Source organism: Pseudomonas sp. NS1(2017), from assembly GCF_002269425.1.
GTDB classification, from domain to species: Bacteria; Pseudomonadota; Gammaproteobacteria; order Pseudomonadales; family Pseudomonadaceae; genus Aquipseudomonas; species Aquipseudomonas reactans.
In genome coordinates, this window is the sequence record NZ_CP022960.1 from 5,553,108 (window position 1) to 5,610,778 (window position 57,671).

General features: G+C 60.8%; 50 protein-coding genes and 4 tRNA genes (1 of these 54 only partly in view). 28 read left to right on the forward strand and 26 right to left on the reverse strand.

The window, feature by feature from the left end; translation table 11 throughout:
* Positions 1–59: 59 nt before the first annotated feature.
* Both CI807_RS25895 and CI807_RS25900 read right to left on the reverse strand, forming a co-directional pair.
* Complete coding sequence (locus CI807_RS25895; RefSeq protein ID WP_016976136.1) at positions 60–767, reverse strand: YebC/PmpR family DNA-binding transcriptional regulator; 708 nt, start codon at positions 765–767, stop codon at positions 60–62.
* Between the two features lie 99 nt (positions 768–866).
* Positions 867–1,724, reverse strand: coding sequence for a LysR substrate-binding domain-containing protein (locus CI807_RS25900; protein WP_095016792.1), 858 nt, complete (start codon positions 1,722–1,724; stop codon positions 867–869).
* Positions 1,725–1,834: 110 nt separating this feature from the next.
* Here CI807_RS25900 and CI807_RS25905 point away from each other — a divergent pair, with 110 nt between their 5' ends.
* From CI807_RS25905 to CI807_RS25915, 3 genes are all read left to right on the forward strand, one after another.
* Positions 1,835–2,956 (forward strand): 2-aminoethylphosphonate--pyruvate transaminase, encoded by a 1,122-nt coding sequence (locus CI807_RS25905; RefSeq protein ID WP_095016793.1) that lies wholly within the window; start codon positions 1,835–1,837, stop codon positions 2,954–2,956.
* Positions 2,953–3,780 carry a phosphonoacetaldehyde hydrolase gene (gene phnX, locus CI807_RS25910; protein ID WP_095016794.1) on the forward strand — a complete coding sequence of 276 codons (828 nt, stop codon included), beginning with the start codon at positions 2,953–2,955 and terminating at the stop codon, positions 3,778–3,780. Before CI807_RS25905 ends, phnX begins: the two co-directional genes overlap by 4 nt.
* A gap of 114 nt (positions 3,781–3,894) precedes the next feature.
* A complete protein-coding gene (locus CI807_RS25915; RefSeq protein WP_016976132.1) occupies positions 3,895–4,452 on the forward strand; it encodes a cytochrome b in 558 nt (185 codons plus the stop codon).
* Here CI807_RS25915 and CI807_RS25920 read toward each other — a convergent pair.
* Both CI807_RS25920 and CI807_RS25925 read right to left on the reverse strand, forming a co-directional pair.
* Positions 4,442–5,326: a 1-aminocyclopropane-1-carboxylate deaminase/D-cysteine desulfhydrase gene (locus CI807_RS25920; RefSeq protein WP_095016795.1), complete on the reverse strand. Its 885-nt coding sequence runs from the start codon at positions 5,324–5,326 to the stop codon at positions 4,442–4,444. The genes CI807_RS25915 and CI807_RS25920 overlap by 11 nt on opposite strands.
* Positions 5,327–5,383: 57 nt before the next feature.
* A complete protein-coding gene (locus CI807_RS25925; RefSeq protein WP_095016796.1) occupies positions 5,384–7,423 on the reverse strand; it encodes an NADPH-dependent 2,4-dienoyl-CoA reductase in 2,040 nt (679 codons plus the stop codon).
* A 211-nt stretch (positions 7,424–7,634) separates the two neighbouring features.
* Between CI807_RS25925 and CI807_RS25930 the strand changes: the two genes are divergently transcribed.
* The 3 genes from CI807_RS25930 (at position 7,635) to CI807_RS25940 (ending at position 11,140) form a co-directional block, all read left to right on the forward strand.
* On the forward strand, positions 7,635–8,765 hold the full coding sequence (locus CI807_RS25930; RefSeq protein WP_095016797.1) for a carbon-nitrogen hydrolase family protein: 1,131 nt from the start codon (positions 7,635–7,637) through the stop codon (positions 8,763–8,765).
* Complete coding sequence (locus tag CI807_RS25935; protein WP_068935074.1) at positions 8,762–9,790, forward strand: AraC family transcriptional regulator; 1,029 nt, start codon at positions 8,762–8,764, stop codon at positions 9,788–9,790. Before CI807_RS25930 ends, CI807_RS25935 begins: the two co-directional genes overlap by 4 nt.
* 333 nt (positions 9,791–10,123) lie before the next feature.
* The gene (locus CI807_RS25940) at positions 10,124–11,140 is read left to right on the forward strand and encodes a pyruvate dehydrogenase (protein WP_095016798.1); all 1,017 of its coding nucleotides are present in this window, start codon (positions 10,124–10,126) and stop codon (positions 11,138–11,140) included.
* A 29-nt stretch (positions 11,141–11,169) separates the two neighbouring features.
* On the opposite strand, the gene CI807_RS25945 is transcribed toward CI807_RS25940, so the two are convergent.
* Positions 11,170–11,640 carry a MarR family winged helix-turn-helix transcriptional regulator gene (locus tag CI807_RS25945; protein WP_016978026.1) on the reverse strand — a complete coding sequence of 157 codons (471 nt, stop codon included), beginning with the start codon at positions 11,638–11,640 and terminating at the stop codon, positions 11,170–11,172.
* Positions 11,641–11,786: 146 nt separating this feature from the next.
* Between CI807_RS25945 and aceE the strand changes: the two genes are divergently transcribed.
* A complete protein-coding gene (aceE, locus tag CI807_RS25950) occupies positions 11,787–14,447 on the forward strand; it encodes a pyruvate dehydrogenase (acetyl-transferring), homodimeric type (protein WP_095016799.1) in 2,661 nt (886 codons plus the stop codon).
* Between the two features lies 1 nt (position 14,448).
* Here aceE and CI807_RS25955 read toward each other — a convergent pair whose 3' ends face one another.
* Entirely contained in the window at positions 14,449–15,231 is a 783-nt protein-coding gene (locus tag CI807_RS25955; protein ID WP_095016800.1) for a DUF2242 domain-containing protein, read from the reverse strand.
* Between the two features lie 89 nt (positions 15,232–15,320).
* Complete coding sequence (locus CI807_RS25960; RefSeq protein ID WP_095016801.1) at positions 15,321–16,220, reverse strand: LysR substrate-binding domain-containing protein; 900 nt, start codon at positions 16,218–16,220, stop codon at positions 15,321–15,323.
* A gap of 119 nt (positions 16,221–16,339) precedes the next feature.
* Here CI807_RS25960 and CI807_RS25965 point away from each other — a divergent pair, with 119 nt between their 5' ends.
* Complete coding sequence (locus tag CI807_RS25965; RefSeq protein ID WP_095016802.1) at positions 16,340–17,512, forward strand: MFS transporter; 1,173 nt, start codon at positions 16,340–16,342, stop codon at positions 17,510–17,512.
* On the opposite strand, the gene CI807_RS25970 is transcribed toward CI807_RS25965, so the two are convergent.
* Both CI807_RS25970 and CI807_RS25975 read right to left on the reverse strand, forming a co-directional pair.
* The gene (locus CI807_RS25970) at positions 17,492–18,016 is read right to left on the reverse strand and encodes a GNAT family N-acetyltransferase (protein ID WP_095016803.1); all 525 of its coding nucleotides are present in this window, start codon (positions 18,014–18,016) and stop codon (positions 17,492–17,494) included. The two genes, CI807_RS25965 and CI807_RS25970, sit on opposite strands and share 21 nt — an antisense overlap.
* An 89-nt stretch (positions 18,017–18,105) precedes the next feature.
* Complete coding sequence (locus CI807_RS25975) at positions 18,106–18,600, reverse strand: DUF2938 domain-containing protein (RefSeq protein ID WP_095016804.1); 495 nt, start codon at positions 18,598–18,600, stop codon at positions 18,106–18,108.
* Positions 18,601–18,679: 79 nt separating this feature from the next.
* Here CI807_RS25975 and CI807_RS25980 point away from each other — a divergent pair, with 79 nt between their 5' ends.
* The gene (locus CI807_RS25980; RefSeq protein WP_095016805.1) at positions 18,680–19,120 is read left to right on the forward strand and encodes a helix-turn-helix domain-containing protein; all 441 of its coding nucleotides are present in this window, start codon (positions 18,680–18,682) and stop codon (positions 19,118–19,120) included.
* Between the two features lie 48 nt (positions 19,121–19,168).
* Here CI807_RS25980 and CI807_RS25985 read toward each other — a convergent pair whose 3' ends face one another.
* The 10 genes from CI807_RS25985 to CI807_RS26030 all read right to left on the reverse strand — a co-directional run bounded on the left by CI807_RS25985 (position 19,169) and on the right by CI807_RS26030 (position 28,579).
* Positions 19,169–21,043, reverse strand: a complete 1,875-nt coding sequence (locus CI807_RS25985) for a SurA N-terminal domain-containing protein (RefSeq protein WP_095016806.1) — start codon at positions 21,041–21,043, stop codon at positions 19,169–19,171.
* A gap of 230 nt (positions 21,044–21,273) precedes the next feature.
* Entirely contained in the window at positions 21,274–21,546 is a 273-nt protein-coding gene (locus CI807_RS25990) for an HU family DNA-binding protein (protein WP_003174819.1), read from the reverse strand.
* 148 nt (positions 21,547–21,694) lie between these two features.
* Positions 21,695–24,091 (reverse strand): endopeptidase La, encoded by a 2,397-nt coding sequence (lon, locus tag CI807_RS25995; RefSeq protein ID WP_095016807.1) that lies wholly within the window; start codon positions 24,089–24,091, stop codon positions 21,695–21,697.
* 174 nt (positions 24,092–24,265) lie between these two features.
* Positions 24,266–25,549 (reverse strand): ATP-dependent Clp protease ATP-binding subunit ClpX, encoded by a 1,284-nt coding sequence (gene clpX, locus CI807_RS26000; RefSeq protein WP_010209414.1) that lies wholly within the window; start codon positions 25,547–25,549, stop codon positions 24,266–24,268.
* A gap of 112 nt (positions 25,550–25,661) precedes the next feature.
* Positions 25,662–26,297, reverse strand: coding sequence for an ATP-dependent Clp endopeptidase proteolytic subunit ClpP (gene clpP, locus CI807_RS26005; protein ID WP_016978016.1), 636 nt, complete (start codon positions 26,295–26,297; stop codon positions 25,662–25,664).
* A gap of 91 nt (positions 26,298–26,388) precedes the next feature.
* Positions 26,389–27,699, reverse strand: a complete 1,311-nt coding sequence (tig, locus tag CI807_RS26010) for a trigger factor (protein ID WP_095016808.1) — start codon at positions 27,697–27,699, stop codon at positions 26,389–26,391.
* 401 nt (positions 27,700–28,100) lie between these two features.
* Positions 28,101–28,176 (reverse strand) — tRNA-His (locus tag CI807_RS26015).
* A 77-nt stretch (positions 28,177–28,253) separates the two neighbouring features.
* Positions 28,254–28,338: transfer RNA gene (locus tag CI807_RS26020), tRNA-Leu, on the reverse strand.
* A gap of 56 nt (positions 28,339–28,394) precedes the next feature.
* Positions 28,395–28,470: transfer RNA gene (locus CI807_RS26025), tRNA-His, on the reverse strand.
* A gap of 32 nt (positions 28,471–28,502) precedes the next feature.
* Positions 28,503–28,579, reverse strand: a tRNA-Arg gene (locus tag CI807_RS26030).
* A 279-nt stretch (positions 28,580–28,858) separates the two neighbouring features.
* Here CI807_RS26030 and folD point away from each other — a divergent pair.
* Both folD and pbpG read left to right on the forward strand, forming a co-directional pair.
* Positions 28,859–29,713, forward strand: a complete 855-nt coding sequence (gene folD / locus CI807_RS26035) for a bifunctional methylenetetrahydrofolate dehydrogenase/methenyltetrahydrofolate cyclohydrolase FolD (protein WP_061448970.1) — start codon at positions 28,859–28,861, stop codon at positions 29,711–29,713.
* A gap of 208 nt (positions 29,714–29,921) precedes the next feature.
* On the forward strand, positions 29,922–30,845 hold the full coding sequence (gene pbpG, locus CI807_RS26040) for a D-alanyl-D-alanine endopeptidase (protein WP_095016809.1): 924 nt from the start codon (positions 29,922–29,924) through the stop codon (positions 30,843–30,845).
* A gap of 34 nt (positions 30,846–30,879) precedes the next feature.
* Here the strand turns inward: pbpG and CI807_RS26045 are convergent, their stop codons facing one another.
* On the reverse strand, positions 30,880–31,542 hold the full coding sequence (locus CI807_RS26045; RefSeq protein ID WP_050572453.1) for a C39 family peptidase: 663 nt from the start codon (positions 31,540–31,542) through the stop codon (positions 30,880–30,882).
* Between the two features lie 285 nt (positions 31,543–31,827).
* On the opposite strand from CI807_RS26045, the gene CI807_RS31525 reads away from it, so the two are divergent.
* Complete coding sequence (locus tag CI807_RS31525) at positions 31,828–31,989, forward strand: hypothetical protein (RefSeq protein WP_016978011.1); 162 nt, start codon at positions 31,828–31,830, stop codon at positions 31,987–31,989.
* On the opposite strand, the gene CI807_RS26050 is transcribed toward CI807_RS31525, so the two are convergent.
* The gene (locus tag CI807_RS26050) at positions 31,986–32,396 is read right to left on the reverse strand and encodes a hypothetical protein (protein ID WP_016978010.1); all 411 of its coding nucleotides are present in this window, start codon (positions 32,394–32,396) and stop codon (positions 31,986–31,988) included. The two genes, CI807_RS31525 and CI807_RS26050, sit on opposite strands and share 4 nt — an antisense overlap.
* Positions 32,397–32,594: 198 nt before the next feature.
* Between CI807_RS26050 and CI807_RS26055 the strand changes: the two genes are divergently transcribed.
* Genes CI807_RS26055 through CI807_RS26065 form a run of 3 tightly spaced genes read left to right on the forward strand, consistent with a single transcriptional unit; the run spans position 32,595 to position 38,377 of the window.
* Positions 32,595–35,816 carry an efflux RND transporter permease subunit gene (locus CI807_RS26055; protein ID WP_095016810.1) on the forward strand — a complete coding sequence of 1,074 codons (3,222 nt, stop codon included), beginning with the start codon at positions 32,595–32,597 and terminating at the stop codon, positions 35,814–35,816.
* Complete coding sequence (locus CI807_RS26060; RefSeq protein ID WP_095016811.1) at positions 35,806–36,975, forward strand: efflux RND transporter periplasmic adaptor subunit; 1,170 nt, start codon at positions 35,806–35,808, stop codon at positions 36,973–36,975. The genes CI807_RS26055 and CI807_RS26060 overlap by 11 nt, the downstream gene beginning before the upstream one ends.
* Complete coding sequence (locus CI807_RS26065; RefSeq protein ID WP_095016812.1) at positions 36,959–38,377, forward strand: efflux transporter outer membrane subunit; 1,419 nt, start codon at positions 36,959–36,961, stop codon at positions 38,375–38,377. The genes CI807_RS26060 and CI807_RS26065 overlap by 17 nt, the downstream gene beginning before the upstream one ends.
* Before the next feature lie 57 nt (positions 38,378–38,434).
* On the opposite strand, the gene CI807_RS26070 is transcribed toward CI807_RS26065, so the two are convergent.
* Entirely contained in the window at positions 38,435–39,703 is a 1,269-nt protein-coding gene (locus tag CI807_RS26070; RefSeq protein ID WP_095016813.1) for a Zn-dependent hydrolase, read from the reverse strand.
* Positions 39,704–39,730: 27 nt separating this feature from the next.
* Positions 39,731–41,212, reverse strand: coding sequence for an NCS1 family nucleobase:cation symporter-1 (locus tag CI807_RS26075; protein ID WP_095016814.1), 1,482 nt, complete (start codon positions 41,210–41,212; stop codon positions 39,731–39,733).
* A gap of 591 nt (positions 41,213–41,803) precedes the next feature.
* On the opposite strand from CI807_RS26075, the gene hydA reads away from it, so the two are divergent.
* The 3 genes from hydA to preA all read left to right on the forward strand — a co-directional run bounded on the left by hydA (position 41,804) and on the right by preA (position 46,037).
* Positions 41,804–43,243 carry a dihydropyrimidinase gene (hydA, locus tag CI807_RS26080; RefSeq protein ID WP_095016815.1) on the forward strand — a complete coding sequence of 480 codons (1,440 nt, stop codon included), beginning with the start codon at positions 41,804–41,806 and terminating at the stop codon, positions 43,241–43,243.
* 152 nt (positions 43,244–43,395) lie between these two features.
* Positions 43,396–44,763 (forward strand): NAD(P)-dependent oxidoreductase, encoded by a 1,368-nt coding sequence (locus tag CI807_RS26090; RefSeq protein ID WP_095016816.1) that lies wholly within the window; start codon positions 43,396–43,398, stop codon positions 44,761–44,763.
* A complete protein-coding gene (gene preA, locus CI807_RS26095) occupies positions 44,763–46,037 on the forward strand; it encodes an NAD-dependent dihydropyrimidine dehydrogenase subunit PreA (protein ID WP_016978002.1) in 1,275 nt (424 codons plus the stop codon). The genes CI807_RS26090 and preA overlap by 1 nt, the downstream gene beginning before the upstream one ends.
* 104 nt (positions 46,038–46,141) lie before the next feature.
* Here preA and CI807_RS26100 read toward each other — a convergent pair whose 3' ends face one another.
* Positions 46,142–46,762 (reverse strand): TetR/AcrR family transcriptional regulator, encoded by a 621-nt coding sequence (locus CI807_RS26100; protein WP_010209389.1) that lies wholly within the window; start codon positions 46,760–46,762, stop codon positions 46,142–46,144.
* 143 nt (positions 46,763–46,905) lie between these two features.
* Here CI807_RS26100 and CI807_RS26105 point away from each other — a divergent pair, with 143 nt between their 5' ends.
* The 10 genes from CI807_RS26105 to CI807_RS26150 all read left to right on the forward strand — a co-directional run bounded on the left by CI807_RS26105 (position 46,906) and on the right by CI807_RS26150 (position 55,681).
* A complete protein-coding gene (locus tag CI807_RS26105) occupies positions 46,906–47,349 on the forward strand; it encodes a GNAT family N-acetyltransferase (protein WP_095016817.1) in 444 nt (147 codons plus the stop codon).
* A gap of 18 nt (positions 47,350–47,367) precedes the next feature.
* On the forward strand, positions 47,368–47,733 hold the full coding sequence (copC, locus tag CI807_RS26110) for a copper homeostasis periplasmic binding protein CopC (protein WP_095016818.1): 366 nt from the start codon (positions 47,368–47,370) through the stop codon (positions 47,731–47,733).
* 3 nt (positions 47,734–47,736) lie between these two features.
* Positions 47,737–48,594, forward strand: coding sequence for a copper homeostasis membrane protein CopD (gene copD / locus CI807_RS26115; protein ID WP_095016819.1), 858 nt, complete (start codon positions 47,737–47,739; stop codon positions 48,592–48,594).
* 141 nt (positions 48,595–48,735) lie between these two features.
* Positions 48,736–49,998, forward strand: coding sequence for an OprD family porin (locus tag CI807_RS26120; protein ID WP_016977997.1), 1,263 nt, complete (start codon positions 48,736–48,738; stop codon positions 49,996–49,998).
* Between the two features lie 232 nt (positions 49,999–50,230).
* Positions 50,231–51,055: an NAD(P)-dependent oxidoreductase gene (locus tag CI807_RS26125; RefSeq protein ID WP_095016820.1), complete on the forward strand. Its 825-nt coding sequence runs from the start codon at positions 50,231–50,233 to the stop codon at positions 51,053–51,055.
* Between the two features lie 2 nt (positions 51,056–51,057).
* A complete protein-coding gene (locus CI807_RS26130; protein WP_095016821.1) occupies positions 51,058–51,933 on the forward strand; it encodes an SMP-30/gluconolactonase/LRE family protein in 876 nt (291 codons plus the stop codon).
* A gap of 51 nt (positions 51,934–51,984) precedes the next feature.
* The gene (locus CI807_RS26135) at positions 51,985–52,947 is read left to right on the forward strand and encodes a TRAP transporter substrate-binding protein (protein ID WP_038847219.1); all 963 of its coding nucleotides are present in this window, start codon (positions 51,985–51,987) and stop codon (positions 52,945–52,947) included.
* A 64-nt stretch (positions 52,948–53,011) separates the two neighbouring features.
* Positions 53,012–53,539: a TRAP transporter small permease gene (locus CI807_RS26140; protein ID WP_038847221.1), complete on the forward strand. Its 528-nt coding sequence runs from the start codon at positions 53,012–53,014 to the stop codon at positions 53,537–53,539.
* A 1-nt stretch (position 53,540) separates the two neighbouring features.
* Positions 53,541–54,821 (forward strand): TRAP transporter large permease, encoded by a 1,281-nt coding sequence (locus tag CI807_RS26145; protein ID WP_033902005.1) that lies wholly within the window; start codon positions 53,541–53,543, stop codon positions 54,819–54,821.
* The gene (locus CI807_RS26150; protein WP_371857988.1) at positions 54,821–55,681 is read left to right on the forward strand and encodes an aldose 1-epimerase; all 861 of its coding nucleotides are present in this window, start codon (positions 54,821–54,823) and stop codon (positions 55,679–55,681) included. The genes CI807_RS26145 and CI807_RS26150 overlap by 1 nt, the downstream gene beginning before the upstream one ends.
* Positions 55,682–55,772: 91 nt before the next feature.
* Here CI807_RS26150 and CI807_RS26155 read toward each other — a convergent pair whose 3' ends face one another.
* A complete protein-coding gene (locus CI807_RS26155; protein WP_016979501.1) occupies positions 55,773–56,918 on the reverse strand; it encodes an HlyD family secretion protein in 1,146 nt (381 codons plus the stop codon).
* On the reverse strand, positions 56,915–57,671 hold the 3' end of the coding sequence (locus CI807_RS26160) for an MFS transporter (protein WP_095016822.1). 890 nt of this gene lie beyond the right edge of the window; the window shows 757 of its 1,647 coding nt (coding positions 891–1,647); the start codon falls outside the window, past its right edge — the gene reads right to left on this strand; its stop codon occupies positions 56,915–56,917. The genes CI807_RS26155 and CI807_RS26160 overlap by 4 nt, the downstream gene beginning before the upstream one ends.

Below are 57,671 nucleotides of genomic sequence, written 5' to 3' on the forward strand. Positions count from 1 at the left end.
ACACCGCATTCGCGAGCAAGCCCGCTCCCACATTTAGATCACATGTATCCTGCTAAAAATCAGCCTGCCAACCCGACAAACATATCCTGCACGTCATCATGGTTGTCCAAGCCTTCGAGGAAGGCTTCAACCTCGGCCATCTGCTCATCGCTCAAACCGCTCACCGGGTTCTTCGAGAGGTAACCCAGCTTGGCCGACAGCACGGTGAAACCCTGCTCCGGCAAGGCTTTCTGTACGGCGTCGAGGTCGGTGGTCTCGGTGATGAACAGGGTGGTGCCTTCTTCTTCACCCTCTTCGAAATCCTGGGCGCCGGCTTCGATAGCGGCCATTTCCGGATCGGCGTCCGGGCTATCCGGCGAGGCTTCGATCAGGCCGACGTGGTTGAAGTCCCAGGCCACGGAACCGGAAGCGCCCAGTTGACCCTTGCGGAAGGCCACGCGGATTTCCGCCACGGTGCGGTTGATGTTGTCGGTCACGCACTCGACGATCAGCGGCACCTGGTGCGGCGCGAAGCCTTCGTAGGTGACGCGATGGTATTGCACGGTTTCGCCGAGCAGACCGGCGCCTTTCTTGATGGCGCGGTCCAGGGTTTCCTTGGGCATCGAGGCCTTTTTGGCCTGTTCCACCACCAGACGCAGGTGGGCGTTGGTGGAGGTGTCGGCGCCGTTGCGGGCAGCGATGGTGATTTCTTTCACCAGCTTGCCGAAGATCTTGCCCTTGGCATTGGCTGCCGCTTCTTTATGTTTGACTTTCCACTGTGCGCCCATGACTCACTCTCTTTTGTCCATCGCGCCCAAACGTCTACTGGCCGGCGCTTTGGGGGCAGAGTTTATAGCGCAAAAACGCAACGTTCCACCAAAAAACCGTCAGGGCGCCAACTCGAAAAACGCCTGAATCAGGCGCAGCGAGCGGCGCCGCTCCATGCAGCCGAGCATGTGCCGGTTCACCAGCCCATCGCCCTGGATCGGTACGGCGCGTACCCGCGGGTCCGGGCTGACCTCCATGGACGACACCACGCCTACGCCCAATTCAGCGGCGACGGCTTCGGTCACAGCTTCACGGCTATCCAGTTCCAGCAGCACCTTGGGCTGTACGCCAGTTGCGACACAGGCGTCATCGAACGTACGCCGGGTGATGGAACTCGGCTCGCGCAGCACCATGATCACCTCATTGAGTTGCTCCAGGCGGATCCCCTTGGGCAGCGCCGCCCACGGGTGACTGGCCGGCACCAGCGCGCAAATCCGCGATTCGTTCAAGGGTTGCAGATGCAGGCCGTTGCGCGGCTCCACTTCGGTGAGCACCGCCACATCCGCATGCTCGGACAACAACGCCGCCAAGGTTTCCTGGGCATTGCCCAGGCGCAGGTTCACGGTGATGCCGGGGTAGCGCGCACGCAAGCTGGCGATCATCGGCATCACCAGGTGCGGGCCGTCGGCTGCGACTTCCAAGCGCCCGATGAGCAATTGGCGATTGGCCTCCAGCATCGTCTGCGCTTCGTCCACCAGGCCGAAGATGGCCCGGGTGATCGCCGCCAACCGCGCGCCCTCCTCCGTCAATTCCACGCGCCTGGCGGTGCGGCGCAGCAGCGGAATCTGGTAATGCTCTTCCAGTGCCTTGATATGCCCGGTCACCGCCGGCTGGCTGATGAACAACCGCGCCGCCGCACGGGTAAAACTGCCCTCGCGGGCCACGGCATCGAATGCACGCAGTTGAAACAGGTTCATAGCTATCGGCCTCACTGATAGCTCGCATAACAACAAACAATTTGATTGATGACAAGCCAAACTGCAATTTAGGCGCCGTAGATTCATCCGATGCTTCGCGAGGACTTGTAATGACGACGCCCATCCTGCTCACGCCCGGCCCGCTGACCACCTCCGCCCGCACCCGCCAGGCGATGATGGTGGACTGGGGTTCATGGGACGACCGCTTCAACCAGCTCACCGCCAGCGTCTGTGAGCAGTTGCTGGCAATCATCGACGGCGCGGCCAGCCACCATTGCGTACCGTTGCAAGGCAGCGGCACCTTCGCCGTCGAAGCTGCCATCGGCACCCTGGTGCCGCGCAACGGCAAGGTGTTGGTACTGATCAACGGTGCCTACGGCAAGCGACTGGCGAAAATCTGTGAAGTGTTGGGCCGCGAGTTCAGCACCTTTGAAACCGCCGAAGACCAACCCACTACTCCTGCCGATGTGGACCGTCTGCTGCAAGCCGACCCGGCCATCACGCACGTCGCGCTGATCCATTGCGAAACCAGCACCGGCATCCTCAACCCGCTGGCCGAGATCGCCCAGGTCGTGAAAACCCACGGCAAGCGCCTGATCATCGATGCCATGAGTTCCTTTGGTGCGTTGCCGATCGATGCCCGCGCAGTGCCTTTCGACGCGTTGATCGCCGCGTCAGGCAAGTGCCTGGAAGGCGTGCCGGGGATGGGGTTTGTCTTCACCGATAAACAGGCACTGGCTGCGGCCCAAGGCAATTGCCACTCCCTGGCGATGGACCTGTTCGAGCAGCACGCCTACATGGCCAAGACCGGCCAATGGCGCTTCACCCCGCCGACCCATGTGGTGGCGGCCCTGCACGAAGCGCTGCTGCAATACGCCGAGGAAGGCGGCCTGCCCGCCCGTCATCAACGCTATGCGCGCAATTGCCACGCACTGCTCGACGGCATGGCCGAACTGGGCCTGCGCAGCTTCCTGCCGGCTGAAATCCAGGCGCCGATCATCGTTACGTTCCACGCCCCACAAGACCCGCGCTACCAGTTCAAGGACTTCTACGAACGGGTCAAGGCCAAGGGTTTCATCCTTTACCCAGGCAAGTTGACTCAGGTGGAAACTTTCCGCGTGGGCTGCATCGGGCATGTGGATGCAGCCGACATGCACGCCGCTGTCACCGCCATCGCCGACGTACTGCACGCCATGGGCATCACCCTTTCTTCTTCCGGAGCACACGCATGAACTATCAGAACCCCAACACCCTGCAAGCGGTGATCCTCGACTGGGCCGGCACCGTGGTCGATTTCGGCTCCTTCGCACCGACGCAGATCTTTGTCGAGGCCTTTGCCGAGTTCGACGTGCAAGTCTCCATCGAAGAAGCCCGTGGCCCGATGGGCATGGGCAAGTGGGACCACATCCGCACCCTTTGCGACCAACCGCAGGTCGCCGAGCGCTACCGCAAGGCCTTTGGCCGCACGCCCACCGATGACGACGTAACTGCCATCTACCAGCGCTTCATGCCCTTGCAGATCGAAAAGATCGCCGAACACTCGGCGCTGATCCCTGGCGCCCTCGACACCATCGCCCGGTTGCGTGTGCAAGGCATCAAGATCGGTTCCTGCTCCGGCTACCCCAAGCAAGTCATGGATAAAGTCGTCGCCCTGGCCGCCACCAATGGCTACATCGCCGACCACGTGGTTGCCACCGATGAAGTGCCCAACGGTCGCCCCTGGCCGGCCCAGGCCCTGGCCAACGTGATCGCCCTGGGCATTGACGATGTGGCGGCGTGCGTGAAGGTCGACGACACCGTACCGGGCATCCTCGAAGGCCGTCGCGCCGGCATGTGGACCGTGGCCCTGACCTGTTCCGGCAATGCGCTGGGCCTGACCTACGAACAGTTCCGTAGCTTGGATGCCGCGACCCTGGCCAGCGAGCGCAAACGGATCGAGGCGATGTTCGAAGGCTCGCGCCCGCACTACCTGATCGACACGATCAATGACCTGCCCGCGGTCATCACCGACATCAACGCACGGCTGGCCCGCGGGGAAATGCCGCAGAGCCACTGACCGAGGTCAATACCAGGGCATTTACGCCAGGCAAACCGCTCAAAACCGGCATACAGTTAACGGACTCCATCACCAAAGAATGGAGGTTTGCCCTGATGAGTGAGGAAACCAGCGATGCCGTGGAAAAACTCCGATACACGCTACAGCACCATGTCGATCGCGTTGCACTGGTTGATGGTGGTGCTGCTGGCGGTGGTCTACGCCTGCATTGAGTTACGCGGCCAGTTTCCCAAAGGCAGCGGTGCGCGGACGTTGATCGTCGAGATGCACTTTATGTTCGGCCTCACCGTGTTTGTGCTGGTGTGGCTGCGGTTGTTCGCACGCAGCCTGGGCGTGGCGCCGAAGATCGTACCGGCGCCACCGCAGTGGCAAAGTCTGTTGGCAACCCTGATGCACGTGGCGCTCTATGCGTTGATGATCGGCATGCCGATTGCCGGTTGGCTGATCGTCAGTGCCGAGGGGCATTCGGTGATGTTCTACGGAATGGAACTGCCGCCGTTGATCGGCGAGAACAAGGCACTGGCCAAGGAGATCGAAGGCTGGCATGTGTGGTTCGGCAAGGTCGGTTATTGGCTGATCGGGCTGCATGCGCTGGCGGGGATTGCCCACCATTACATCCTGCGGGACAACACGGCGTTGCGCATGATGCCGGGTAAGCGCGCTAACCCGTGAAGCCCCGGTTGCCCTGAAGACCGCCGGTATGAACGAAAATCAGGCGAGCGCCGGGGGAAAAACGCCCGGCCTCGATCTGTTGCTTCAATGCGAGTAAGGCCTTGCCGGTGTAGAGCGGCTCCAAGGGCAAGCCGCAGGCCTGTTGCGTGGCGTCGATGAAGTCGAGCAGCACCGGGTCGATTTTGCCGAAGCCACCTCGGCTGGCGTCCAGCAGTTCATAGCCGCCTTGCACGAGGGCGTCGACGTTCTGTGCCACGCCGTGGTCATCCGGCACCGCCATGGCACCATACACCGGGTGCGCGCCCGCTTCTGCCAGCACCAATCCGGCCAAAGTGGTTCCCGTACCCGCCGCCAACCACCACGCGTCGTAATCCGCCCAGCCCAGCGTGGGTAACTGCGCGCGAGCCTGCTCGACCAGCACACCACAGCCTATGGCACCGACAAGCCCGCCACCGCCTTCGGGCACGGGATGTAGATGGGGATATTGCTCGCGCCACGGCAGCCAGAAATCCGGCTCATGCCGCGCACGATAGCCGCCATACCCCAGCCAATGCAGCTGCATGCCGAAGGCTTTCAAGTCTTGGATTGTGGGGTTGTCTTGAGGATGCCCACGCAGCAGGCCAACCGTAGGAAAACCGAAGCGTTTCCCCGCCGCCGCCAACGCGTGCAAATGGTTGGAATACGCACCGCCCAGGCTGATGATGCCGCGAGCGTTCAGCGCCTGCGCCAAGTGCCCGGTGAGCTTGAACCACTTGTTGCCGCTGATCAGCGGGTCAATGCGGTCCAGGCGCAACACGGCCAGCTCGACACCTTTCAGCCAATCCAGGCGCAAAGGTTCAAGCGGTGCGTGGGGCAGCCAATCGAAGGGACCCATCGGAGGACATCTGCATGAAAAACGGGGCGGTAGTCTAACACCGCCCCGTTCCGGGTCTTACAGCTCGGCGGCGAGGCGCGAGCCCTGGTTGATGGCGCGCTTGGCGTCCAGCTCGGCCGCCACATCGGCGCCGCCGATCAGGTGCACGTTCTGGCCGGCCGCGACCAGGCCGTCCTGCAATTCGCGCAGCGGGTCCTGGCCGGCGCAGATGACGATATTGTCCACCGCCAGCACCTGGGGTTCGCCCTCGGCGCCGATGCGGATGTGCAGACCTTCATCGTCGATCTTCAGGTATTCGACGCTGTTGAGCATCTGCACCTGTTTGTTCTTCAAGCCGGTGCGGTGGATCCAGCCGGTGGTCTTGCCCAGGCCATCGCCGACCTTGGAGGTCTTGCGCTGCAGCAGGAACACTTCACGCGCCGGGGCATGCACCTGGGCCTTGATCCCGGCCACGCCGCCACGGGCCTGCAGTTGGGTGTCGATGCCCCACTCCTTCCAGAACGCTTCGCGATCGAGGCTGGTGGACACGCCCTGGTGCACGAGGAATTCCGACACGTCAAAACCGATACCGCCCGCACCGATCACCGCAACGCGCTTGCCCACGGGCTTGCGCTCCAGGATCACGTCCAGGTAGCTCAGCACTTTGGCGTTGTCGACGCCTGGAATCGCCGGGGTACGCGGCGCAATGCCGGTGGCGAGGATGATCTCGTCATAACCGCCTGCCGTCAGTTGCGCCACATCGACGCGGGTGTCGAGGCACAGCTCGACGTGGGTGGTCTGCAATTTGCGCTTGAAGTAGCGCAGGGTTTCGAAGAACTCTTCCTTGCCCGGCACACGCTTGGCAATGTTGAACTGGCCGCCGATTTCGCTGGCGGAATCGAACAGGGTCACTTGATGCCCGCGCTCTGCCGCCACCGTGGCAGCCGCCAGGCCCGCAGGACCGGCGCCCACCACAGCGATCTTCTTGATCTGTTTGACCGGCAGGTAATTGAGTTCAGTCTCGTAGCACGCCCGCGGGTTGACCAGGCAGGTGGTCAACTTGCCGCCGAAGGTGTGGTCCAGGCACGCCTGGTTGCAGCCGATGCAGGTGTTGATCTCATCGGCACGCCCGGCGGCAGCCTTGTTGACGAAGTCCGGGTCGGCCAGGAACGGCCGCGCCATGGAGACCATGTCGGCGTCGCCCTCGGCGAGGATCTGCTCGGCGATTTCCGGGGTGTTGATGCGGTTGGTAGTGATCAGCGGAATCTGCACCGCACCGCGCAGCTTGGCGGTGACTTTACTGAAAGCGCCTCGGGGCACCTTGGTAGCAATGGTCGGGATACGCGCTTCATGCCAGCCGATCCCGGTGTTGATGATCGTCGCGCCGGCACCTTCGATGGCCTTGGCCAGTTGTACGATTTCTTCCCAGGTGCTGCCGCCTTCCACCAAGTCGAGCATCGACAGGCGGAAGATGATGATGAAGTTCGGGCCCACGGCCTCGCGCACACGGCGCACGATTTCCACGGCCAGGCGCATACGGTTTTCGTAGCTGCCACCCCAGCGGTCGGTACGGTGGTTGGTGTGAGCGGCGAGGAATTGGTTAATGAAATAACCTTCGGAGCCCATGATTTCAACGCCGTCGTACTCGGCGACCTGGGCCAGCAGCGAGCAGGTGACGAAATCCTGGATCTGCTTTTCGATGCCCTCTTCGTCCAGTTCCTTGGGTTTGAACGGGTTGATCGGCGCCTGGATCGCACTCGGTGCTACCTGCTTGGGGCTGTAGGCATACCGGCCAGCGTGGAGGATCTGCATGCAGATCTTGCCGCCGGCTTCGTGCACGGCCTGGGTCACGATCTTGTGTTTCTGCGCTTCTTCGTCAGTGGTCAGCTTGGCCGCACCGGCATACACACCGCCCTCGTCATTCGGCCCAATGCCGCCAGTGACCATCAAGCCCACGCCGCCACGGGCGCGCTCAGCAAAGTAAGCCGCCATGCGCTCGAAACCGCCGGGCTTTTCTTCCAGGCCGGTGTGCATCGAGCCCATCAGGGTACGGTTACGCAAGGTGGTAAAACCCAGGTCCAACGGGGCCAGCAGGTGCGGGTAGGCAGCAGCGGTCATGGTCAAGCTCCACAACGGATCATCACGGGACGTGGAAGGCTCGAATGGCCTGCCATCGGTTTATGTCCCACAGACTAAGAGGCGGTGGACGACGGCTCAATGACTGAAACTGACAAGTTATTGATCCAAATGCGCAGCGCCCCTTGGCAAGCCCGTTCATGGGCCCTACCCTAGTCGCGAACCCTGCACACGGTCTGTTGTCTGTTCCCCCATGCGTAAACTTCTAGCTTTTACTGTCACAATGGCCCTGGTTGCCGCCGTCGCCGCGTATCTGGTCTGGACCCAGGAGCGCCCCGTGGCGCATTACCTGTCGGACCTGCGCATCACCCTCGCCGTCAATGAAGGCCTGCCAGCCGACCGCGGCAATTTGCTGGGCATCCAGCCGGAGCTGTTCCCGGCCGACTACCAGAGCCTTGAACGCCTGCACTTGAAACTTGCGGCCTACCTGCAAAAAGCGCGGGACCAGGGGCTGATCAACGACAAGACCATCGTGGTACTGCCCGAGCATATCGGCACCTGGCTGATGCTCACCGGCGAGAAAAACGAGGTGTACCAGGCCCTCCACGCCAAAGATGCGATGAATTGGATGTCGGTGAGCAACCCGCTGCTGTTCGCCCGCGCCTGGATCAGCGCCACCGGTGATAACCGCACCGATGACGCCTACCTGCGCATGAAAGCCGACGGCATGGCACGGGACTACCAAGTGCTGTTCGGCGGCCTGGCCAAGGAGTTCGGGGTCACATTGGTCGCCGGCTCCATCACCCTGCCCAACCCGAGTGTGAGCCAGGGCCAACTGCGCGTCGGCCATGGCGCCTTGTACAACGCCAGCGTGGTGTTTGCCGCCGATGGTTTGCCGATCGGCGATCCGCAACGCCAGCTCTACCCGATCTACGATGAGCGCGGCTTTATCGAGCCCGGTGACGAAAATGTCGTCAGCGTGGTCGACACTCCGGCTGGCCGCTTGGGCGTACTGGTGGGCAGCGATAGCTGGTACCCGGACAACTACCGCAAACTCAACGAACAAGGCGCGCAATTGATCGCGGTGCCGGCTTTTGTGCTGGGTCGTGATACCTGGGACCGCCCGTGGCGCGGCTTCAAAAGCGTGTCCACGCCGACCGAAATCAGCCTCAAGCCCGAAGAACTCAGTGAGGGCGAAGCCTGGCGTCGGCTTACGCTGATCAGCCAGCAACCCATCAGCCAGGCCAGCGCCGGCATAAGCGTGTTCCTGCGCGGCCAGTTCTGGGACCTGGGCACTGCCGGGCACAGCTTTCTCAGCAGCAACGGGCAAATCAACGCCGATGGCGAAGCCCGTGGCGCGCGCCTGTTGAATATCTGGCTGTGAAGCCCGTACGGCTGGGGGATTTGTCGGTGGGCTTCGTGCACGCCCTGGCCGACGCCATCCACAGCCACGGCCTGGACCCGCAGCCACTGCTGCTGCAATACGGCCTCGACCCGGCGCGCCTGGCTGAGGCCGGTGCACGATTGTCGATCCCGCGCTACATGCGTCTTGGCCATGCGGCCATCCAACTCACCGGCGATCCGGGCCTGGGGCTGCGCATGGGCCAACTCAGCCGCCTGAGCCAAGGCGGACTGGCGGGCGTCACCGCCGCCCAGGCCCCCAACGTGCGCGAAGCGGCGCGTGCACTCACCCGCTTCGAAGCGCTGTACGGCTCCAATTATCGCGGGCAGTCGAGCTTTGTCGAAGATGCTGAAGGCGCCTGGCTGCGCTTCTATTCCATCAGCCCCTACAACGCCTACAACCGCTTTGTGGTGGACTCGATCATCGCCGGCTGGCTGCATCAACTGTCGAGCCTGGCCCAGCAGCCGGTGCAGGCACAACGCATCGACATCGAATTTGAAGCGCCGGAATACAGCGATCAGTACAGCGTGCTGGGAGACATCCACTTCGGCGCCGAGGCCAACCAATTACGCCTCAACCAGCAAACCCTGGCCCTGCGCAACCCACAGCATTGCCCCAGCACCTGGAACCTGTTGTTACAACTGTGTGAGCGAGAGTTGGAGCAATTGACCCGCACCCGCAGCCTGCGCGAGCGCATTACCCGGTTGCTCGGGCCGATGCTCAATGGCGGCCGGGAACCCGACCTGGAAGAAGTGGCGGCACGCTTGAAGCTGCCTACCTGGACGCTGCGCCGCAAACTGGCCGACGAAGGCACTCAGTTCCGCGCAATTCTCAACGACACCCGCCGCGACCTGGCCATGACCTACATTCGCGATACGGAACTGGCGTTCGGCGAGATCGCCTACTTGCTCGGTTTTGCCTCGGCCCAGGCGTTTCAACGGGCCTTCAGGCGGTGGAACAACCAGACCCCAGGGGAATTTCGCCGCAGTCAGCGGCATTCCGCCTGAAGTCGGTGTTACAGCTCTGTTGCATCGTCAGCCGGTTCCAGCGGGTCCAACTCGATCGCGTGGTACTCCAACAGTTCTTCCTGGTAATCGTCCATGGTGGACTCCTTCTTGAGTTAAGTGTGGCTGCAGATAAATGACCTGCATCACCAGCCTAAAGTGCCGTGATGACGAAAAAATGTCGGCGCCATGACGTTCCTGCACTTAGGGATTAAACGTAGCAGCGTTACCGGGATTTAGCACCTGGGACTTGAGGAACTATTGCAATGATTGCAATTGCAATCAAATACAAATTTCCTTTAAGGTAGTGGCATTCGTCGCCAGGTGAACCTCCCGATGTCCGCCACTACTGCTCACGCCGCGCAACGCTGTATCGACGCATTGAACACCACCGCCACCGTCGACAGCACACCGCTGTATACCGTGATGAGCATGGCCAACACCCTGGAATTCAGCCGGCAGGCCTGGGTGATTCGCGGCCAGTCACACTCCCGGCGTGTGGGTAACTGGCCCAGTTGGTTTGCACGCAACACTGCCGAAAAACCCTTGCTGTACCTGCACAGCGCGCACTCGTCGGCGCAGTTGAGTGCGTTGTCGGACGCCACACAACAGCGCGGCATCCTGTGCAACGATATAGAAAACCAACCCTCCCGGTGGCCCAAGGGCGCGCAGCCTTCCCTGCCGTTATGGCTCGCCACCCACCCGCGCTGCACGCCGTATGACCCGGCCTCCGGCGAGGAAGCCCGAGCGATTGTGCTGGCGGCGTTGCGTAGCCTGTATGTCGACGGCAAACCCGGGTTCTATTACCTGGCCCTGCATGATCATGAAAGCGCGGCGCCCCTGAGTGAACCGGACCGAAAAGCCGCGCTCAAGGGCATGTACCGACTCCATCCTGACACCCCTGCGGATGTGCGACTGCTCGGTGCAGGCCGGGCGCTTGAAGAGGTGCTGCAGGCCAAGCAGCTGTTGGAACAGGACTGGGACATCACCGCGCAACTGTGGAGCTGCCCCAGCTACACACGACTGGCGCGTGAGGCTGCAGTGGCTGAACGCTGGAATCGCCTGCACCCCACAGCGCCCAAGCGCAGTTGCCATTTACGTGAATGCCTGGACGGAAATGCAGCGCCGGTGATTGCAGTGACCGGCTATCCGCAGGCGATTGTCGATCAGTTAGCGGCGCACGTGGATGCACGCTTTGTGGCGCTGGGCGCGGGGTCGGTGCAGGCGGCGGCACCGAGTCGGTATTGGATCGTGGTATCGGCGCTCAGGGCATTGGCGGATGAAGGGCGGATCGACGCACGGCAGGTGCAGGCCGCGATGAATCGCTATGCAATGGACCGCGCTGGACTGTAGGAGCCGGCTTGCCGGCTCCTACAAGGTTCTTAAGTTTTGCGGCGGCTGCGGGTCTGGACGCCCGCGTCCATCGCCAGCCCGGCGGTGCGCTCCAGTGCGTCGGCAAAGCACTGGCGCTGCTCGGGCTCGATCTGTGACAGGAACAGCTCATCCACCGTGCTTTCGTAGATCTTCCACATTTTTTTACGCAGCACCCGACCGGCCTCGGTGATCGAGGCAAACGCCGCCCGGCCATCGCCGTCGGAGCGCGAACGTACCACCAGGCCGTCTTTTTCCAGGCGGTCGACCAGACGCGTGAGGTTATAGCGCTCGATGGCCAGCACATCGGCCAATTCGTGCATGCGGCGAGTGCCATCGGGGCCGCTTTCCAAGCCCCACAGCGCGTCATACCAGGCATACGGCGGCAGGTCCGCCTCGGCCAGGCGACGCTCGATTTCACGGATAACCGTCCTGTGAGCCCTGACAAAACGGAACCATACATCAGGCTCTTTCGACGACATGCAACACCATCCGGGACATTTCAAGAAGGTTGCAATAGTAGCTCATCTCGCGCTAGATTCGGTCATGTAGTTGCAATTGCAATTACTTTAGCCGGTACTCCCACAAGGAGCCCGCCACTTGAAATCCGCCGACCCTGGAGCCTCATATGACCCCGAACAACGCAGTCAGACGCGACGATGATCCACAGGAAACCCGCGAATGGCTCGAGTCCATCGAATCGGTGCTGTCCACCGAAGGCCGCCCGCGCGCGCACTACCTGATCGATCAGTTGCTGGATTTCGACGTGGCGCGGCATGGCGACTTCTACGGGCGGGTCACCACCCCTTACGTCAACACCCTCCCGGTGGATCGGCAACTGCCCTACCCCGGCAACCTGGCAATAGAACGTCGCATCAACGCCTATATCCGCTGGAATGCCATGGCGATGGTGCTCCGCGCAGGAAAACACTCTGGTGTCGGCGGGCATATTGCGACCTATGCGTCAGCCGCGGTGCTGTATGACGTAGGCTTCGATCACTTCTTCCGTGGGCGTACCGATACCTTTGACGGCGACCTGGTGTACATCCAGGGCCACTCCTCCCCCGGCATCTATGGCCGCGCCTACCTGGAAGGCCGCATCAGCGAAACGCAACTCGACAACTTCCGTCGCGAGGCCGGGGGCGAGGGCATCTCATCCTACCCCCACCCACGACTGATGCCGGACTTCTGGCAATTTCCCACCGTGTCCATGGGGCTCGGGCCCATCACCGCCGCTTACCAGGCGCGTTTTATGCGCTACCTGGAATTGCGTGGCCTCAAGCAACACCAGGGGCGCAAGGTCTGGGCCTTTCTCGGTGATGGCGAAATGGACCAACCGGAATCACTGGCGGCCATCTCCCTGGCCGGACGCGAGAAACTCGACAACCTGATCTTCGTGGTCAACTGCAACCTGCAACGCCTGGACGGCCCCGTGCGCGGCAATGCCAAGGTGATCCAAGAGTTTGAAAGCCTGTACCGCGCCGCCGGCTGGAACGTGATCAAAGTGATCTGGGGCGGTGGTTGGGATGCGCTCTTGGACAAAGACACGACCGGGCAGCTGCGCCAACGCATGATGGAATGCGTGGATGGCGACTATCAGAACTACAAATCACAGAACGGCGCTTACGTACGCGAACATTTCTTTGGCAAATACCCGGAATTACTCGCGTTGGTTGCAGATATGTCCGACGACGAAATATGGAAACTCTCACGAGGCGGGCACGACCCGGACAAGGTCTACAACGCCTACGCCGCTGCCGTACGCCACACTGGCCAGCCCACGGTAATCCTGGCAAAAACCGTCAAGGGTTTTGGCATGGGTGAAGCCGGTGAAGGCCAGAACATCAACCACCAGCTCAAGAAGATGGGCGCAGAGGCTGTAAGAGCTTTCCGCGACCGCTTCGGCCTGGAAGTGGCCGACGACCAGCTTGCCGACATTCCGTACATCAAACCCGCGGCTGACAGCGAAGAAGCTCGCTACTTCACTGCACGCCGCCAGGCCTTGGGCGGCTATGTACCGGCACGACACAGTGCGGTCGAATCGTTGCAAATCCCTGAGCTGAGCGCCTTTACTACCCAGCTCAAGGACACGGGCGAGCGCTCGATCTCCACCACCATGGCCTTTGTGCGTATCCTCGGCACCCTGCTCAAAGATCCACATCTGGGCAAACTGATCGTGCCCATCGTGCCAGATGAGTCACGCACCTTTGGGATGGAAAGTCTGTTCCGTCAGATCGGTATCCACTCCGCCGTGGGCCAGCTCTATACCCCACAGGATGCAGGGCAACTGAGCTACTACAAGGAAAGCAAAGACGGGCAGATCATGCAGGAAGGCCTGAATGAGTCCGGCGCCATTTCCTCCTGGATTGCGGCCAGTACGTCCTACAGCAACCACGGCCTGATGACGGTGCCGTTCTATATTTTCTATTCGATGTTCGGCTTCCAGCGGGTCGGCGACCTCGCCTGGGCGGCAGGCGATGCACGTGCGCGTGGCTTCCTGCTGGGCGCTACGGCCGGACGCACCACGCTGATGGGTGAAGGCTTGCAGCACGACGATGGGCACAGTCATATCCTGTCGTCGGTTATCCCGTGCTGCGTGTCCTACGACCCGACGTTTGCCTACGAGTTGGCCGTGATCATTCACGAGGGCATGCGGCGCATGTATGTGCAACAGGAGGACATCTACTACTACATCACCCTGCTCAACGAAAACTACCCGCACCCGGCAATGCCAGAAGGGGTGGAAGACGGCATTCTCAAGGGGATGTACCGGCTGACTGGAAGTAACCAGGCGCAGGTGCAACTGATGGGCAGTGGCTCAATCCTGCGCGAGGTGATGGCTGCGGCTGACCTGCTGGAAAAGGACTTCGGCGTGCGCAGCAATGTATGGAGCGCAACCAGCCTCACCGAATTGCGCCGTGAAGGGCATGAGGTGGAGCGCTGGAACCTGCTACACCCGGATAGCGACCCACGAATGAGCTATGTGGAGCAATGCCTGGTCGGGCAAACCGGGCCGGTGGTGGTGGCGACCGACTACATGAAGCTCTTCGCCGATCAGATCCGCGCCTTCATTCCCGGTCGACGTTTTGTAGCGCTGGGCACGGACGGCTTCGGGCAATCGGATACGCGTGAAACCCTGCGGGCGTTCTTTGAAGTGGACCGGCACTTCATCGTACTCGCGACCTTGAAGGCATTGGCGGATGACGGCGTGATGGGGCGTGAAAAAGTCAGTGAAGCCATCAGCCGCTACGGGATCAACGTCGACAAGGCGAATCCCGTAGCAGTCTGAGTTACTGCGCAGGCGTCGGCAGCGGCGGAATGGCTTCTGTCGGCGGTGGCAGCTCGGGATTGGTTGGCGCAGGTGCAGGCTCGGCCTGCGGTGCAATCGGTGCAATCGGCGCAGCCTCGACGGGAGGCGCCACCGGCTGTGACACCGTGGGCTCTTCCTTCGGCGGCTCGACCTTCTCGGCGACGGGTGCGGCTTTAGGTTCCGGCACGCCAAGCTCAGCCTTGGGCTTCTCAGGAATGTTCTCGGCCTTCTTCACCTCTTGCGGCAGGAACACGTCCACCAGCGCAAAGTAACGCTCGTAGAATTTCGGCGCGGACACGGTCTCGCTGGCCACTTTCACCATGGAGTCATCGGTGGAGCCGATCGGCATCGACACCGAGCCCAGCACGCCCACACCCAGGCTCGCGGAGTTGTTGACCTTCTTCAGCGCGTAGCGATCCTGCAAGGCGTTGGCGAACATCGTCGAATGGTTGGTGCCTTTGCCATCATCGGCACACACCACGTTGAAGCTGATCTGCAGGTGGGTTTCGCCGGTCTGCTGGAAGCTCTTGTTACCCACGACCAGTTTCGGATCGCTGCTGGTGATGATGTAGCCCTGGCTCAGCAAGGCACGCCGCGCGGCTTCACACGCTGCGACGTCCGTGACTGGGTAATCCCTGGAAAACGTACCGGAGTCGTCGAAATTTTCATGTTCATAAATGGCGGTCTTGGGTGACGAGCAGCCCGCGGCGCCCGCCAGCACCAGCGCCAGCCCGAGGCTACGCAAGTGAAATGATGTCGACATTGAAAATCCTGAGGAAAACAGTCCGGGCGGTATTGTGCAACAGAACGCGGCCTTGGCGCGCGCATTCCTGTCGGTAAAACGTCACAGCCTTACACGACGCCGCCCGTAGGAAACAGCCCGGCACACATATGATCAATAAACACGCGCAGTTTGGCCGAGGCGTGGCGGCTGGAGGGCCAGAGCATCCAGAAACTGCCGCGGTGCTCCAGGTGATCATCCAGCACCCTTTGCAGGCGTCCTTCGCGCACGGCCTGGTTGACCATGTAGTCCGGCAGGCAGGCAATGCCCAAGCCTTCGTGCACCACGTGGTTGAGGGACTCAATGGTGGTACTGATCAACGGCGCACGCAAGACGGGCTCGGCGGCGCCCGGTGCAAGTCGCAACGGCCAAGGCTCCAGCTTGCCGGTCGCGCAGAACTTGTGGCGCAGGCAGGCATGGTCGCTCAAGTGCTGTGGCTGTAGCGGGGTGCCATATTCGCGAAAATAGCCCGGCGTGCCCACCAGCACCAACTGGTAATGCCCCAGATGACGGGCCATCAGCCGCGAATCTTCTGGCTTGCCGGTGCGAATCACCGCGTCGAACCCTTCCTCGATCACGTCCACCATGCGGTCGGAAAAATCCACATCCAGCTCGATGTCCGGGTAGGCGCGCATGAAATCGCTGAGCACCGGCATCAGCAAGCCACGCACTTGCGGCAGGCTGATACGCAACTTGCCCCGAGGGGTGGCGCTGGCTTCGCTCAACTCTCGCTCGGCGGCTTCGACCTCGGCCAGGATGCGTCGCGAGCGCTCAAGGAACAGCGCGCCTTCGCTGGTCAAGGTGATGCTGCGGGTGCTGCGGTGAAACAACCGCACACCCAGGCGCTCTTCCATCCGCGCGATGCTTTTGCCGATGGCCGAAGACGATACGCCCAGCACCCGCCCGGCGGCGGTGAAGCTGCGGGTCTCCGCGACCTGCACGAATACGCAAAGACTGCCCAGGCTGTCCATGAAAGGGTCCTTGATGATTGCGGACATTCAAGTCCGATAAGTTCGGAACCTTAGCCTGTTTTTCCGCCAGGCACAGCCCCCTACTCTGGCGCCTTGCCCTCTTGCATGGACAGAGCACGATGACTGCCCTCACCGATTCCCCCGTAAACGCCCGACCCGAAACACTGCCGCTGGGCGGACTGCTTGCCCTGGCCAGCGCCGGCTTCATCACCATCCTCACCGAAGCCATGCCCGCTGGGCTCCTACCGCAAATAGGCGAAGGACTGGCCGTATCGCCCGCGCTGGTCGGTCAAATGGTCACGCTGTACGCACTGGGCTCACTGCTGGCGGCCATTCCACTGACGCTGCTGACCCGAGGCTGGCGACGTCGCCCTGTGTTACTGCTGGCCATCGGCGGCTTCGCTTTAGTCAACAGCGTGACCGCCGTTTCCAGCCACTACGGGCTGACCCTGGTGGCGCGCTTCTTTGCCGGTGTATTTGCCGGACTGCTGTGGGCGCTGCTGGCCGGTTATGCCAGCCGGATGGTTGCGCCACACCTGCAAGGCCGGGCAATTGCAGTGGCCATGCTTGGCGCACCGCTGGCGCTGTCGCTGGGTGTACCCGCAGGCACCTTCCTCGGGGCTGCCGTTGGCTGGCGCCTGAGCTTTGCGATCATGACCGGACTGACGCTGGTGCTGTTGGCATGGGCGCGCTGGCAACTCCCAGATTTTGCAGGCGAACCGGCAGGCAAACGCTTGGGATTGCACCAAGTGTTGGCGCTGCCGGGCATTCGTCCGGTGCTATGGGTGACGTTTACCTACGTACTGGCCCACAACATTCTCTATACCTACATCGCGCCGCTGCTGGCGCCGGCAGGAATGGCTGCCGATATCGACCAGGTGCTGCTGGTGTTCGGCCTTGCGGCGTTATTGAGCATATGGCTGGCTGGCGTGCTGATTGATCGATGGCTGCGCGTGCTGCTGCTGATCAGTTGCGCGATGTTTGGCCTGATTGCCTTGGCGCTGGCGTTCTGGATCCACCTGCCAGCGGTCATCTACGTCGCCGTGGCGTTATGGGGCTTGGCGTTCGGCGGGTTGCCTGCATTGCTGCAAACGGCACTGGCCCAATCGGCGGGCGAATCGGCCGATGCCGCGCAATCGATGCTGGTGACCTTCTGGAACCTGGGCATAGCGGGCGGCGGCCTGGCAGGCGGGGTGTTGCTGCAGGGTTGGGGCGTCGGCGCATTTGCCTGGGCGGTCATGCTGCTGATGGTGCTGGCCTGTGCCGGTGCGCTAAAGACTGCGCCCCAATAGCTGGCCCGGCCATCCCCCCACGTCGAACGTTGAGAGGCGCTCATACCCACAAGACTCATAAAACCGCACCAGATCGCCACTCCCACCACCGTAGCAATCTACCCGCAAGCGCTGCACTCCCAAGGCAAGGGCGTGCTCATCGGCGAAAGCCATGAGACGCCGGCCCAGGCCACGTACACCGCTGTCGCGTGCGGCGATCAGCAGACGCACGTACACCTCCGGCTCAGTTGCCGCAGGCACATAAGGCATTGGCTCACCCAGGACCAAGGCTGCGTGAATCCGCCCGTCAGGGCCTTCCACGACCCATGCGCCGGGCAATGCGCAAGCTTCAGTCACCTGCACGACCCGCCGGGGCGACGTCGACCAGGGCTCAGCGCCCCATTGGCCAGGGTTGTCGATGGCGACAAACCAGGCAATCACCTCGTCGAACACCTGCAATACGGCCGCAGCGTCGTTCGCGCTGGCACGGCGGATCGCCAAACTGTCGCGTCCTTGAGTCCACATGCTTGAACACTCCTTCGTCAGTGGCCCTCCAGCATCCCCGTTAAACACAAGTGGACACAAGTCCTCATCGCACAGTACTGCTGCCTTACCTACCCGACTGTTTGCGCAAGCATCACAGCCGAAAGGTACAAACCGCCACCAAACACGCCATGGGACACCAAGCTTCGCAGACGATTTCTCCAAGGCGTGGCCGTGCGAGACGCCGCCACACCCGCGCCCATGGCGGGCTGCAGTACGAAGTAAGGAATCACCACCGTGACCGTGCCCACTATCAGCGCAGGCCACCCCGTAGGCACATGCAACCATTGCACGCCGTAGAGGCCCACCAGCAGCGCCGCAAAGGCAATGCCGACGGCATAGTGAATCACCCACCCCAAGGAGGCTTCCCCACGTACCGGCGTAGCCTTGCCGATACTGGCATGGACGAACGTGCCACGACAGAGGTGACCCGCCCATCGCCCCACCATGGCGTAGTCAAGCGTCGCAACCCCCAAGGTTTTCAGGAGCAGCGACCACACGTCCATCACCACGGTCGCACCCACCCCGACCAATACCAACCTGACCCCTTCTGCCATCGACAACATTGCCTGCCCTCTGATTGATGAGACTCTCGTTCACAGGCAGGATAGAAGTTGAAGTCAACTTCAAGTCAAGGGATGCATCATGGATATCTCAGAAGTGGCCCGGCGTACCGGACTACCCTCTTCCACCGTGCGGTTCTATGAAAAGACCGGATTGATCGCCGCGACCAGCGCACCCGGCGAACGACGGCACTTCAAACCCGATGTGCTCGATCAGTTGGCGCTGATTGCCCTTGGGCAAGCTGGCGGCCTGTCCCTGGACGAGATCCGCACCATGCTCCCGGTCGAGGGTGCCTTGCAGGTGGACCGGCAGGTGCTGCTGGACAAGGCCGACAGCATAGACGCGACCATCAAACGCCTGAAGGCGATGAGCCTTGGATTGCGCCATGCCGCAGAGTGCCCCGCGACTGACCATGGCCAATGCCCGAACTTCCAACGTCTGCTAAAAGTCGCCGCAGGCAAACTGAAAAGGAGCAGGACGACGGGTGCCTCACAACCGAGCAGCTCACTCCAGCGCCCATAAAAAAGCCCCCGGTCTTTTCAGGCCGGGGGCTTCTTGTTCAAACCGACATCAGAACTTCTTGATGTCAGCCTTGGTTTCCAACTGCTTGCGGTACGCCGCGAAGTCCTGCTGACCGACACGGGAGGCGAGGAAGCGGCGGTATTGCGCCTTTTCTTCGTCCGTTGGGGCAGCGGCTTCGTTGACGCCGTTCAAGCGCACGATCACCAGGCTACCGTCCGCCAGGCTCACAGTGGTGAAGGTCGGCTTGTCCTTGGCCGCAGGCTTGGGCATGCGGAACAGGGCTTGCAGCACGGCTGGGTCGATCGCGTCCTGGCTACGGGTAGCCGCTTCAGTGACCTTCCACGCCTGGCCGTCGACCGGCTGGTTCAGCGGAGTCTTGCCATCACGCAGGCTGGCGATCAGCTCGTCAGCATGAGCCTTGGCAGTTGCGCTGGCGCGCTCCTTGGCCATCTGCGTGCGAATCGCCGCATCGACGCTTTCCAGCGGCAGTTGCGAAGGCTTCAGGTGCTCTTTGGCACGCAGCACGATGATGGTTTCCGGATCCAGTTCGATAGCGGTGCTGTTGGCACCTTCATCCAACACTTCCGGGCTGAAAGCAGCAGTGACCACGGCACGGTTGGCCGCAACACCTTCACCACCTTCACGGCCAAACGGCGCGGAGGTGTGTACGGTCAGCTTCAGGTCGGACGCCGGCTGGGCCAGGTCGGAAGCTTCGAACGCCGCATCTTCCAATTGCTTGGTTGCTTCGACGAAACGTTGCTCAACCTGCTGGGTCTTCAGCTCTTTGGTCAGCTTGTCTTTCAGGCTGGCAAACGTCGGCACTTGCGGTGCTTCAACGCCCAACAGCTTGATCAGGTGCCAACCGAAGGAACTGCGCACCGGTGCCGAGACCTGGTCCTTGTTCAACGCGTACAAAGCGGTTTCGAAGTCCGGGTCGTAGACGCCAGGGCCAGCAAAACCGAGGTCGCCGCCACTGTTGGCCGAACCTGGATCCTGGGAGAACTCCTTGGCCAGGGCTTCGAACTTCTCACCCTTGGCCAGGCGTGCCTGGATCTCTTCGATCTTGGCCTTGGCTTGCGCGTCGGTGACCTTGTCGTTGACTTCAATCAGGATGTGCGCCGCACGACGCTGTTCAGCGAGGTTGGCGGTTTCTTTCTGATAGGCCGCCTGCAGCTCTTCGTCCTTCACGCTGACCTGGTCAAAGAAGGAAGACTTCTTCAATTCCAGGTAGTCGATGACCACTTGGTCCGGGGTCATGAACTCTTTGGCGTGCTGGTCGTAATAAGCCTTGACCTCGTCGTCGGTGAGTTTCACCGCGGCAGGGTTGGCCTTGATGTTGACGGTAGCGAAGTCGCGGGTCTGTTTTTCCAGACGAGCGAATGCCAGCACTTCGGCATCGGTAACGAAACCGCTGCCGGCAATACCTGCGCGAACCTGGCCGATCAGCATTTCCTGGGTCAGCATCTGACGGAATTGCATACGGCTGTAGCCCAGTTGACGGATCACCTGGTCAAAGCGTTCGGCGTTGAACTTGCCGTCTACCTGGAATTCCGGTGTCTGCAGGATCACTTGATCCAGCGCAGCTTCAGAGAAGCCAAACTTGGAGTCAGCCGCACCTTGCAGCAACAGCTTGCGATCGATCAGACCCTTGAGGGCCGCTTCGCGCAGCAGCTTTTCGTCCAGCAGGGAGGCATCGAAATCCTTGCCCAGCTGTTGCATCAGCTGGCGACGTTGCATGTCGACGGCCTGGCTCAGTTCGGTCTGGGTGATTTCTTCACCGTTGACCTTGGCCACGTCCTGCTTACTGTTACCCGAAGCCTGGAAAATGGCCTCGATACCGGTGAACGCCATCAATGCGACGATGATCCCGATAATGGTCTTGGCAATCCAGCCTTGTGAATTGTCCCTGATATTTTGCAGCATGCGTCCCCCAGAAACGGTTGAACTTCAGAAATTGGCAACCGTGGAGCGTGGGTAGAGTACGGATATAAGAAAGGCGCATCCAAGGATGCGCCTTCTCGCAACTGGCGGAGCGGACGGGGGCTTTGGTTCTCCCCCCGGCTTGGCGACCCGATGCATACACGGGTCTGCTGCCGCTCCGCTCCCAGGTTGAACCTGGGTTCGACCTGGGTAGATAAAGGCTGGATCGAAGCTTAGTTAACGGCTTCTTTCAGGGCTTTACCGGCTTTGAAACCTGGTTTCTTGGCAGCAGCGATCTGCAGTGCTTTGCCAGTCTGTGGGTTACGGCCAGTGCGAGCTGGGCGATCAGTCACAGAGAACGTACCGAAGCCTACCAGTACCACGGAGTCGCCGGCCTTCAGAGCGCCAGTGACGGATTCGATTACTGCATCCAGCGCACGGCCAGCAGCAGCTTTCGGGATATCAGCGGATGCAGCGATAGCATCAATCAGTTCCGACTTGTTCACTCTAAGTCCCCTTATATATCTATTGAGTATGATTCTAAGTTTTTTGGTGAAAGCAAAAACCAGTGCTGAATGGCCTACAGACACTTAAGAGCCGCTTTATAACAAGGGCTCTAAAAAGCTGTCAAGGAAGCCCCCAGGCTTTAACACATTAATGCGTGCTAATTCTTTCCTTGGAATCAGACTCACGTTTTTCGTCCTTGGTAACTATCTCCGGAGCCACATCCGGCAAGGGCTCCGGCGCGTATTGCAGCGCAATTTGCAGGACCTCGTCAATCCATTTAACCGGTTTAATCTGCAGATCCTGCTTGATGTTGTCAGGAATTTCCTTCAAGTCGCGAACATTCTCTTCAGGAATGATCACCGTCTTGATACCACCCCGGTGTGCAGCAAGCAATTTCTCTTTCAGACCACCGATGGCCAATACCTGACCACGCAGGGTGATTTCCCCGGTCATGGCGACATCGGCGCGCACCGGAATACCAGTCAATGCCGACACCAGGGCCGTGCACATGCCTACGCCAGCGCTAGGGCCGTCTTTCGGGGTCGCCCCTTCCGGCATGTGGATGTGGGTGTCGTGCTTCTCGTGGAAGTCCAGGGGGATCCCCAGGCTCTTGGCGCGGCTGCGCACCACGGTCTGCGCGGCGGTGATGGATTCAACCATCACGTCACCCAGGGAACCGGTCTTGATCAGTTGGCCCTTGCCAGGGATCACCGCGGCTTCGATGGTCAGCAGTTCGCCGCCCACCTGAGTCCACGCCAGGCCCGTCACCTGCCCTACCTGATCCTGCTGCTCGGCCAGGCCGTAGCGGAATTTCTTCACGCCCAGGAAGTGCTCCAGGGAATCGGCGGTGACCTTCACCGAGAAGCGTTTTTCCAGTGCATGTTCCTTGACCGCCTTACGGCAGATCTTCGCGATCTGGCGCTCCAGGCCCCTTACACCGGCCTCGCGGGTGTAGTAGCGCACGATGTCGCGGATCGTCTCGACCTCAAATTCGATCTCGCCCTTTTTCAGGCCATTGGCCGAAATCTGCTTGGGCGCGAGGTATTTGACGGCAATGTTGATCTTCTCGTCTTCGGTGTAGCCCGGCAGACGAATCACCTCCATCCGGTCCAGCAGTGCCGGCGGGATGTTCATGGAGTTGGAGGTGCACAGGAACATTACGTCGGACAGGTCGTAGTCGACTTCCAGGTAATGGTCGTTGAAATTGTGGTTCTGCTCCGGGTCGAGCACTTCGAGCAACGCCGATGCCGGATCGCCACGCATGTCACTGCCCATTTTGTCGATTTCATCGAGCAGGAACAGCGGGTTGCGCACGCCCACCTTTGTCATCTTTTGAATCAATCTTCCTGGCATCGAACCGATGTAAGTCCGGCGATGACCACGGATTTCCGCTTCATCACGCACACCGCCCAAAGCCATGCGCACGAATTTGCGGTTGGTAGCATTGGCGATCGACTCTGCCAGGGAGGTTTTACCCACGCCAGGCGGACCGACGAGGCACAACACCGGGCCACGGATTTTCTTCACGCGCTTTTGCACGGCGAGGTATTCGAGGATGCGCTCTTTGACTTCTTCGAGACCATAGTGGTCGGCGTCGAGGATGTCCTCAGCACGCGCCAGGTCCAGGCGCACCTTGGTCTGGGCCTTCCACGGCACCTGCACCAGCCAATCGATGTAGGAGCGCACCACGGTGGCTTCAGCCGACATCGGCGACATCTGCTTGAGCTTGTTCAGCTCGGCGGTGGCCTTGGTCAGGGCGTCTTTCGGCAGGCCGGCAGCATCGATGCGCTTTTTCAGCTCCTCGATTTCGTTGTGGCCTTCCTCGCTGTCGCCGAGTTCTTTCTGAATGGCCTTCATCTGCTCATTCAGGTAGTACTCGCGCTGGCTGCGCTCCATTTGTTTCTTCACGCGACCACGGATGCGCTTCTCAACCTGCAACAGGTCGATTTCGGCGTCTAACAGTGCCAGCACGTGCTCGACACGCGCCGACAGGTCGATGATTTCGAGGATGTCTTGCTTCTGCTCGATCTTCAGCGCCATGTGCGCGGCCATGGTGTCGACCAGGCGACTTGGCTCATCGATGCTGTTGAGGGAAGACAGGACTTCAGCCGGGACTTTCTTGCCCAACTGCACATACTGCTCGAACTGCGAGAGCAGACTGCGCACAAACACTTCGGACTCGCGCTCAGGGGCCTCGACTTCGTCGATCAGCGCCACTTCGGCGCGCAGGTGGCCATCCACTTCCATGAAACGCTCGACCGCGCCCCGCTGCTCACCTTCGACCAGCACCTTGACGGTGCCATCAGGCAGCTTGAGCAGTTGCAGTACGGTAGCAATGGTGCCGACACGATACAGGGCGTCTTCGCCTGGATCATCATCAGCAGGATTCTTCTGGGCCAACAGCAGGATCTGCTTGTCGCCCGTCATCGCGGCCTCGAGGGCTTCGATAGACTTCTCGCGCCCCACGAACAGCGGGATAACCATGTGCGGATAGACGACGACATCGCGCAACGGCAGGAGAGGCAATTCGATGGTGGTCTTCATGATTTCGCCTCTATGACAGATGAAAAATAAGCTTGAAACCAAGATGGGGGCTGCATGCAAAAAAAACAAGCTTATTGCCAGCAGTTAAACGCAGTAAACGCCTTGGGGCAAAAAACGCCGCAAAAACAAAGGGGCCCCTGGAGGCCCCTTGTTTATACCGACACTGCGAAACGCTTACGCGTCCGGCGCAGCCTTGGCAGCCGGCTCACTGTTTTCGTAGATATACAGTGGCTTGGACTTACCTTCTATAACGCTTTCGTCGATCACCACTTTACTCACCTCGGACTGCGAGGGGATCTCATACATGGTGTCGAGCAACACGCCTTCCAGAATCGAACGCAGGCCACGTGCACCGGTCTTGCGCTCCAGTGCCCGCTTGGCCACCGATTTGAGGGCGTCGGTACGGAACTCGAGGTCCACACCTTCCATTTCGAACAGCTTGGCGTATTGCTTGGTCAGGGCGTTTTTCGGCTCGGTGAGGATCTGAATCAGAGCAGCCTCATCCAACTCGTCCAACGTGGCCAGGACCGGCAGACGACCCACAAATTCCGGGATCAGACCGAACTTGACCAGGTCGTCAGGCTCGACTTCACGCAGGGACTCGCCAACCTTCTTGCCTTCTTCCTTGCTGCGCACTTCGGCACTGAAGCCGATGCCGCCGCGGGTCGAACGCTGCTGGATGACTTTTTCCAGACCGGAGAACGCACCACCACAGATAAACAGGATGTTACGCGTATCAACCTGAAGGAATTCCTGCTGCGGATGCTTGCGACCACCTTGTGGCGGTACGGAAGCGACCGTGCCTTCGATCAGTTTCAACAGGGCTTGCTGCACGCCTTCACCGGAAACATCCCGGGTGATCGACGGATTGTCCGACTTGCGCGAGATCTTGTCGATTTCGTCGATGTAGACAATACCCATCTGGGCTTTCTCTACGTCGTAGTCGCACTTCTGCAGCAGTTTCTGAATGATGTTCTCGACGTCTTCACCCACGTAGCCAGCCTCGGTGAGGGTGGTGGCGTCGGCGATGGTGAACGGAACGTTCAGCAGGCGAGCGAGGGTCTCTGCCAGCAGGGTTTTACCCGAGCCTGTAGGACCGATCAGCAAGATGTTGCTCTTGCCGAGTTCAACTTCGTCACCTTTCTTGTCACGCTGGTTCAAGCGCTTGTAGTGGTTATACACCGCTACGGCCAGAACCTTCTTTGCACGCTCTTGACCAATCACGTACTGGTCAAGGATGCCGCTGATTTCTTTAGGCGAAGGCAATTTATGCGCGCTGCTTTCGGCCTGGGCTTCCTGCACCTCCTCGCGGATGATGTCATTGCACAGGTCGACGCACTCGTCGCAGATAAAGACCGAGGGGCCGGCAATCAATTTGCGCACTTCATGCTGGCTTTTGCCACAGAAGGAGCAATAGAGCAGCTTGCCGTTGTCCTCGCCGTTGCGGGTGTCAGTCATTCGTTCGATCCAAATCCGATAGGCTTGCAACACAAGATGAAGGCTTATGCGGGCTTTTTCAAGCCCGCCAGTGGTCGGACATGCCGACCAGCCCTATTTTGAGCGGCTTATATTAAGCGGGGCGCTGACTGATCACTGCGTCGATCAGGCCATAGGCTTGCGCGGCTTCGGCACTCATGAAATTGTCGCGATTGGTGTCGCGTTCGATTTCTTCCAGGGTGCGCCCGCTGTGCTTGGCCATCAGCGTGTTCAGACGCTCACGGATAAACAGGATTTCCTTGGCGTGGATTTCGATATCCGACGCCTGGCCCTGGAAACCGCCCAGTGGCTGGTGAATCATCACGCGCGAGTTCGGCAGGCAGAAACGCTTGCCTTCGGCACCTGCGGTCAGCAGGAATGCGCCCATACTGCAGGCTTGGCCAATGCAGGTGGTCGACACGTTCGGCTTGATGAACTGCATGGTGTCGTAGATCGACATGCCGGCCGTCACCGAACCGCCCGGGGAGTTGATGTAGAGATGGATGTCCTTGTCCGGGTTTTCCGCTTCAAGGAACAGCAGTTGCGCACAGATCAGGTTGGCCATGTAGTCCTCTACGGGGCCCACCAGAAAGATCACTCGCTCCTTGAGCAGGCGCGAGTAGATGTCGTAGGCGCGTTCGCCACGAGCGGACTGCTCGACAACCATCGGGACCAAGCCGCCAGCGGCCTGGATATCAGAGTTCTGCTGAATATAGGAATTACGGAACATGCTCTGCAGTTACTCCCAAATAGTCATGTCTTGAAAACGCATAAGCCAGCGCGAGGCTGGCTTATGGTTGTATTTCCAACGAGTTGGACAATCAGTCGGCTTGTGCTGCTTCCGCCGGTTTGACTGCTTCTTCGTAAGAGACCGCTTTATCGGTCACCTTAGCCTTCTGCAGAACAGTATCCACAACTTGTTCTTCCAGCACAACCGAACGCACTTCGTTCAGTTGCTGATCGTTCTTGTAGTACCAAGCCACGACCTGCTCTGGTTCCTGGTAGGCCGAAGCCATTTCCTGGATCATTTCGCGAACGCGGTCTTCGTCAGGCTTGAGGTCGAACTGCTTGACCACTTCAGCCACGATCAGGCCCAGCACGACACGGCGCTTGGCTTGCTCTTCGAACAGCTCGGCCGGCAGTTGGTCAGGTTTGATGTTGCCACCAAACTGCTGAACAGCTTGAACGCGCAGGCGATCCACTTCGTTGGACAGCAGGGCCTTAGGCACTTCGATCGGATTGGCGGCCAGCAGACCGTCCATGACCTGGTTCTTGACCTTGGACTTGATGGCCTGACGCAGCTCGCGCTCCATGTTCTTGCGAACTTCGGTGCGGAAGCCTTCGATGCCGGTTTCCTTGATGCCGAATTGAGCGAAGAATTCTTCGTTCAGCTCTGGCAGCTTAGGCTCGGAAACGCTGTTGACGGTCACGGTGAACTCGGCGGCTTTGCCAGCCAGGTCCAGGTTCTGGTAGTCAGCAGGGAAAGTCAGGTTCAGAACGCGCTCTTCGCCGGCTTTGGCGCCAACCAGGCCGTCTTCGAAACCCGGGATCATACGGTTGGAACCCAGCACCAGCTGAGTACCCTTGGCGGAGCCGCCAGCGAAGACTTCGCCGTCAACCTTGCCAACGAAATCGATGTTCAACTGGTCTTCGTTCTGGGCAGCACGGTCGGCCACTTCGAAACGGGTGTTCTGCTTGCGCAGGATTTCCAGCATGTTGTCCAGGTCCGAATCAGCCACTTCGGCGCTCAGACGCTCGATTTCGATACCGTCGAAACCGGCCACTTCAAATTCAGGGAACACTTCGAATACGGCAACGTATTCCAGGTCCTTGCCAGCTTCCAGGGACTTAGGCTCGATCGACGGCGAACCTGCTGGGTTCAGCTTGTGCTCAACAACAGCTTCATAGAAAGAAGCCTGGATCACGTCACCGACAGCTTCCTGGCGCGCATCGGCACCAAAACGGCGCTTGATTTCGCTCATTGGCACTTTGCCTGGACGGAAACCAGCGATCTTGGCCTTCTGGGCAGTCTGCTGCAGACGCTTGTTGACCGCAGTTTCGATGCGCTCAGCCGGCACGGTGATGCTCAGGCGACGCTCGATAGCAGTAGTATTTTCAACAGAAACTTGCATGGATATTCCTCGTTGCACAGACGTTAGCCGGCCATTTCCGACCCCAATCAAGGGCATGCATTCTAGTGGGTCAAACTCAAGAAGTCACCCTACTGCAAATACGCCCGAAAACAGCCGGCAATTTATCGGTACGAAGGCACTGATGCACCTCGCCCCGGTGACAAATACAACCCATCACGCCAGGGCTCTGCGCCGCCCCTCCTATATATAGAAGAAGTCGTCAGCCATCTCCCTGACGGCCACCCCCTCAAACGGGACTGGCAGGCAGCGCGGCATCATCGAGATACACAAATACGACGAAACGCCCTGCCGTTGCGACCCGCTACCGGCAGTCGCGGGATAGTTCGAACCGCTGAAACCAAAAAAGGCGCCAGACTGTTAAATCTGGCGCCTTTCGAATATGGGGTGGACGAAGGGGATCGAACCCTCGACAACGGGAGTCACAATCCCGTGCTCTACCAACTGAGCTACGCCCACCATATTGCGTTAACAAAGAAACCAAACCACTTCTTTGTTGAGCCCTGCCCTGCCTTTCGACTGGACCAAGCTTTATTTGGTGCGGATGAAGAGACTCGAACTCTTACGCCTCGCGGCGCTGGAACCTAAATCCAGTGTGTCTACCAATTCCACCACATCCGCGCTTGAAGCTCTTAAAGCAAAGGCGCCAGACGATTAATCTGGCGCCTTTTAAAATATGGGGTGGACGAAGGGGATCGAACCCTCGACAACGGGAGTCACAATCCCGTGCTCTACCAACTGAGCTACGCCCACCATATAGCGCTACTTGTGCCAAAGCTGCCTAATGGCGCACCCGGCAGGACTCGAACCTGCGACCATCCGCTTAGAAGGCGGATGCTCTATCCAGCTGAGCTACGGGCGCCTTATTAATCTGTACTCTTGGAGGATTACAAACTAAGTGCTTCCAGCCTTGCAGAACAACACGCTATTCTGCTCGACCTTCTTAACCAGTGCTAGGCTGTGCCCGACAAGTGCGACGAATAGTATAGACGCCCTCGAAACCCGTCAAATCTTTTTTGAAAAAAACTGATTTTATTTAAGGGGTTAGGGCAATTTGCAGACCAAGCGCCTTTGCCCTCACGTCCTGGCATGCGAGAATGCGCGCACTTTTCTTCCCCCTCTCGATGGTTAATCACGCGTAATGACTGCACAACTTATCGACGGCAAATCAATCGCCGCCAGCCTGCGCCAGCAGATCGCCAAACGAGTCACCGAGCGCAGCCAACAAGGTCTGCGCACGCCTGGCCTCGCGGTGATCCTGGTCGGCAGCGATCCTGCCTCTCAGGTTTATGTCTCGCACAAGCGTAAAGACTGTGAAGAGGTCGGCTTCATTTCCAAGGCCTACGACTTGCCTTCCGAAACCACCCAGCAGGCCCTGACCGACCTGATCGACAGCCTCAACGATGACCCGAAGATCGATGGCATCCTGCTGCAACTGCCATTGCCCGAGCATCTGGACGCCTCCAAATTGCTGGAGCGCATTCGCCCCGACAAAGACGTCGACGGTTTCCACCCTTATAACGTCGGCCGCCTGGCCCAGCGCATCCCGCTGCTGCGCCCATGCACGCCAAAAGGCATCATGACCCTGCTGGAAAGCACCGGTGTCGACCTGTACGGCCTCGACGCAGTCGTGGTCGGCGCGTCCAACATCGTCGGCCGCCCGATGGCCATGGAACTGTTGTTGGCCGGCTGCACCGTGACCGTGACCCACCGTTTCACCAAGGACCTTGCCGGCCACGTCGGCCGCGCCGACCTGGTCGTGGTTGCCGCCGGCAAGCCAGGGCTGGTCAAAGGTGAATGGATCAAGGAGGGGGCAATCGTCATCGACGTGGGCATCAACCGTCAGGACGACGGCAAGCTGGTGGGCGACGTGGTGTACGAAACCGCCCTGCCCCGCGCGGGCTGGATCACACCAGTGCCAGGCGGCGTCGGCCCGATGACGCGTGCTTGCCTGCTGGAAAATACCCTGTACGCCGCAGAGACCCTGCACGCCTAATAACCAGGCGTACTGAAAAAGCCCTGCTTTATCGCAGGGCTTTTTATTGCCCGCAATAAATCCTGTTTTTTCTTAGTTTTTAAGAACTTTCATCGGGTTCTAGAAGAACATTCGACAGTTTCTGATCCATACTCCTAAAATGTAACGGCATTTGTCATATAACCCGTTTCTGAACGGTATTTCCTTACTTTTTAGCGAGTTCATCCGCGTGAAAATTCGTCTTTCTCTCGTCAGCCTATTTTTTGCTTTCACAGGCACCTTCGCGCACGCCGCCGAAACCACCCAGGCGCCGCGTGACACGTCCAAACTGCAAATCGCTTCCGGCAGCGCCATGCTGGTGGACCTGCAGACCAACAAAGTCATCTATTCCAGCAACCCCGATGTGGTGGTGCCCATCGCCTCGGTGAGCAAGTTGATGACCGGCCTGGTGGTGCTGGAAGCCAAGCAGAACATGGACGAATACATCGACATCAACATCAAGGACACGCCGGAAATGAAAGGCGTGTTCTCCCGCGTGAAAATCGGCAGCGAAATGCCGCGCAAAGAAATGCTGTTGATTGCTTTGATGTCCTCGGAGAACCGCGCCGCGGCCAGCCTGGCCCACCACTACCCAGGCGGCTACCCGGCGTTTATCGCGGCGATGAACGCCAAGGCCAAGGCACTGGGCATGACCAGCACTCATTATGTAGAACCCACTGGCCTGTCGATCCACAACGTGTCCACCGCCCGCGACCTGAGCAAGCTGCTGGCTGCCGCGCGTCACTACCCGTTGCTGAGCCAGTTGAGCACCACCAAGGAAAAGACCGTGTCGTTCCGCAAGCCCAACTACACCCTGGGCTTCTCCAACACCGACCACCTGATCAACCGCGCCAACTGGGACATCAAGCTGACCAAGACCGGTTTCACCAACCAGGCCGGCCACTGCCTGGTACTGGTGACCAGCATGGGCAACCGCCCGGTGTCGCTGGTGATCCTGGATGCCTTCGGCAAATTCACCCACTTTGCCGATGCCAGCCGTATCCGCAATTGGGTCGAGACCGGCAGGAGCGGTTCGGTGCCGGATGTGGCGTTGCGCTACAAGGCCGACAAGAACCTGAAGAATCGTCCTAACGCTGCGGAAGCCCGTCGCTAAACGATAAAAAACGGCGCTTCGATAGCGCCGTTTTTTATTTGCGTTCCGCCAGCACCTTCAGTGCCTGCGCTGCCGCCCGCTCCTGCCCGGCCTGGGCCGTCGCATTCGCCGAGTCGCGCCAACGTTGTGCATCTACATTCGCCGGCAACTGGCTCGGGCGCTGGGTGAGGATTGCCCAACTGCCGGCGCTTTTCCATTTGGACTCAAAGTCGCTGAAGCTCATCAGCAAACGTCGATCCATGCCCGAGCGCAACAACACCGTACTTTTCTGCTGGTTGAACCCCACCACGACCACGTAGTGCGCGTCCGACCACAGCCCGCCACCGATCCGCGCCATCACCGGATAACCCGCCGCTACCTGCGCCAGCACCGCCGTCAGCTTGGCCTCCAGCGGATACACCATCAGTCCGTACTCACGCGCCAGCACCTGCATATTGCGCTCAAGGTCTGCTTCGCCGCCCGGCAAATGCAGCGGTTTATCCAATAGCCCCGGTGTCATGACAATGCCTTGTTGCGACAGCATGCTGGCTAAAGACGTAGGACCGCCCTGATAAGCCTCGCTGCGAAAGGTCGGCACGCCGTTGAGCTCGACGCGCTCCGGCAGGCCGGCCAGTCTCGACGGGGTGGAGGAACACGCCGCAAGGCCCAAGGCACACGCGAGGAACAAGGATGTTTTCAGGTTCGACCGTAACCGCAATTTTCTACTCTCTTGATCAACTGCCGGTGAGGGCCCTGATCATAGCCCAATCACGTTTATGTAGGAGCGAGCTTGCTCGCGAAAAACCTGAAGGCGCCGTGTTAATCCAGATAACGCGCATTCTCATTGACGTTTTTCGCGAGCAAGCTCGCTCCTACAAAGGTCGTGGATATAGCAAAGAAGTTGGACAGACACGACCATTGGTCAATAGCAGGCAACCGTCAGGTAGCTAGACTGTCCATTGAGAAGACTGTGTGTGCCCCCTGGGGGCGAAAGGAGGCCCTAATGAGCCTTGCAACAACGATTGTCCTGTTGATCTGCGGTTGGCTGGCGGTAGCCGGCGCCATGTTGTGGGGGGTGTTGCGCATCACCCGTCGGCACCATCACCCCCACGTCAAACCCGCTGCACCCGCCAAACCCCATAAGGTGGCGGTACATCACGCCTAGCCAGGCATGCAATTGAAGTCCTGAGTCGCCGCGACCTCCTTGCCGTGACCATCCATCAAGGATGCGCGCACGGTGGTGCCCAGGCTCGACTCCACCAGGGTGTAGTGCTCACCCGCCTTGAAATCCTTGTATTCGACCCGCCCCTGGCAGTCCTGCTGGTTGTCGTCGCCTGGCTCTTCCTCGAACAGCGTCACATCCAGGCGATGGTCTCCCGGTGTCACCTCAAAGAAACGTCCGTCATCCACGCGCTTGCCGTCCACGCGTTCGGCCATCAGGTCGTTGGGGGCTTCTTCTTTCAAACCGATCCACGCTTCGCTCGGGTCGGCCTTGGGAATCGGGCCGGCGCACGCCGATAACAACAGCACAGCACCGAGGGCCGGGATCAATAACAAGGGTTTGAGTGACATGGCAGGGCTCCAAATAGGGACGATGTGTCCAATGGGCTACAAGCTTGAGGAGCCACCCTTTGTAGAACAAATGAATACAGATGAAACGATCTTCAGCCCCTTCCTAAATGTTCCTTCACCTGGCTGAAAGGTGCGTGTTAGGTGGGTCGGGCAAGACTGCCGGGGTTTGCAATCCTGCTCCCTCCGGAGGTTTCACGCATGCTCGGGCTGGTAAAGACCGCACTGCAAAAGCCGTACACGTTTATCGTGTTGGCCATATTCATCTGCATCATCGGGCCGATGGCGGCCCTGCGTACCCCCACTGACGTTTTTCCGGACATTGGCATTCCCGTGGTCGCCGTAGTCTGGCAGTACAACGGCCTGTCGCCGGACGCCATGGCTGGCCGGGTGATCTACACCTATGAACGCTCCCTGAGCACCACGGTTAACGACATCGAGCATATCGAGTCGCAATCCCTGCCCGGCATGGGCATCGTCAAGATCTTCTTCCAACCCGGCGTGGATATCCGCACCGCCAACGCCCAGGTGACAGCGGTGTCACAAACCGTGCTCAAGCAGATGCCACCGGGCATCACGCCGCAGCTGATCCTCAACTACAGCGCCTCCACGGTGCCGATTTTGCAGATGGCGTTCTCCAGCCCCAGCCTCTCGGAAGCCAAGATCCGCGACCTGGTGCAGAACAACATCCGCCTGCCCCTGAGCGCCCTGCCCGGCCTGGCCATGCCGACGCCCATGGGCGGCAAGCAACGCCAGATCACCCTGGACCTTGACCCACAGGCGCTGGCCGCCAAAGGCTTGTCGGCCCAGGACGTCGGCAATGCCTTGGCGCTGCAGAACCAGATCATCCCGGTGGGCACCGCCAAACTCGGCCCCAACGAATACACGATCCTGCTCAACAACAGCCCCAAGGCCATCGATGAACTCAACGACCTGCCGATCAAGACCGTCGACGGTGCGCTGATCACCATCGGCCAGGTCGCCCATGTGCGTGACGGCTCGCCGCCGCAGACCAACATCGTGCGCGTCGACGGCCACCGCGCAGTCCTCATGCCGGCGCTGAAGAACGGCAGCATCTCCACCCTGTCGATCATCGACGGCATTCGTCAGATGCTGCCGCGCATCAACGAAACCCTGCCGCCGTCGCTGAAGACCTCGCTGCTGGGCGATGCCTCGGTGTTCGTCAAGCAGTCAGTGGGCAGCGTGGCCCAGGAAGGCATCATCGCTGCGCTGCTGACCAGTGCGATGATCCTGCTGTTCCTTGGTAGCTGGCGCTCCACCTTGATCATCGCCGCCTCGATTCCCCTGGCCGTGCTATCGGCTATCGCGCTGCTGGCGGTCAGCGGGCAAACCCTCAACGTGATGACCCTCGGCGGGCTGGCGTTGGCGGTGGGGATCCTGGTGGACGACGCCACGGTGACCATCGAAAACATCAACTGGCACCTGGAACAAGGCAAGGCGGTGAAGACCGCGATCCTCGACGGTGCCGCGCAAATCGTCGGCCCGGCGTTCGTCTCGCTACTGTGTATTTGCATCGTTTTCGTGCCGATGTTCTTGCTGCAAGGCATCGCCGGTTATCTGTTCCGGCCGATGGCCCTGGCGGTGATCTTTGCCATGGCCAGCTCTTTCATTCTGTCACGTACGCTGGTGCCGACGCTGGCAATGTTCCTGCTCAAGCCGCACACCCCGGAGCAAGGGGCAGGACACCACCCAGAAGATGAATTCATCAATCATCACGAGGGTGAGCAGCATCAGAAACAGCGCAATGCCATGCTGCAATCGGTGCTGAATTTCCAACAGGGTTTCGAGCGTCACTTCTCGAACATCCGCGATACCTATCACGGCCTGCTGACCTTGGCCCTGGGCAATCGCAAGCGTTTTATCGTCGGTTTCCTGGCCTGTGTGCTGGCGTCGTTCCTGCTGCTGCCAAGCCTTGGCCAGGACTTCTTCCCAGCCACCGACGCGGGCGCCTTGGCCCTGCACGTGCGCCTGCCACTGGGCACGCGCATTGAAGAAAGCGCCGCCGCCTTCGACCGTATCGAAGCGCGGATTCGTGAAGTGATTCCCGCCGAAGAACTCGACACCATCGTCGACAACATCGGCATCCCGCTCAGCGGTATCGACATGGCCTACAGCAGCAGCGGCACCATCGGCCCGCAGGACGGTGACATCCAAGTCACCCTGAAAAAAGACCACGCGCCCACCGCCGACTACGTAAAGAAATTGCGCGAAGCCCTGCCAGAAAGTTTCCCCGGCAGCCATTTCGCATTCCTGCCGGCAGACATCAGCAGCCAGATCCTCAACTTCGGCGCCCCGGCCCCTCTGGACGTGAAAATCTCCGGGCGCAGCGATGAAGAAAACCGCGCCTATGCGGTGGAACTGGAACGGCGCCTGCAGCACGTACCGGGCATTGCCGACCTACGTATCCAGCAGTCCACCGGCTACCCGTCCTTGCAGGTCAACGTCGACCGCCTGCGCGCCAATGGCCTGGGCATCACCGAGCGTGACGTGACCAACAGTATGGTCGCCTCCCTCGCCGGCAGTTCCCAAGTGGCACCGACCTTCTGGCTCAACCCGGCCAACGGCGTGTCCTACTCCATCGTCGCCGCCACCCCGCAATACCGCCTCGACAGCCTGCCTTCGCTGGAAGCGCTGCCGGTGACCGGCGCCGACGGCCAGTCGCAGATCCTTGGCGGCGTGGCCACCATCTCCCGCGTGCAAAGCCCGGCGGTGGTGACTCATTACAACATCGAACCGACCCTGGACCTGTACGCCAACGTGCAAGGCCGCGACCTCGGCGGCGTGGCCCGTGATGTGCAGAAAGTGCTGGATGACACCGCCTCCATGCGCCCCAAAGGCGCAGTGATCAGCCTGCACGGACAGATCGATGCGCTGCATGAAGCGTTCAGTGGACTGAGCTTCGGCCTGCTCGGTGCGGTGGTGCTGATCTACCTGCTGATCGTGGTCAACTTCCAGTCGTGGGTCGATCCGTTCGTGATCATCACCGCCTTGCCTGCGGCGCTGGCAGGGATCGTGTGGATGCTGTTCCTCAGCGGCACCTCGTTGTCGGTGCCCGCCTTGACCGGCGCGATCCTGTGCATGGGCGTGGCCACGGCCAACTCGATCCTGGTGGTGAGCTTCTGCCGTGAACGCCTGGCCGAACATGGCGATGCGCTCAAGGCCGCGCTGGAAGCCGGTTACACGCGCTTCCGCCCGGTGTGCATGACCGCCCTGGCGATGATCATCGGCATGCTGCCCCTGGCGATTTCCGAGGAGCAGAACGCCCCGCTCGGCCGTGCGGTGATCGGTGGCTTGATCCTCGCCACCACCGCCACCCTGTTGTTTGTCCCCGTGGTCTTCAGCCTGGTCCACGGCCGTCACCCTACTCGCGCCACCGCTGGAGAAACGCCTCATGTCGTCTGATCACAAACCCTCGCGCAAGCGTCTGATGCTCATGGGTGTCGGCGGCCTGACCCTGGCCGCCCTGTTGGTCGCCAACGGCCTGCATGCCCGCACGCTGCACGAACAATCGGTCACCGCCTGGACCGAAACCGCCGCCATCCCGCAGGTGATGGTGTTCCAACCGCAGCAGAATGTCGCCGGCGATACCCTGCGCTTGCCGGCGCACCTGGAAGCCTGGAGCAAGGCGCCGATTCACGCCCGTGTCAGCGGCTACTTGAAGGACTGGAAATCCGACATCGGCACCCAGGTCAAAGCCGGGCAAATCCTCGCCGAGATCGACAGCCCCGACCTGGATCAGCAACTGGCGCAAACCCACGCCCGGCTGGTACAGGAACAGGCCAACGCACGCCTGGCCGAAACCACCGCCACCCGCTGGCAAAACCTGCTCGCCAGCCATTCGGTATCGCGCCAGGAGGCCGACGAAAAAACCTCCAATGCCGCCGCCGCAAAAGCCAACGCCGAAGCCGCCGCTGCCGACTATGCGCGGCTGTCCGCGCTGGAAAGCTACAAGACGATCCGCGCGCCATTCGCCGGCACCATCACCGCACGCAACACCGATATCGGCCAATTGATCAAGGCCGACACCGACAGCGATCCCGAGCTGTTCAACATCGCCGACACCCATCAACTGCGCCTGTATGTGCCCGTGCCGCAGAACTACGCGGCGGTCATCCACCCCGGCCTTGAAGCCGAGCTGACTGTGCCCGAGCACCCCGGTGAGCACTTCAAGGCGCGCCTGATCGGTGATTCCACCGCCATCGACCGCCGTTCCGGCACCTTGCTTGCGCAGTTCGTGGCCGACAACCCTAATGGCGAGTTGCTCCCCGGTGATTACGCCGAAGCCACCCTGCCGATTCCGGCGGATACCCATGGCGTGAGCATCCCGGCCAGCGCATTGATCTTCCGCGCCCAAGGCACGCAAGTGGCGGTGTTGGATGCGCAAAATCACGTGCACCTGCAGGACATTCACATCGGCCTCGACCTGGGCGAACGCCTGGTAATCGACCAAGGCCTGAAACCCGCCGACCGTGTGGTCGACAACCCGCCGGACGCCCTGCGTGAAGGCGACCCGGTACAACTGGCCGATGCCGCCGGAGGTGCGCATGCGCCTAAGGCTTAAACCCCTGGCAGCGCTGATGCTGCTGGCATTGCAGGGCTGCTCGATGGCGCCGGCCTACAAGGTGCCGAGTGTTGATTTGCCCGCCGGCTACCGCGAACAGACCAGCGATGGCCCCTGGCACAGCGCGCAACCGTCCGATCAACTGGCCCCCGAATGGTGGACGCTCTACCAGGATTCGCACCTGAATGACCTGCAACAGCAACTGCTCAAGGCCAACCCCGACCTGGCGGCGGCGCTGGCGCACTTCGATGCGTCCCAGGCCTATGCCAGCCAGTTGCATGCGGGGTTGTTCCCGCAGATCACCGCCAGCGCGCAGCCGTTGCGCCAGCGCCAATCGGACTCGCGGCCGCTGCGAGGGGATACGCAGCCATCGGTATACAACAGCAATACCGCAGGGTTTTCACTGAGTTACGACCTGGACCTGTGGGGCAAAATCCGCAACCAGGTGGCGGCCGGTGATGCCCAGGCACAGGCGTCCGGCGATGATTTGGCGGTGGCGCGCTTGAGCCTGCAGCATCAGTTGGCGACGTTGTACGTGCAGCTCAACGGGCTGGATGCGCAGGCGCGGATTCTCAACAGTTCGCTGGCGGATTTCGGCCAGGCGTTGCAACTGACCCGTAGCCGGTATGAGGGGCAGATTGCTTCGGAGCTGGACCTCACGCGCGCGCAGAATCAACTGGCCGAGGCCAAGGCGCAATGGGATGAAGTGCGCGGGCAACGCAATCTGACCGAGCACGCGATAGGAGAACTGGTGGGTGTGGCAGCCAGCGATTTTTCATTGCCGCCTAGCCCGCAATTGATCGCCTTGCCGGGGATCCCTTCGCAATTGCCTAGCCACCTACTGCAACGTCGTCCGGACATTGCAGCGGCCGAGCGACGAGTATTTGCCGCCAACGCCAACATCGGTGTGGCCAAGGCGGCGTGGTATCCGGATTTCAGTCTGACGGGGTTGATTGGCGGGCAGACTCAGGGGGTCGGCAACCTGCTGTCCGCGGGCAATCGCTATTGGGCATTGGGGCCGTTGGTGAATTTGCCGATCTTCGACGGCGGTCGCCTAAGCGCCAACGAACGCCAGGCCAAGGCCGAGTTTGAAGAGGCGTCGGCGCAGTACCGCAGCCAGGTGCTGAAAGCCGTGCGCGAAGTCGAGGACAACCTGGCACAATTGCGGGATCTGCAGCAGGAAGCACAGGATGAACAAGCGGCAGCGGATGCAGCGCAGCACACGCAAGCGCTGGCGATGAACAGCTATCAGGCAGGGGCCGTGAGTTACCTGGATGTGGTGACGGCGCAGTCGGCGGCGTTACAGGCGCAGCGGACATTACAGGCGGTGCAGACAAGGCAGTTGCAGGCGAGTGTCGGGCTGGTGACCGCGCTGGGTGGCGGCTGGCAACCCTCTTCCTGACACTGTCCATTCTCCGTAGGAGCCTGCTTGCCGGCTCCTACGGAGGGCGGTGATGGCTTAGGCGGCGAGCTTGCCGCTGGCGATTGCCGCCGACGCCGCCGCCATTGCCCTTAACAACACCGCGCATCCCGCTGCCAGATCATCCGGCGCGGCATTCTCGATTTCGTTGTGGCTGATGCCACCTTCACAGGGCACAAAAATCATCCCCGCCGGCCCAAGCTCTGCGACGAAAATCGCGTCATGCCCTGCCCCGCTGACGATGTCCATGTTCGACAAGCCCAGGCTATTTGCGGCATCGCGTACCGCATCCACGCAGCCTTTGTCGAAGTACAACGGCGGGAAGTCAGCCGTGGGTTCCATTTCGAAACTCAGCCCGTGTTTGGCACAGGTGTCTTCAATCACTCTGCGCACTTGGGCGATCATCGAATCCAATCGCACCGGTTCCAGGTGACGGAAGTCCAGAGTCATGCGCACTTCACCGGGAATTACGTTACGCGATCCGGGGTAAGCCTGCAGGCAACCCACCGTGCCGCACGCATGGGGTTGGTGCCCCAATGCTGCCGCATTCACCGCCGCCACTACGGCCGCCGCGCCCACCAGGGCATCCTTGCGCAGATGCATCGGCGTTGGCCCCGCATGAGCCTCAACGCCGCGCAGCTTCAGGTCGAACCACTTCTGCCCGAGGGCGCCCAGCACCACACCGATGGTTTTTTTCTCATCCTCAAGAATCGGTCCCTGTTCGATATGCGCCTCGAAATAGGCCCCCACCTTGTGCCCGCTGACCGGCCGCGCGCCCGCATAGCCAATCGCATTCAGCGCATCGCCCACGCTGACACCGTCCGCATCGACCTTGGCCAAGGTATCGGCCAGGGTGAATTTCTCGGCAAACACCCCGGAGCCCATCATGCACGGCGGAAAGCGCGAACCTTCCTCGTTGGTCCACACCACCACTTCCAGCGGCGCCTCGGTTTCCACGTTCAGGTCGTTGAGCGTACGCAGTACTTCCACACCGGCCAGCACACCGAAGCAACCATCGAACTTGCCGCCGGTGGGCTGGGTGTCGATGTGGCTGCCGGTCATCACCGGCGGCAGGTTCGGATTACGCCCCGGACGACGGGCGAAGATGTTGCCGATGCCATCCACGGTCACGGTGCAGCCGGCCTCTTCGCACCACTGCACGAACAGGTCGCGGGCCTTGCGATCCAGGTCGGTAAGGGCCAGACGACACACACCGCCCTTGGGCGTGGCGCCGAGCTTGGCCAGGTCCATCAGCGACTGCCACAGGCGGTCGCGGTTGATTTGCAGGACGTCGAGGGCAGCATTCATGAGTGATCTCCTCAAGCTGGATTTTTCTTATGGATTGACGGCAACAGGGCTGATCCCGCGCTTGGCATTCAGGCCGTAATACAACAGGCCGCCCAACGCCGAACCGGTAAACCAGCCGTAGCTGTAGAACCAGCTGAACGCGTCACTGCCCAGGGACAGCAAGGTCAGCACCACCGGCACGCCAAACGCGATGAAACCACTCCAGTTCCACGCCGGGTACACGTCGTCGCGGTACAGCCCGGCGAGGTCTAGTTGCTGCTTGCGGGTGATGAAGTAGTCCACCACCATGATCCCGGCAATGGGTCCCAGCAGGCTTGAATAGCCCAGCAACCAGTTGGAATACACGGTTTCCAGGCTCACGTCGGACACGATCAGGCCGAGCTTTTTCAGCAGTTCATGGCCCATCAACGCCAGCCCCACCAGGCCGGTCAGGATTACTGCCGTGGTGCGGTTGATCAGCTTGGGCGCGATGTTCTGGAAGTCATTGGTGGGCGACACAATGTTCGCCGCCGTATTGGTAGACAAGGTCGCGACGATGATCAATGCCATCGCCACAGCCACCCACACCGGGCTCTGGATATGGCCGATCAGGGTCACCGGGTCGGACACGCTGACGCCCACCAGTTTCACCGAGGCGGCGGTCATGATCACGCCGAGGGCAGCGAACAGGAACATGGTCAGCGGCAGGCCGAAGATCTGCCCGAGGATCTGGTCCTTCTGGCTTTTGGCGTAGCGGCTGAAGTCCGGGATATTCAGCGATAGGGTGGCCCAAAAGCCCACCATCGCGGTGAGGCCGGCCATGAAGTAACCGGTGAGGCTCGCGCCTTCCGGGCGTTTCGGCGGGATCGCCATCAACTCACTGAGCGACACATTGGGCATCGCCCACACCAGCAAGCCAATGCCCACCGCCACCAGCAACGGCGCCGACAAGGTTTCCAGGCGCTTGATCGACTCGGCGCCACGCAGCACCACCCATAGGTTCAGGCACCAGAAAATCATGAAGCCGATCACTTCACCGGTGCCGCCGAGGGACTTCCAGCCCTCGAAAATCGAGCCGAGGAACAGGTGGATCGCCAGTCCGCCAAACATCGTCTGGATACCAAACCAGCCACAGGCCACCAGCGCCCGAATCAGGCACGGCACGTTGGAGCCGAGGATGCCGAACGACGAGCGCAGCAGCACCGGGAACGGAATGCCGTACTTGGTGCCGGGGAAGGCGTTAAGCGTGAGCGGGATCAGCACCACGATGTTGGCCAGCAGGATCGCCATCAGCGCCTCGCCCACCGACAAGCCAAAATACGCGGTGAGCACCCCGCCCAAGGTGTAGGTGGGCACGCAGATCGACATGCCGACCCACAGCGCGGTGATGTGCCACTTGTTCCAGGTGCGTTCGTGCACCTTGGTCGGTGCCATGTCGTGGTTGTAGCGCGGGCTGTCGAGGACGTCGGGGCCGGCGTCGAGTTCGTACAGGCCGTTGCGTTCAATGACTTGCGATCTGTTCTGTTGCATGGCCGCTCCACGGTTTTTTCGAATTATTTTTGCTCACCTGCACGTTGTGTGCAGGTGGCCGGAGTACCTCGTAAACAACATGACACCACGGGCCCGGCCAGCCGCCACTGCACTCAATATCCGTGCCGACAGCCGTTACCAAAACCGCACCGCTTATATAACTTACTGATGTTTATCAGCTTTCCGAGTGAGCCTTCGGTACTTGCCACGTTACTCAGGCTAGATAACGTGGAAGTTGCCCGAACTGTCAGGACTCAATCTGGTGCAACACAATTATTTTTATTTCCTACGCCCGTCAAGAGGCATGTCTCAAGCGTCTGATTTGCAATAAGAAATGTTGCTCAATTTAAGAACCTGTCAAGTGCGTCAAAATGGTGATAGCACGCTACATTTTGGTGATTTTCTATTTTTATTCATATAAATCAGATAGTTAATCAAGATATAAGCTTATGAAAAATCTTCTTGCCCAATCTAAAAACTCGGGCTAGTTTCTATTCCTGTCACCGATGACAGGAATTAACTGACCATCGGCAAGCAGCATTACAACACTTAGAACTGGCACAAGCCGGTCAAGCCTGTGAGGAACTCGACATGTCGCTGTTGATCCGTGGCGCCACCGTTATTACCCATGATGAAAGTTACCGCGCCGATGTGTTATGCGCAGGCGGTCTAATCCGGGCTATTGGTACGAATCTGGATATTCCCGCCGGCACTGAGATACTCGATGGCAGCGGCCAATACCTGATGCCCGGCGGCATCGACCCCCACACTCACATGCAACTGCCCTTCATGGGCACCGTGGCCAGTGAAGACTTCTTCAGTGGCACGGCGGCAGGCCTGGCGGGAGGCACCACGTCGATCATCGACTTTGTGATTCCCAACCCGCAGCAATCCCTGCTGGAAGCGTTTCACCAGTGGCGCGGCTGGGCGGAAAAATCCGCCTCGGACTACGGCTTCCACGTGGCGATCACCTGGTGGAGCGAACAGGTGCGTGAGGAAATGGCCGAGTTGGTCAGCCACCACGGCATCAATAGCTTCAAGCACTTCATGGCCTACAAGAACGCGATCATGGCGGCGGACGACACCCTCGTCGCCAGTTTCGAACGCTGCCTGGAACTGGGCGCGGTGCCCACCGTGCACGCGGAAAACGGCGAGTTGGTGTACCACCTGCAACGCAAGCTGATGGCCCAGGGCATCACCGGGCCCGAGGCGCATCCACTGTCGCGTCCTTCGCAAGTCGAGGGCGAAGCAGCCAGCCGCGCCATCCGCATCGCCGAGACCATCGGCACGCCGCTTTACCTGGTGCATGTGTCCACCAAGGAAGCGTTGGATGAAATCACCTACGCCCGCAGCAAAGGCCAGCCGGTCTACGGCGAAGTGCTGGCCGGCCACTTGTTGCTGGACGACAGCGTCTACCAGCACCCGGACTGGCAAACCGCCGCTGGCTACGTGATGAGCCCGCCGTTCCGTCCGCGCGGGCATCAGGAAGCGCTGTGGCATGGCCTGCAATCCGGCAACCTGCACACCACCGCCACCGATCACTGCTGCTTCTGCGCCGAGCAAAAAGCCGCCGGCCGGGACGACTTCAGCAAGATCCCCAACGGCACCGCCGGCATCGAAGACCGCATGGCGCTGCTGTGGGATGAAGGGGTCAACACCGGGCGCCTGTCGATGCAGGAGTTTGTCGCGCTGACCTCCACCAATACCGCCAAGATCTTCAACCTCTACCCGCGCAAAGGCGCGATCCGCGTGGGTGCGGATGCCGACCTGGTGCTGTGGGACCCCGAAGGCACGCGGACCATTTCCGCCAAGACCCATCACCAGAAAGTCGACTTCAACATCTTCGAAGGCAAGACCGTGCGCGGCGTGCCGAGCCACACCATCAGCCAGGGCAAGCTGGTGTGGGCCGATGGCGACCTGCGCGCCGAGCGCGGTGCCGGGCGGTATGTGGAGCGGCCGACGTATCCGCCGGTGTTTGAGCAGTTGAGCAAGCGGGCGGAGCGTTCCAGGCCTACTGCTGTGAAACGCTGAACCCCTCCTTGTAGGAGCGAGCTTGCTCGCGAAAATCGTTAACGAAAACGCGGAAAACCTGATACCCAACGGTGCTCACAGGTTCTTCGCGAGCAAGCTCGCTCCTACAAACCAATGCCCGCCAGAGGCAAAAAAACCGTGAGGCCAACACCGTGATCCAGACCCTGACCCACCTCCCCCATCCCGCTGAGGATGGACCGACGCTCGCCAGCCATTTCACCGACCTGGCGCCACCGCTCAACGCCCGACAAGCCCAGCTTGAAGCCTCGCGCTGCTTGTACTGCTACGACGCGCCGTGCGTAAACGCATGCCCCAGCGAGATCGACATCCCATCGTTCATCCGCAGTATCCACACCGAAAACGTACAAGGCGCCGCGCAGAAAATCCTCTCGGCCAACATCCTCGGCGGCAGTTGCGCCCGGGTCTGCCCCACCGAGATCCTCTGCCAGCAGGCCTGCGTGCGTAACAACGCCGAAGAGTGCGCCCCGGTACTGATTGGTTTGTTGCAACGCTATGCCGTCGACAATGCACAGTTCACCGAACACCCCTTCCACCGCGCCGCCGCTACCGGCAAGCGCATTGCCGTGGTCGGCGCCGGGCCTGCTGGACTAGCGTGCGCCCACCGCAGTGCCTTGCACGGCCATGACGTGGTGATCTTCGAAGCGCGGGAAAAGGCCGGCGGCCTGAATGAATACGGGATCGCCAAGTACAAGCTGGTGGATGACTTCGCGCAGAAGGAGCTGGATTTCCTCCTGCAGATCGGTGGCATCGAGATTCGCCACGGCCAACGCCTGGGCGACAACCTGACGTTGAGCGAGCTGCACCAGCAATTCGATTCGGTGTTCCTCGGCCTCGGCCTGGCCGCCAGCAAACAACTCGGCCTGCCCCATGAAGACGCACCCGGCCTGCTCGCCGCCACCGATTACATCCGCGAGCTGCGCCAGGCCGATGACCTCACCCAACTGCCCCTGGCCGATCGCTGCATCGTGCTCGGCGCCGGCAACACCGCCATCGACATGGCCGTGCAGATGGCCCGTCTCGGTGCCCGCGATGTGAACCTCGTGTACCGCCGTGGCTTGGCGGACATGGGCGCCACTCATCACGAACAGGACATCGCCAAGGCCAACCAGGTCCGCCTGCTGACCTGGGCCCAGCCGGAGGCCGTGCTGCTGGACGATCAGGGCCATGTGCGCGGCATGCGCTTCTTGCGCACACACATGGAAAACGGCCGTTTGCACCCGACCGGCGAAACTTTCGAACTGGCGGCCGATGCGATCTTCAAGGCCATCGGCCAGGGCTTCGATAGCGAGGCACTGCACGATCCGCTGGCCCAGCAACTGCAGCGTGTCGGTGAACGGATCTTCGTCGATGAACAGTTGCGCACCAGCATTCCCGGGGTGTACGCGGGTGGCGATTGCGTCAGCCTCGGCCAGGACCTCACCGTGCAAGCTGTGCAACACGGCAAGCTGGCCGCCGAGGCCATCCATGCCCAACTCATGCTGAATGTGGAGGCTGCGTAATGGCCGATCTCTCGATTGTGTTTGCCGGTATCAAAGCCCCCAATCCATTCTGGCTGGCCTCCGCGCCGCCTACCGACAAGGCCTACAACGTGGTGCGCGCCTTCGAAGCCGGTTGGGGCGGCGTGGTGTGGAAAACCCTGGGCGAGGACCCGGCGGCGGTCAACGTGTCGTCGCGCTACTCGGCGCACTACGGCGCCAACCGTGAAGTGCTGGGCATCAACAATATCGAGCTGATCACCGACCGCTCGCTGGAGATCAACCTGCGGGAAATCACCCAGGTGAAAAAGGATTGGCCCGACCGCGCGCTGATCGTGTCGCTGATGGTGCCGTGCGTCGAGGAGTCCTGGAAAAACATCCTGCCGCTGGTGGAAGCCACCGGCTGCGACGGTATCGAACTGAACTTCGGTTGCCCCCACGGCATGCCCGAACGCGGCATGGGCGCGGCAGTGGGCCAGGTGCCTGAGTACGTGGAACAGGTGACACGCTGGTGCAAGACCTATTGCTCGCTGCCGGTGATCGTCAAGCTCACGCCGAATATCACCGACATCCGCGTGGCGGCGCGGGCGGCGTATCGCGGCGGCGCGGATGCGGTGTCGCTGATCAACACCATCAACTCCATCACCAGCGTCGACCTGGAACGCATGGTCGCGCTGCCCGTCGTCGGTACGCAAAGCACCCACGGCGGTTATTGCGGCTCGGCGGTCAAGCCGATTGCGCTGAACATGGTCGCCGAAATCGCCCGCGACCCGCAGACCCAGGGCCTGCCGATCTGCGGCATTGGCGGCATCGGCAATTGGCGTGACGCGGCGGAGTTTGTCGCCCTGGGCTGCGGCGCAGTGCAGGTGTGCACGGCGGCGATGCTGCATGGGTTTCGGATTGTGGAGGAGATGAAGGACGGGTTGTCACGGTGGATGGACAGTCAGGGATACAAAAGCCTGCAGGATTTTTCCGGGCGAGCGGTGGGCAACACCACGGACTGGAAATACCTGGATATCAACTATCAGGTGATTGCCAAGATCGATCAGGAGGCCTGCATTGGCTGTGGGCGTTGCCATATTGCCTGTGAGGACACCTCGCACCAGGCCATTTCGAGTTTGAAACAGGCGGATGGGACGCATAAATACGAGGTGATCGATGACGAGTGCGTGGGCTGCAATCTGTGCCAGATCACCTGCCCGGTGGCGGACTGCATCGAGATGGTGCCGATGGACACGGGCAAGCCATTTTTGAATTGGACGCAGGATCCGCGCAACCCGTATCGGGAGGCAGTGTAAGGCTTTGGACCGCTATCGCCGGCAAGCCGGCTCCTACAGGGGAATGCATTCCCACTGTAGGAGCCGGCTTGCCGGCGATGAGGCCATCAGCGTCACCATAAGGCTCAAGGCTCCAACCCAATTCCCCGCAAGATCACACTCGTCACCGTCTGAATCGCCTTCTCGAACTGCATGTCCGACAACGGCTGGTGCTCATTCAGGATCTTCACCTGATGATCAAAGTCGGCATAGTGCTGGGTCGAGGCCCAGATCATGTACAACAGGCTCGACGGTTCCACCGGCAGGATGCGTTTGTCTTCCACCCACTGGCGAATTTTCGCTTCCTTCATCTTGGCCCAGTCGTACAGGCTTTCATCCAATGCCTCACCGAGCGTCGGCGCGCCGTGGATGATTTCATTGGCCCAGACTTTCGAACCATAGGGCCGGGTGCGCGAGCGTTGCATCTTGGCGCGGATGTAGCTGCTGAGTACCACCCGTGGGTCATCGAAGGTCTCGAAACTCAAGGCGTCCTGCTTCCACACTTCCAGCAGGTCGAACAGCACGGCGCTGTACAGCTCGCTCTTGGTGGTGAAGTAGTAATGCAGGTTGGAGCGCGGCAGTTGCACTTCTTCGGCGATATCCGCCATGGCGGTGCTGCCGTAGCCTTTCTCGGCGAAGATTTTCTCCGCCGCCAGCAGGATTTTTTCGACGTTGACCCGACGAATTCCGATCTTGTGATTGCCCATAAGGGCTCCCTGACAACAACTTGGCTTAAAGACTACCATCGGCTCTAGATCGCGGCGACAGGCCATAATGAAACTTCTGACGCGAACCTTTCCCCTGGAAATGGGATTGGTTAGGATCGCGGTCCCTATGAAGGATCATCGCAATGACTATTCGACCCCGCGTGGCCACCGACGACCCCGTGCTGGGCGCACTCTGGGAGCGCTCGGTGCGGGCCACCCATGACTTCCTCCCCGAGGATGACATTCAACGCCTGCTGCCCCTGGTACGCGATGCCTACCTGCCCATGCCCGCACTGGAGGTGTGGGTGTATGAAGACCGGAACGGCATCGCCGGTTTTATCGGCACCGGCGGACACAACGTGGAAATGCTGTTCATCGAGCCCGACCGCCGTGGCCAGGGCATTGGCCGCCAGTTGCTGGACCACGCCCGCGCCCGTCACGATACCCTCACGGTGGACGTGAACGAACAAAACCCCCAGGCCGTGGGTTTCTACCTGCATTATGGTTTTATCCAGGTCGCGCGCTCGCCGCTGGATGGCGAAGGCAAACCCTTTCCCTTGCTGCACATGGCTCTACCGACTCCCTGACCCTGAAGGTATTGAACAATGTTGATCAAGAAAAGCCTCACCACCGTCGCCCTGCTCGCCACCCTGCTGGGCGCCTCCGCCGCATTTGCCCATGCGCACCTCAAGAGCGCTGAACCGGCGGCCGACAGCAGCGTCGCCGCGCCTAAAGACCTGCGCCTGACCTTCAGCGAAGGCGTCGAGGCCACCTTCACCAAGGTGTCCCTGAGCAAGGACGGCACCGAAGTCGCCATCAAGGGCCTGGAAACCCCGGACGCCGACAAGAAAGTCCTTGTCGTTACTCCCGCCGCACCGCTGGCCGCCGGCAACTATAAAGTGGTGTGGAACGCGGTCTCGGTCGATACCCACAAGAGCAACGGTGAATACAGCTTCAAGGTCGGCCAATAACCCATGGCAACCCTGCTGGTGCTGTGCCGTTTCCTGCATTTCATCGTCGTGCTGCTGATGTTCGGGGCCTGTGCATTCAGGCCCTGGCTGCTCGGCGCGCAAGCGCAGCCGGCGCTGGACCGGCGACTTGAGCGTATCACCCGTGGGTTGGCCTGGCTGGGATTGTTCTCCGGCGTGGCCTGGCTGCTGTTGATCACCGCCAGCATGGCAGGCAGTTGGGACGCGGCGCTGCAACCGGCCACCGTGCAGTTGGTACTGGGCAAGACCTTCTTTGGCCAGGTGTGGGTGTGGCACCTGTTGCTGAACCTGTTGCTGGTAATCGTGCTGGCCAAACCCTGGCGGGCATTGCGGTTACCGGTCATCGCGCTGCTGCTGGCAACCTTGGCGCCGGTCGGGCATGGCGCCATGCTCAATGGGCTCAGCGGCCAATTGCTGATCCTCAATCAAGTGGTGCATCTGGTGTGCGTCGGTGCCTGGCTCGGCGGCTTGCTGTTGCTGATGTTGATCCTCAGGCAAGCGCAAGCCTTGGCGCTGGAGCCGATCCTGCGGCGGTTCAGCGGCGTGGGGTATGGGCTGGTCGCCGGTTTGCTGGTGACCGGCTTGATCAACGTGCGCGTACTGACCGGGCAATTCTGGCCCACGCCGTTGTTCAACGGGTTCGCGCTGATTCTGTTGATCAAAGTATTTCTGGTGCTGGGCATGCTCGCGTTGGCGCTGCTGAACCGGCTGCGTATCGAGCGCTGTGAACAACGCCTGGGCAGTTTGAAGTCCAGCGTGATGCTGGAGTGGCTGTTGGGCGTTGCGGCGGTCGCCGCCGTTTCCCTTCTTGGCACCTTGCCTCCCATGGTGATGGCGGGCTGAGTAACTTCCCGTCTCCACCCCGAGCAGGTCATCATACAACTTCTGCTTGACAGCTCTTGAAAACCTCGCAAATATCCCACTCAATGTTGTACGACAACGTATAACAAATAATAAAAACAACAAAAGAAAGGGAGCTTCACAGTGAGTTCACTCGCCCGCAATTCCTCCGTTCGTCTGGGTTTTATCGGTCTAGGCAGCCTGGCCTTCACTCTACCCCTCGCCGCTTCGGCCGAAGGCTTCGTCGACGATGCCAAGGCCACGCTCAACCTGCGCAACGCCTACTTCAATCGCAACTTCACCAACCCGACCAACCCTCAGGGCAAGGCCGAAGAGTGGACGCAGAACTTCATTCTCGACGCCAAGTCCGGCTTCACCCAGGGCACCGTGGGTTTCGGCATTGATGTGCTGGGCCTGTATTCGCAAAAGCTCGATGGCGGTAAAGGCACCGGCGGTACGCAGTTGCTGCCGATCCATAGCGATGGTCGCCCGGCGGACAACTTCGGGCGACTGGGCGTGGCGCTGAAAACCAAGTTGTCCAAGACTGAATTGAAGGTCGGCGAGTGGATGCCGGTGCTGCCGATCCTGCGCTCCGACGACGGCCGCTCCCTGCCCCAGACGTTCCGTGGTGGCCAGGTCACGTCCAACGAGATCGCCGGCCTGACGCTCTACGGCGGGCAGTTTCGCGGTAACAGCCCGCGTAATGACGCGAGCATGGAAGACATGTTCATGAATGGCAAAGCCGCATTCACCTCCGACCGCTTCAACTTCGGCGGCGGCGAATACAGCTTCAACGACAAACGCACCCAGGTCGGTGTGTGGTACGCCGAACTCACCGACATCTACCAGCAGCAATATTTCAACCTGACCCACAGCCAACCCGTGGGCGACTGGACCCTGGGCGCCAACCTCGGTTTTTTCACCGGCAAGGAAGACGGCAGCGCCCTGGCCGGCGACCTCGACAACAAGACCGCCTTCGCCCTGCTCTCGGCCAAATACAACGGCAACACCTTCTATGTAGGCCTGCAGAAACTCACCGGTGACAGCGTGTGGATGCGCGTCAATGGCACCAGTGGCGGCACCTTGGCCAACGACAGCTACAACGCCAGCTACGATAACGCCAAGGAAAAATCCTGGCAGGTGCGCCATGACTTCAACTTCGTGGTGCTGGGCATTCCAGGGCTGACCATGATGAACCGCTATATCAGCGGCAGTAACGTGCACACCGGGGCGATCACCGATGGCAAGGAATGGGGCCGTGAGTCGGAACTGGCTTACACGGTGCAGAGCGGTGCGCTGAAGGATCTGAATGTGCGCTGGCGCAACTCGACCATGCGTCGGGATTTCAGCAACAACGAGTTTGATGAAAATCGCCTGTTCATCAGCTACCCGATCTCACTGTTGTAGGGTTTTGGACGCGGCGCAAACTTGTAGTCGACACACAACCTCTGTGGGAGCGGGCTTGCTCGCGAATGCGGTACATCAGCACCGGATGAGTCGACTGACACACCGTATTCGCGAGCAAGCCCGCTCCCACATTCTGGCCATCACCTGACCGGAAGGACGTTGACAACGTGGGGAATCAATAACGATACTTCGGCAAAGTCATACGACAACCTACAACAACAATGGAACCCTCATGACCACCACCACAACCACGCCCGTTCCATTCAATCGCCTGCTGCTCACCGGCGCGGCTGGCGGCCTGGGTAAAGTCTTGCGCGAGCGCCTGCGCCCTTACGCCCAGGTACTACGGCTGTCAGACATCGCCAACATGGCCCCGCCTGCCGACGCGTCAGAAGAGGTGCAACCCTGCGACCTCGCCGACAAACAAGCCGTGCACCACTTGGTGGAAGGTGTCGACGCGATCCTGCACTTCGGCGGAGTCTCGGTGGAGCGCTCGTTCGAAGAAGTGCTCGGCGCGAACATCAGCGGCATTTTCCATATCTATGAAGCCGCGCGCCGCCACGGTGTAAAGCGCGTGATTTTCGCCAGTTCCAACCACGTGATCGGCTTCTACAAGCAAGGTGAAAAACTCGACGCCCACTCCCCGCGCCGCCCGGACAGCTACTACGGCCTGTCCAAGTCCTACGGCGAAGACATGGCCAGTTTCTACTTCGACCGCTACGGCATCGAGACCGTCAGCATCCGCATCGGCTCGTCGTTCCCGGAACCGCAGAACCGCCGCATGATGCACACCTGGCTGAGCTTCGACGACCTGACCCAGTTGCTCGAACGCGCGCTGTACACCCCCAACGTCGGCCACACCGTGGTCTACGGCATGTCGGATAACCTCGACACCTGGTGGGACAACCGCTACGCCGCCCACCTGGGCTTTGCGCCCAAGGACAACTCCGAAGTGTTCCGCGCCCAGGTCGAAACCCAGCCCCCAGTGGCCGCCGATGACCCGGCCAAGGTCTACCAGGGCGGCGCGTTCTGCGCGGCCGGCCCTTTCGGGGACTGACCATGAGCGCTGAACTGATCGTCGATGCCCGCAATGCCGTAGGCGAATGCCCGGTGTGGGTGCCCGAGGAAAACGCCCTTTACTGGGTGGATATCCCCAAGGGCGGCCTGCAACGCTGGAGCGCTGCCAGCGGCCACGTGGCGGCCTGGACCGCTCCGCAGATGCTTGCCTGCATCGCCCGCACCGAGGCGGGCAACTGGGTCGCCGGGATGGAAACCGGGTTCTTCCAGCTCACCCCGCACAACGACGGTAGCCTGGATACCACGCCGCTGGCGGCTGTTGAGCACCCCCGCCAGGACATGCGCCTGAACGACGGCCGCTGTGATCGCCAGGGCCGTTTCTGGGCCGGCAGCATGGTGCTGGACATGGGCTTGAACGCGGCCGAAGGCACCCTGTATCGCTACGCATCCGGTGCGGCGCCCCATGCGCAGTTGGACGGTTTCATCACCTTGAACGGCCTGGCTTTCAGCCCCGATGGCCGCACGATGTATGCCTCCGATTCCCACCCGCTGGTGCAGCAGATCTGGGCGTTCGACTACGACATCGACACCGGCACGCCGTCCAATCGCCGCGTGTTCGTGGACATGCACAAACACCTCGGCCGCCCTGACGGCGCGGCTGTGGATGCCGATGGCTGCTACTGGATCTGCGCCAACGATGCCGGGCTGATCCACCGCTTCACCCCGCAGGGTCGCCTCGATCGCTCCCTCACCGTACCGGTGAAAAAACCCACCATGTGCGCCTTTGGCGGCAGTCGCCTGGACACCCTGTTTGTCACCTCGATCCGCGATGACCAGAGTCAACAGTCACTGTCCGGCGGCGTGTTCGCCCTTAACCCCGGCGTAGTCGGATTGCCGGAGCCCACCTTCACCCTCTAGCTGCATCGCTGTGCCTTGAATACAACAATAACAAGACAGGAATGAAACCCCATGGACTTCAAACGCACCTTGCTCGCCGCTGCATTCTTCACCCTCAGCAGCGCCGCCCACGCGCTGGAAATCAAATTCGCCGACATCCACCCCGCCGGCTACCCCACCGTCGTTGCCGAAGAGAACATGGGCAAGGCCCTGACCAAAGAAAGCAACGGCGAGCTGACCTTCAAGTACTTCCCCGGCGGTGTCCTCGGCTCCGAGAAAGAAGTGGTCGAACAGGCGCAAGTCGGTGCCATCCAGATGACCCGCGTCAGCCTGGGGATCGTCGGCCCGGTGGTGCCGGACGTGAACGTGTTCAACCTGCCGTTCGTGTTCCGTGACCAGGCGCACATGCGCAAGGTCATCGACGGCGAGATCGGCGATGAGATTCTCGCCAAGATCACCAACTCCGAATTCGGCCTGGTCGCCCTGGCCTGGATGGACGGCGGCACGCGCAACCTCTACACCAAGAAACCGGTGCGCAAGATCGAAGACCTCAAGGGCATGAAAATCCGCGTACAAGGCAACCCCTTGTTCATCGAAGCCTTCAATGAAATGGGGGCCAACGGCATCGCCATGGACACCGGCGAAATCTTCAGCGCCCTGCAGACCGGCGTCATCGACGGCGCGGAAAACAACCCGCCGACCCTGCTGGAACACAACCATTTCCAGAACGCCAAGTACTACACCCTCACCGAGCACCTGATTTTGCCCGAGCCCATCGTGATGTCGAAAATCACCTGGAACAAGCTCACCCCCGCGCAACAGGACATGGTGAAAAAAGCCGCGAAGGCCGCCCAGGCTGACGAGCGCGTGTTATGGGACGCCAAGTCCGCCAGCAGTGAAACCAAGCTCAAGGCCGCCGGTGTCGAGTTCATCACCGTCGACAAAAAACCCTTCTATGACGCCACCGCGCCGGTTCGCGCCAAGTACGGTGCGGCCTACGCCGACATCATCCAGCGTATCGACGCCGTTCAGTAACGCCCTCCTTCTCTAGCAAGGCCCGGCGCGGTCGGCATCGACGCGCCCGGTTACGGTGAACGCCATGAAGAATTTACTGCTGCGCATCAACGACCGTATCTACATGACCTGCATCTGGGTCGCCGGCCTCTCGGTACTGGGGGTCGCGCTGATCATCCCCTGGGGCATCTTCGCCCGCTATGTCCTCGGCACTGGTTCGAGTTGGCCGGAGCCTACCGCCATCCTGCTGATGCTGGTATTCACCTTTATCGGCGCCGCTGCCAGTTATCGCGCCGGTGCGCATATGTCGGTAGCAATGATCACCGACCGCCTGCCGCCCCGCCAACGCCAGATCATCGGTGTCGTCTCGCAGTTGCTGATGGGCACCATCTGCCTGTTCATGACGATCTGGGGCACCAAGCTGTGCCTGTCCACCTGGAACCAGTTCATGAGTGCCATCCCCACCCTGCGCGTCGGTATCACTTATATGCCGATCCCGATTGGCGGGCTGCTGACCCTGGTTTTTGTGCTGGAAAAACTCTTGCTCGGTGACCAGAGCAACCGTCGGGTCGTGCGCTTCGACCTGGTCGAAGAAAGCGAAGGGGCTGCCTGATATGGACGCATTGATTCTGTTGGGCAGCTTTATCGCCTTGATCCTGATCGGCATGCCCGTGGCCTATGCCCTGGGGTTGTCGGCACTGATCGGCGCGTGGTGGATCGACATCCCGTTCCAGGCCCTGATGATCCAGGTGGCCGGTGGGGTGAACAAGTTTTCGCTGATGGCGATTCCGTTCTTTGTGCTGGCCGGCGCGATCATGGCCGAGGGCGGCATGTCACGGCGGCTGGTGGCGTTTGCCGGGGTGCTGGTGGGTTTTGTGCGCGGTGGCCTGTCGTTGGTGAATATCATGGCCTCGACGTTTTTCGGCGCGATTTCCGGCTCGTCGGTGGCGGACACCGCCTCGGTCGGCTCGGTGCTCATCCCGGAAATGGAACGCCGTGGCTACCCGCGTGAATTCGCCACGGCGGTGACCGTCAGCGGTTCGGTGCAGGCTCTGCTGACCCCGCCCAGCCATAACTCGGTGCTCTACTCCCTGGCGGCCGGCGGTACGGTGTCGATTGCCTCGCTGTTCATGGCCGGTGTGGTGCCGGGGTTGTTGATGAGCGCGTGCCTGATGGTGCTGTGCCTGATCTTCGCGAAAAAGCGCAATTACCCCAAGGGTGAAGTGATTCCGCTCAAGCAGGCGCTGAAAATCTGCGCCGATGCGCTCTGGGGCCTGATGGCCATGGTGATCATCCTGGGCGGCATTCTCTCAGGGATTTTCACCGCTACCGAGTCCGCCGCGATTGCGGTGCTGTGGGCGTTTTTCGTGACCATGTTCATCTACCGCGACTACAAATGGAGCGAGCTGCCCAAGCTGATGCATCGCACGGTGCGCACCATTTCCATCGTGATGATCCTGATCGCCTTCGCCGCCAGCTTCGGCTACATCATGACCCTGATGCAGATCCCGGCGAAGATCACCACGATGTTCCTGACCCTGTCGGACAACCGCTACGTGATCCTGATGTGCATCAACGCCATGCTGCTGTTGCTCGGCACGGTGATGGACATGGCACCGCTGATCTTGATCCTCACGCCGATCCTGCTGCCGGTGGTGCTGGGTATCGGCGTCGACCCGGTGCACTTTGGCATGATCATGCTGGTCAACCTCGGTATCGGCCTGATCACGCCGCCGGTGGGCGCGGTGCTGTTCGTCGGCGCGGCGGTGGGCAAGGTCAGCATCGAGAAAACCGTAAAGGCGCTGCTGCCGTTCTATGGCGTGCTGTTCCTGGTACTGATGGCCGTGACCTACATTCCGGCGCTGTCGCTGTGGCTGCCAAGCGTGGTGCTCTGATGCTGATTGAACTGCAAGACAACCTGACCCAACTCTCCCTCGCGCCGGCCACGGGAGGCAGCATCGTCAACTGGACGGTGCTCACCACCGGCCAGCCGTTATTGCGGCCCAGCGATGCCCACGCGATCAGCACCGGGTTGCCAGGCAAGCTGGGCTGCTATCCCTTGGCGCCCTGGTCCAACCGGATTGCCGAAGGGGGTTTCGACAACCCCGACGGTTGGCTGGCGCTGACGCCCAATAGCTTGACCGACCCGCTGCCGATTCACGGCTCTGCCTGGCAACAGGCGTGGCAGGTGGTCAGCCAAGCAACGGATGAAGTGGTCCTGGAAATGGCGTGCGACACACCGTTCGCCTATCGCGCCGAGCAGCGGTTTCGCCTGGAAAACAGTGAGCTGAGCATCACGTTGCGGGTGACCCACCTGGCGGACAGACCCGCGTGGCACGGGCTGGGATTGCATCCCTATCTACCGCGCACAGCGGGTACACGGTTGCAGGCCAAGGCGTCGCAGGTATGGATGAGCGACGCCTCCAAGCTGCCAACGGAGCTGGCGCCGGTGCCCACCGCTTGGGATTTCCAGCAGTTGAAAAGCCTGCCTGAAGGCCTGGTCGACAACGGTTTTTGCGACTGGGACGGCCATTGCCTGATCGAGCAGCCAGAGCTGGGCTACACCCTGGAATGCCAGGCCACGGGGAGTGATTACTTCCTGCTGTACTGCCCGCCGGGGCTAGGGTTCTTTTGTATCGAGCCGGTGAGTCATCCGGTGAATGCCCATCACCTGTCAGGGCGGCCTGGGCTGAAGCTGTTGGAGCAAGGCCAGTCAACTCACCTCACTTTCAACCTGAAATACCGCCCCCTGTAGGAGCCCGGCTTGCCGGCGATGGGGCCCTCACAATCATCACCAGACTTTCGGACGCTATCGCCGGCAAGCCGGCTCCTACAGAGAGGGTGTGTCAGGGCGGGCTGTTTTTCAGGCGGCCGGCAGTGTCGATACTGACCACCACCGACAACCCAGGCCGCAACCGCTCGCTCTCGGCCTGGTCCGGGTCCACCATGATTCGCACCGGCACGCGCTGGGCGATCTTGACGAAGTTGCCGGTGGCATTGTCCGCCTGCAATAGGCTGAATTCCGAGCCGGTGGCCGGGGAAATATGCTGCACCGTGCCATGGAATTTGCGGTGGTTCAGTGCATCCACCGTGAAGGTCACCGGCTGGCCGACCTGCACGTTGTCCATCTGGGTTTCCTTCATGTTGGCGATCACCCACAACTGCGGCGGCACCAGCGCCATCAACTGCGCGCCGGAGTTGACGTAGGCCCCGAGCCGCACGCCGATCTGCCCGAGCTGACCATCGCGGGGCGCGGTGATGCGGGTGTTGGACAAGTCAATGCGCGCCAACTCCACCGCCGCCTCGGCACTGGCCACGGCCGCTTCCAGGGAGCCACGGTTGACGATCACCGTCTGCAGGTCTTGGCGGGCGATTTCCAGGCTGGCCTGGGCTTGCGCCACGGCGGCGAGGGTCTGCGCGTTGGCGGCGCGAGTCACGTCCAGCTCGCGCTTGGACACCGAGCCATCGCTGATCAGCTCTTCATTGCGGCGCAAATCGGCGGTGCTCTTGCGTGCCTGCGCCTGGCTGTCCACCAAGGCGGCCTGGCGCAGCTTGATGGTGGCTTCGGCGCTGTTGCGCTGTTGCACCACATTCGCCAACGACGCTTTCTGCACCGCCAGTTGCGCCAGCGCCTGGTCCAGGCGCTGCTTGTAGATGCGGTCGTCGAGGCGCACCAGCAAGTCGCCGGCCTTCACGTGCTGGAAGTCCTGCACCGGCACTTCGAACACATAGCCGCTGAGCTGCGGCCCGATAATCGTGACCTGCCCGCGCACCAGCGCGTTTTCGGTGGTTTCCACCGCGCTGCTGAACGGCGGCAATTGCCAGGCGTACAGCACAATCAGCACGCCGACGATGGCGATTGCGGCAAAGCCCAGGGACGAGATGATCCGCACCCGTAACGGGCGCAACTCGGTGGGCACCGCGCCGGGTGGCGTGCTGCCTTCCGGGGTGGACGCGATGGCGGTAGTGGTGGTCGTCGAAGGTTCGGTCATGAAGGTGCGCCGCTGGGTTGAACGGGAGTGGCTGCTGCTCGGGTGGTGCTCATCAGCCACAGACTGCGGATAAAGATCCAGATCATGGTGAGTATCGCGATGATCGCGATCAACATGAAGACATCGTTGTAGGCCATCACGTTCGCCTCACGGGTCGCCGCCGTGGCCAGGCTGCGAATGCCCATCAGGTTGCGCAGCTCGGGGTCGGCGACAATGCCGCCATAGGCCGAACCGCCGCTCTGCACCCGCGCGGCCACACGCGGGTCGAGCAGGGTCAAGTGTTCGACGATCATGCTGGAGTGATACTTCTCGCGCACGATCTGGAACGTGCCCAGCAACGCTGCGCCAATCAGGCCGCCGAGGTTCTGGCAGATGCCGAACATCACCGAAAAACTCACCAGGTTGCGCGGGTTGGTCAGCACGTTCTTGGTGCCCAGCACCATGGTCGGGCCGAGGAAGAACGTGCCGCCGAAGCCTAGCAGGAACTGGCTGATGTACAGGTTCTGTGGGCGGGTGAGATTACTGGAAAAACTGTCCATCACCGAGCCGGTGGCCATCAGCGCCAGGGAAATCACCAACGGCATCAACAGGTGCGCCGGGTTGATGGTCAACGCACTGACCACCAGCCCGGCAATCGCCCCGGCGAGCATCACCACGTACAGGGTGTGCATCTGCTGGTAGCTCATGTTCAACATCTGCATAAAGCCCACCGCGCCGGTGGACTGCTCCGACAGCACCATGCGAATCAGGATC

Coding starts and splice junctions, on each gene's coding strand:
- tig (WP_095016808.1), bottom strand. CDS start 27,699: ATGCAAGTTTCTGTTGAAAATACTACTGCTATCGAGCGTCGCCTGAGC.
- CI807_RS25900 (WP_095016792.1), bottom strand. CDS start 1,724: ATGAACCTGTTTCAACTGCGTGCATTCGATGCCGTGGCCCGCGAGGGC.
- CI807_RS25930 (WP_095016797.1), top strand. CDS start 7,635: ATGCGTAAACTTCTAGCTTTTACTGTCACAATGGCCCTGGTTGCCGCC.
- CI807_RS25920 (WP_095016795.1), bottom strand. CDS start 5,326: ATGGGTCCCTTCGATTGGCTGCCCCACGCACCGCTTGAACCTTTGCGC.
- CI807_RS26070 (WP_095016813.1), bottom strand. CDS start 39,703: ATGAATGCTGCCCTCGACGTCCTGCAAATCAACCGCGACCGCCTGTGG.
- folD (WP_061448970.1), top strand. CDS start 28,859: ATGACTGCACAACTTATCGACGGCAAATCAATCGCCGCCAGCCTGCGC.
- CI807_RS25905 (WP_095016793.1), top strand. CDS start 1,835: ATGACGACGCCCATCCTGCTCACGCCCGGCCCGCTGACCACCTCCGCC.
- preA (WP_016978002.1), top strand. CDS start 44,763: ATGGCCGATCTCTCGATTGTGTTTGCCGGTATCAAAGCCCCCAATCCA.
- CI807_RS26105 (WP_095016817.1), top strand. CDS start 46,906: ATGACTATTCGACCCCGCGTGGCCACCGACGACCCCGTGCTGGGCGCA.
- CI807_RS26055 (WP_095016810.1), top strand. CDS start 32,595: ATGCTCGGGCTGGTAAAGACCGCACTGCAAAAGCCGTACACGTTTATC.
- CI807_RS26075 (WP_095016814.1), bottom strand. CDS start 41,212: ATGCAACAGAACAGATCGCAAGTCATTGAACGCAACGGCCTGTACGAA.
- CI807_RS25895 (WP_016976136.1), bottom strand. CDS start 767: ATGGGCGCACAGTGGAAAGTCAAACATAAAGAAGCGGCAGCCAATGCC.
- CI807_RS31525 (WP_016978011.1), top strand. CDS start 31,828: ATGAGCCTTGCAACAACGATTGTCCTGTTGATCTGCGGTTGGCTGGCG.
- CI807_RS25925 (WP_095016796.1), bottom strand. CDS start 7,423: ATGACCGCTGCTGCCTACCCGCACCTGCTGGCCCCGTTGGACCTGGGT.
- aceE (WP_095016799.1), top strand. CDS start 11,787: ATGACCCCGAACAACGCAGTCAGACGCGACGATGATCCACAGGAAACC.
- clpP (WP_016978016.1), bottom strand. CDS start 26,297: ATGTTCCGTAATTCCTATATTCAGCAGAACTCTGATATCCAGGCCGCT.
- CI807_RS26135 (WP_038847219.1), top strand. CDS start 51,985: ATGGACTTCAAACGCACCTTGCTCGCCGCTGCATTCTTCACCCTCAGC.
- CI807_RS25970 (WP_095016803.1), bottom strand. CDS start 18,016: ATGTGGACTCAAGGACGCGACAGTTTGGCGATCCGCCGTGCCAGCGCG.
- CI807_RS26125 (WP_095016820.1), top strand. CDS start 50,231: ATGACCACCACCACAACCACGCCCGTTCCATTCAATCGCCTGCTGCTC.
- CI807_RS25915 (WP_016976132.1), top strand. CDS start 3,895: ATGCCGTGGAAAAACTCCGATACACGCTACAGCACCATGTCGATCGCG.
- hydA (WP_095016815.1), top strand. CDS start 41,804: ATGTCGCTGTTGATCCGTGGCGCCACCGTTATTACCCATGATGAAAGT.
- CI807_RS26100 (WP_010209389.1), bottom strand. CDS start 46,762: ATGGGCAATCACAAGATCGGAATTCGTCGGGTCAACGTCGAAAAAATC.
- CI807_RS25940 (WP_095016798.1), top strand. CDS start 10,124: ATGTCCGCCACTACTGCTCACGCCGCGCAACGCTGTATCGACGCATTG.
- CI807_RS25955 (WP_095016800.1), bottom strand. CDS start 15,231: ATGTCGACATCATTTCACTTGCGTAGCCTCGGGCTGGCGCTGGTGCTG.
- CI807_RS26140 (WP_038847221.1), top strand. CDS start 53,012: ATGAAGAATTTACTGCTGCGCATCAACGACCGTATCTACATGACCTGC.
- CI807_RS26050 (WP_016978010.1), bottom strand. CDS start 32,396: ATGTCACTCAAACCCTTGTTATTGATCCCGGCCCTCGGTGCTGTGCTG.
- lon (WP_095016807.1), bottom strand. CDS start 24,091: ATGAAGACCACCATCGAATTGCCTCTCCTGCCGTTGCGCGATGTCGTC.
- CI807_RS25965 (WP_095016802.1), top strand. CDS start 16,340: ATGACTGCCCTCACCGATTCCCCCGTAAACGCCCGACCCGAAACACTG.
- CI807_RS25975 (WP_095016804.1), bottom strand. CDS start 18,600: ATGTTGTCGATGGCAGAAGGGGTCAGGTTGGTATTGGTCGGGGTGGGT.
- CI807_RS26060 (WP_095016811.1), top strand. CDS start 35,806: ATGTCGTCTGATCACAAACCCTCGCGCAAGCGTCTGATGCTCATGGGT.
- CI807_RS26130 (WP_095016821.1), top strand. CDS start 51,058: ATGAGCGCTGAACTGATCGTCGATGCCCGCAATGCCGTAGGCGAATGC.
- CI807_RS25980 (WP_095016805.1), top strand. CDS start 18,680: ATGGATATCTCAGAAGTGGCCCGGCGTACCGGACTACCCTCTTCCACC.
- copD (WP_095016819.1), top strand. CDS start 47,737: ATGGCAACCCTGCTGGTGCTGTGCCGTTTCCTGCATTTCATCGTCGTG.
- CI807_RS26065 (WP_095016812.1), top strand. CDS start 36,959: ATGCGCCTAAGGCTTAAACCCCTGGCAGCGCTGATGCTGCTGGCATTG.
- CI807_RS26150 (WP_371857988.1), top strand. CDS start 54,821: ATGCTGATTGAACTGCAAGACAACCTGACCCAACTCTCCCTCGCGCCG.
- CI807_RS26145 (WP_033902005.1), top strand. CDS start 53,541: ATGGACGCATTGATTCTGTTGGGCAGCTTTATCGCCTTGATCCTGATC.
- CI807_RS25985 (WP_095016806.1), bottom strand. CDS start 21,043: ATGCTGCAAAATATCAGGGACAATTCACAAGGCTGGATTGCCAAGACC.
- CI807_RS26155 (WP_016979501.1), bottom strand. CDS start 56,918: ATGACCGAACCTTCGACGACCACCACTACCGCCATCGCGTCCACCCCG.
- copC (WP_095016818.1), top strand. CDS start 47,368: ATGTTGATCAAGAAAAGCCTCACCACCGTCGCCCTGCTCGCCACCCTG.
- CI807_RS25960 (WP_095016801.1), bottom strand. CDS start 16,220: ATGGACAGCCTGGGCAGTCTTTGCGTATTCGTGCAGGTCGCGGAGACC.
- phnX (WP_095016794.1), top strand. CDS start 2,953: ATGAACTATCAGAACCCCAACACCCTGCAAGCGGTGATCCTCGACTGG.
- CI807_RS25945 (WP_016978026.1), bottom strand. CDS start 11,640: ATGTCGTCGAAAGAGCCTGATGTATGGTTCCGTTTTGTCAGGGCTCAC.
- clpX (WP_010209414.1), bottom strand. CDS start 25,549: ATGACTGACACCCGCAACGGCGAGGACAACGGCAAGCTGCTCTATTGC.